At 57.1% G+C, this 57671-nt stretch carries 47 protein-coding genes and 3 pseudogenes (1 of these 50 running past the window's edge); 27 read left to right on the top strand and 23 right to left on the bottom strand.

Annotated features, from left to right (window positions below; translation table 11 throughout):
* The 7 genes and pseudogenes from AC1D2N_RS30110 to AC1D2N_RS30080 all read left to right on the top strand — a co-directional run.
* Positions 1-36: the 3' end of an ABC transporter permease gene (locus AC1D2N_RS30110; protein WP_130654390.1), read on the top strand. It extends 903 nt beyond the left edge of the window; the window shows 36 of its 939 coding nt (coding positions 904-939); its start codon lies beyond the left edge, outside the window; the stop codon is at positions 34-36.
* Positions 37-46: 10 nt separating this feature from the next.
* Positions 47-898, top strand: coding sequence for an ABC transporter permease (locus tag AC1D2N_RS30105; RefSeq protein ID WP_065276866.1), 852 nt, complete (start codon positions 47-49; stop codon positions 896-898).
* Positions 895-2559 carry an ABC transporter ATP-binding protein gene (locus AC1D2N_RS30100; protein WP_065276865.1) on the top strand — a complete coding sequence of 555 codons (1665 nt, stop codon included), beginning with the start codon at positions 895-897 and terminating at the stop codon, positions 2557-2559. The genes AC1D2N_RS30105 and AC1D2N_RS30100 overlap by 4 nt, the downstream gene beginning before the upstream one ends.
* Entirely contained in the window at positions 2549-4000 is a 1452-nt protein-coding gene (locus AC1D2N_RS30095) for an amidase (protein WP_130748838.1), read from the top strand. Before AC1D2N_RS30100 ends, AC1D2N_RS30095 begins: the two co-directional genes overlap by 11 nt.
* A 12-nt stretch (positions 4001-4012) precedes the next feature.
* On the top strand, positions 4013-4942 hold the full coding sequence (locus AC1D2N_RS30090) for a MurR/RpiR family transcriptional regulator (protein WP_130654389.1): 930 nt from the start codon (positions 4013-4015) through the stop codon (positions 4940-4942).
* Between the two features lie 29 nt (positions 4943-4971).
* Positions 4972-6159 carry a serine hydrolase domain-containing protein gene (locus AC1D2N_RS30085; RefSeq protein ID WP_130654388.1) on the top strand — a complete coding sequence of 396 codons (1188 nt, stop codon included), beginning with the start codon at positions 4972-4974 and terminating at the stop codon, positions 6157-6159.
* 41 nt (positions 6160-6200) lie between these two features.
* A pseudogene (locus AC1D2N_RS30080) lies at positions 6201-6721 on the top strand (transposase); the annotation flags it as partial.
* Positions 6722-6970: 249 nt separating this feature from the next.
* Here AC1D2N_RS30080 and AC1D2N_RS30075 read toward each other — a convergent pair.
* The 3 genes and pseudogenes from AC1D2N_RS30075 to AC1D2N_RS30065 form a co-directional block, all read right to left on the bottom strand.
* On the bottom strand, positions 6971-8827 hold the full coding sequence (locus AC1D2N_RS30075) for an ABC transporter ATP-binding protein (protein WP_130657484.1): 1857 nt from the start codon (positions 8825-8827) through the stop codon (positions 6971-6973).
* A 175-nt stretch (positions 8828-9002) separates the two neighbouring features.
* Positions 9003-10262 (bottom strand): Glu/Leu/Phe/Val family dehydrogenase, encoded by a 1260-nt coding sequence (locus AC1D2N_RS30070; protein WP_245308432.1) that lies wholly within the window; start codon positions 10260-10262, stop codon positions 9003-9005.
* 306 nt (positions 10263-10568) lie between these two features.
* Positions 10569-10718, bottom strand: a pseudogene (locus AC1D2N_RS30065) (hypothetical protein); the annotation flags it as partial.
* 705 nt (positions 10719-11423) lie between these two features.
* On the opposite strand from AC1D2N_RS30065, the gene ppa reads away from it, so the two are divergent.
* The gene (gene ppa, locus AC1D2N_RS30060) at positions 11424-11957 is read left to right on the top strand and encodes an inorganic diphosphatase (RefSeq protein WP_065276858.1); all 534 of its coding nucleotides are present in this window, start codon (positions 11424-11426) and stop codon (positions 11955-11957) included.
* A 204-nt stretch (positions 11958-12161) separates the two neighbouring features.
* Positions 12162-13171, top strand: a pseudogene (locus tag AC1D2N_RS30055) (IS30 family transposase).
* Here AC1D2N_RS30055 and AC1D2N_RS30050 read toward each other — a convergent pair.
* The 7 genes from AC1D2N_RS30050 to AC1D2N_RS30020 all read right to left on the bottom strand — a co-directional run bounded on the left by AC1D2N_RS30050 (position 13168) and on the right by AC1D2N_RS30020 (position 20454).
* Entirely contained in the window at positions 13168-13863 is a 696-nt protein-coding gene (locus AC1D2N_RS30050) for an acyl-homoserine-lactone synthase (protein ID WP_245308446.1), read from the bottom strand. The pseudogene AC1D2N_RS30055 and the gene AC1D2N_RS30050 sit on opposite strands and share 4 nt — an antisense overlap.
* 263 nt (positions 13864-14126) lie before the next feature.
* Positions 14127-14870: a helix-turn-helix transcriptional regulator gene (locus AC1D2N_RS30045; RefSeq protein ID WP_017968911.1), complete on the bottom strand. Its 744-nt coding sequence runs from the start codon at positions 14868-14870 to the stop codon at positions 14127-14129.
* Between the two features lie 152 nt (positions 14871-15022).
* Positions 15023-15517, bottom strand: a complete 495-nt coding sequence (locus AC1D2N_RS30040) for an acyl-homoserine-lactone synthase (protein ID WP_245308441.1) — start codon at positions 15515-15517, stop codon at positions 15023-15025.
* Positions 15518-16625: 1108 nt separating this feature from the next.
* Positions 16626-17330, bottom strand: coding sequence for a nucleoside/nucleotide kinase family protein (locus tag AC1D2N_RS30035; protein WP_017968908.1), 705 nt, complete (start codon positions 17328-17330; stop codon positions 16626-16628).
* A gap of 92 nt (positions 17331-17422) precedes the next feature.
* Complete coding sequence (locus AC1D2N_RS30030; protein WP_130654386.1) at positions 17423-18784, bottom strand: NAD(P)-binding protein; 1362 nt, start codon at positions 18782-18784, stop codon at positions 17423-17425.
* 116 nt (positions 18785-18900) lie between these two features.
* Complete coding sequence (locus tag AC1D2N_RS30025) at positions 18901-20016, bottom strand: nucleotidyltransferase family protein (RefSeq protein WP_017968906.1); 1116 nt, start codon at positions 20014-20016, stop codon at positions 18901-18903.
* 21 nt (positions 20017-20037) lie between these two features.
* The gene (locus tag AC1D2N_RS30020; protein WP_017968905.1) at positions 20038-20454 is read right to left on the bottom strand and encodes a hypothetical protein; all 417 of its coding nucleotides are present in this window, start codon (positions 20452-20454) and stop codon (positions 20038-20040) included.
* A 1457-nt stretch (positions 20455-21911) separates the two neighbouring features.
* Here AC1D2N_RS30020 and AC1D2N_RS30015 point away from each other — a divergent pair.
* The 12 genes from AC1D2N_RS30015 to AC1D2N_RS29960 all read left to right on the top strand — a co-directional run bounded on the left by AC1D2N_RS30015 (position 21912) and on the right by AC1D2N_RS29960 (position 34299).
* Positions 21912-22484, top strand: coding sequence for a hypothetical protein (locus AC1D2N_RS30015; protein WP_080635755.1), 573 nt, complete (start codon positions 21912-21914; stop codon positions 22482-22484).
* Positions 22485-23837: 1353 nt separating this feature from the next.
* Complete coding sequence (locus tag AC1D2N_RS30010; RefSeq protein WP_017969142.1) at positions 23838-24542, top strand: GntR family transcriptional regulator; 705 nt, start codon at positions 23838-23840, stop codon at positions 24540-24542.
* Positions 24543-25317: 775 nt separating this feature from the next.
* Positions 25318-26940, top strand: a complete 1623-nt coding sequence (gene ccoN / locus AC1D2N_RS30005) for a cytochrome-c oxidase, cbb3-type subunit I (RefSeq protein WP_020486316.1) — start codon at positions 25318-25320, stop codon at positions 26938-26940.
* An 8-nt stretch (positions 26941-26948) separates the two neighbouring features.
* On the top strand, positions 26949-27683 hold the full coding sequence (gene ccoO, locus AC1D2N_RS30000; protein WP_018070435.1) for a cytochrome-c oxidase, cbb3-type subunit II: 735 nt from the start codon (positions 26949-26951) through the stop codon (positions 27681-27683).
* A gap of 8 nt (positions 27684-27691) precedes the next feature.
* Entirely contained in the window at positions 27692-27844 is a 153-nt protein-coding gene (locus AC1D2N_RS29995) for a CcoQ/FixQ family Cbb3-type cytochrome c oxidase assembly chaperone (protein WP_017969139.1), read from the top strand.
* Between the two features lies 1 nt (position 27845).
* Positions 27846-28709: a cytochrome-c oxidase, cbb3-type subunit III gene (gene ccoP / locus AC1D2N_RS29990; RefSeq protein ID WP_065277073.1), complete on the top strand. Its 864-nt coding sequence runs from the start codon at positions 27846-27848 to the stop codon at positions 28707-28709.
* Positions 28710-28720: 11 nt separating this feature from the next.
* Positions 28721-28906, top strand: coding sequence for a hypothetical protein (locus AC1D2N_RS29985; RefSeq protein WP_017969137.1), 186 nt, complete (start codon positions 28721-28723; stop codon positions 28904-28906).
* A 199-nt stretch (positions 28907-29105) separates the two neighbouring features.
* Entirely contained in the window at positions 29106-30674 is a 1569-nt protein-coding gene (gene ccoG, locus AC1D2N_RS29980) for a cytochrome c oxidase accessory protein CcoG (protein WP_130657482.1), read from the top strand.
* Positions 30671-31156 (top strand): FixH family protein, encoded by a 486-nt coding sequence (locus AC1D2N_RS29975; protein ID WP_065277071.1) that lies wholly within the window; start codon positions 30671-30673, stop codon positions 31154-31156. Before ccoG ends, AC1D2N_RS29975 begins: the two co-directional genes overlap by 4 nt.
* On the top strand, positions 31153-33438 hold the full coding sequence (locus AC1D2N_RS29970; protein ID WP_065277070.1) for a cation-translocating P-type ATPase: 2286 nt from the start codon (positions 31153-31155) through the stop codon (positions 33436-33438). Before AC1D2N_RS29975 ends, AC1D2N_RS29970 begins: the two co-directional genes overlap by 4 nt.
* Positions 33435-33593, top strand: a complete 159-nt coding sequence (gene ccoS / locus AC1D2N_RS29965; RefSeq protein WP_003549679.1) for a cbb3-type cytochrome oxidase assembly protein CcoS — start codon at positions 33435-33437, stop codon at positions 33591-33593. Before AC1D2N_RS29970 ends, ccoS begins: the two co-directional genes overlap by 4 nt.
* A 34-nt stretch (positions 33594-33627) precedes the next feature.
* The gene (locus AC1D2N_RS29960; protein ID WP_130657481.1) at positions 33628-34299 is read left to right on the top strand and encodes a Crp/Fnr family transcriptional regulator; all 672 of its coding nucleotides are present in this window, start codon (positions 33628-33630) and stop codon (positions 34297-34299) included.
* A 333-nt stretch (positions 34300-34632) separates the two neighbouring features.
* Here the strand turns inward: AC1D2N_RS29960 and AC1D2N_RS29955 are convergent, their stop codons facing one another.
* The 5 genes from AC1D2N_RS29955 to AC1D2N_RS29935 form a co-directional block, all read right to left on the bottom strand.
* Positions 34633-35712, bottom strand: a complete 1080-nt coding sequence (locus AC1D2N_RS29955; protein WP_065277068.1) for a hypothetical protein — start codon at positions 35710-35712, stop codon at positions 34633-34635.
* Positions 35713-35745: 33 nt separating this feature from the next.
* A complete protein-coding gene (locus AC1D2N_RS29950) occupies positions 35746-36753 on the bottom strand; it encodes a glycerophosphodiester phosphodiesterase family protein (protein WP_063473330.1) in 1008 nt (335 codons plus the stop codon).
* Positions 36754-37236: 483 nt separating this feature from the next.
* Complete coding sequence (locus AC1D2N_RS29945; protein WP_245483706.1) at positions 37237-37740, bottom strand: GNAT family N-acetyltransferase; 504 nt, start codon at positions 37738-37740, stop codon at positions 37237-37239.
* Between the two features lie 148 nt (positions 37741-37888).
* Positions 37889-38560: an HAD family hydrolase gene (locus tag AC1D2N_RS29940; RefSeq protein WP_065276674.1), complete on the bottom strand. Its 672-nt coding sequence runs from the start codon at positions 38558-38560 to the stop codon at positions 37889-37891.
* Between the two features lie 135 nt (positions 38561-38695).
* Positions 38696-39982, bottom strand: a complete 1287-nt coding sequence (locus AC1D2N_RS29935; RefSeq protein WP_130657480.1) for a DegT/DnrJ/EryC1/StrS family aminotransferase — start codon at positions 39980-39982, stop codon at positions 38696-38698.
* 444 nt (positions 39983-40426) lie between these two features.
* Between AC1D2N_RS29935 and AC1D2N_RS29930 the strand changes: the two genes are divergently transcribed.
* Complete coding sequence (locus AC1D2N_RS29930; RefSeq protein WP_130657479.1) at positions 40427-41701, top strand: ROK family protein; 1275 nt, start codon at positions 40427-40429, stop codon at positions 41699-41701.
* A 59-nt stretch (positions 41702-41760) separates the two neighbouring features.
* Here AC1D2N_RS29930 and AC1D2N_RS29925 read toward each other — a convergent pair whose 3' ends face one another.
* The 6 genes from AC1D2N_RS29925 to AC1D2N_RS29900 form a co-directional block, all read right to left on the bottom strand.
* Positions 41761-43668, bottom strand: coding sequence for a methyl-accepting chemotaxis protein (locus AC1D2N_RS29925; RefSeq protein ID WP_130657478.1), 1908 nt, complete (start codon positions 43666-43668; stop codon positions 41761-41763).
* Between the two features lie 179 nt (positions 43669-43847).
* Entirely contained in the window at positions 43848-45014 is a 1167-nt protein-coding gene (locus tag AC1D2N_RS29920; RefSeq protein WP_065276666.1) for an ABC transporter ATP-binding protein, read from the bottom strand.
* 79 nt (positions 45015-45093) lie between these two features.
* Positions 45094-46119, bottom strand: a complete 1026-nt coding sequence (locus AC1D2N_RS29915; RefSeq protein ID WP_130657477.1) for a Gfo/Idh/MocA family protein — start codon at positions 46117-46119, stop codon at positions 45094-45096.
* A 28-nt stretch (positions 46120-46147) separates the two neighbouring features.
* Entirely contained in the window at positions 46148-46981 is an 834-nt protein-coding gene (locus AC1D2N_RS29910; protein WP_065276664.1) for a carbohydrate ABC transporter permease, read from the bottom strand.
* Between the two features lies 1 nt (position 46982).
* Entirely contained in the window at positions 46983-47912 is a 930-nt protein-coding gene (locus AC1D2N_RS29905; protein ID WP_063473372.1) for a carbohydrate ABC transporter permease, read from the bottom strand.
* Positions 47913-47982: 70 nt separating this feature from the next.
* Positions 47983-49437, bottom strand: coding sequence for an ABC transporter substrate-binding protein (locus tag AC1D2N_RS29900; RefSeq protein WP_130657476.1), 1455 nt, complete (start codon positions 49435-49437; stop codon positions 47983-47985).
* 285 nt (positions 49438-49722) lie between these two features.
* On the opposite strand from AC1D2N_RS29900, the gene AC1D2N_RS29895 reads away from it, so the two are divergent.
* Positions 49723-50982, top strand: a complete 1260-nt coding sequence (locus AC1D2N_RS29895; RefSeq protein ID WP_130657475.1) for an ROK family transcriptional regulator — start codon at positions 49723-49725, stop codon at positions 50980-50982.
* A 95-nt stretch (positions 50983-51077) separates the two neighbouring features.
* Here the strand turns inward: AC1D2N_RS29895 and AC1D2N_RS29890 are convergent, their stop codons facing one another.
* On the bottom strand, positions 51078-52235 hold the full coding sequence (locus AC1D2N_RS29890; protein ID WP_063473369.1) for an ROK family transcriptional regulator: 1158 nt from the start codon (positions 52233-52235) through the stop codon (positions 51078-51080).
* A 147-nt stretch (positions 52236-52382) separates the two neighbouring features.
* On the opposite strand from AC1D2N_RS29890, the gene AC1D2N_RS29885 reads away from it, so the two are divergent.
* Genes AC1D2N_RS29885 through AC1D2N_RS29870 form a run of 4 tightly spaced genes read left to right on the top strand, consistent with a single transcriptional unit; the run spans position 52383 to position 57089 of the window.
* Entirely contained in the window at positions 52383-53387 is a 1005-nt protein-coding gene (locus AC1D2N_RS29885) for an extracellular solute-binding protein (RefSeq protein ID WP_130657474.1), read from the top strand.
* A gap of 50 nt (positions 53388-53437) precedes the next feature.
* Positions 53438-54442, top strand: a complete 1005-nt coding sequence (locus tag AC1D2N_RS29880; RefSeq protein WP_130657473.1) for an ABC transporter ATP-binding protein — start codon at positions 53438-53440, stop codon at positions 54440-54442.
* The gene (locus AC1D2N_RS29875; RefSeq protein WP_130657472.1) at positions 54439-56148 is read left to right on the top strand and encodes an ABC transporter permease; all 1710 of its coding nucleotides are present in this window, start codon (positions 54439-54441) and stop codon (positions 56146-56148) included. Before AC1D2N_RS29880 ends, AC1D2N_RS29875 begins: the two co-directional genes overlap by 4 nt.
* Before the next feature lie 17 nt (positions 56149-56165).
* A complete protein-coding gene (locus AC1D2N_RS29870) occupies positions 56166-57089 on the top strand; it encodes a sugar phosphate isomerase/epimerase family protein (protein WP_065276658.1) in 924 nt (307 codons plus the stop codon).
* Between the two features lie 318 nt (positions 57090-57407).
* Here the strand turns inward: AC1D2N_RS29870 and AC1D2N_RS29865 are convergent.
* Positions 57408-57671 (bottom strand): isocitrate/isopropylmalate family dehydrogenase (locus tag AC1D2N_RS29865; protein ID WP_477982549.1); only part of this gene is annotated, 264 nt, incomplete at its 5' end.

The raw sequence follows: 57671 nt of genomic DNA, 5'->3' as shown, positions 1-57671 counted from the left end.
CTCACCGCGTTCATCGACCCGCGCGTTCGGCTTTGAGGAGATTGCCATGGATTACAGTCCGATTGTGGTGCAAACCGCACCGTCGGTTCCCAACATTACCCCTACCATGCTGGTTGCACTGGTGATTCTCGGCGGATGGCTGTTGACGGCGCTGGCCGCCCCGGCGATCGCGCCCTATGATCCTGATGCCATCGACATCATGAATATGCTTTCGCCGCCGAGTGCCGCTCATTTGTTCGGCACGGACCAAGTCGGTCGCGACGTCTTCTCGCGGGTACTTTTCGCAAGTCGGGTCGATCTGCTGCTGTGCGTGGCCGGGGTGCTTCCGCCCCTCTTGATTGGCACGACGATCGGGCTGCTGAGCGGCTATTTCGGAGGTGTGGTCGATAACGTGTTCATGCGCATCTATGACCTGACCGTCGCGTTCCCCTTCTTTGTTCTCGTGCTGGCCATTGTCGGCGTGCTCGGGCCGGGGCTCCTCAACTTCATCCTGGCGCTGACCCTCGTCGGCTGGGTCAGCTATGCGCGGTTGGTGCGGGCGCAGGTACTGACGATCCGCGAAAGCGAGTACATTCAGGCGGCAAAATGCCTCGGCTATGCTCCAATCGCCATCCTCAGCCATCATGTGCTGCCGAACGCCATCGGACCGGTCATCGCCTACGCAGCCAGCGACGCGGTGCTCGTCATGCTCGCCGGTGCAAGCTTCGGCTTTCTCGGCATGGGCGCGCAGCCCCCGCTCGCTGAATGGGGCGTGATGATCGCCGACGGTCAGGCCTTCGTGCAGCAAGCCTGGTGGATCTGCCTGTTTCCGGGATTGGCGGCCATTTCGCTCGGCCTGGGATTTGCTCTGCTCGGTGATGGACTGGGGCACATACAGCGGACGGGAGTTACGGCATGAGCGGGCCGGAAACGGACAAGCCGCCGCTGCTTGACGTTAAGGATCTGTGCGTCAGCTTCGCTGGCTTCGCCGCGGTGAAGAACGTATCGTTCACGCTCCAGCCGGGAGAAATCCTCGGCATCGTCGGCGAAAGCGGTTCGGGCAAATCCGTGACCTGCCGCGCCGTGATGCGGCTGTTGTCGGCTACGGCACGCGCCGACGGCACGGTTAAGCTCGACGGACGCAACCTGCTGACGCTCGGCGACGACGATCTGTGTGCCATTCGCGGCCGCGACATCGGCATGATCTTCCAGAACCCGGCATCGCATCTCGATCCACTGCGCCGCATCGGTCAGCAGGTCGCGGCGCCGATGATCCGTCACCTCGGGATCGGTAAGCGCGAAGGCTTACAACGCGCGATCAAGCTGCTGGAGGACGTCGGCATCCGCGAGCCGGAAAAGCGCGCTCGCTCCTATCCGCACGAGTTTTCTGGCGGAATGAAACAGCGGGCGATGATTGCCGCTGCAATCGGTTGCCAGCCGAAGCTGTTGATCGCCGACGAGCCGACGACCGCTCTCGACGTCACGGTGCAGGCACGCATCCTGGAACTGCTCAAGGAGCTCAATCGAAAGAGCGGGCTGGCGATGATCCTGATTTCGCATGATCTCGGCGTCGTCGCGGATATCTGCTCGCGCGTCGTGGTCATGCGCCATGGCGAGGTGGTAGAGCAGGGGCCGATCGACGAGGTCATCAACCGGCCACGCCACCCCTATACAAGGCTACTGATCGATTCCCAGCCTGGCCGCAAGAATTATAGCATGGCGGTCGATCCAGATCAGGCAACTCCGCTGCTCCACGTCGAAAACCTCTCGGTGACGTTTCCCTTCGGGAAGAGTTTGCTCGACAATTTCGGAAGCAGCAATTCCTTCCGCGCTCTTGACGGCATAGATCTTAAGATCAATACCGGCGAAACAGTTGGCATCGTCGGCGAAAGCGGCTCCGGCAAGAGCACGCTTGCCCGGTCGATCATTCGCCTGAACACCACGAGCGGCGGTGCAATCCGCCTGGACGGTCAGGATGTTGGGTTGCTCAGCGGCGAGGCACTGACGGCGTTCCGTCGCCGTGTGCAGATGGTGTTCCAGAACCCGTACGATTCACTCAATCCGCGGCTGACCATTGCCGAGGCCGTCGCCGAGCCGATTTGGCGGCATGGTATCGCGGACCGAAAGGCGGCGCGGAAAGAGGCCGACCTCTTGTTGGATATGGTTGAATTGCCGAGCAGCCTGCGCGATCGACGGCCACAGCAGCTTTCCGGCGGCCAATGCCAGCGCGTCGGCCTTGCCCGAGCGTTGGCGCTGAAGCCGCAGCTTCTCATCGCGGACGAAATCACCTCGGCCCTCGATGTCACGACGCAGGCGCAGATCCTGGAATTGCTCGTGCGGCTCCAGCGTGAGCGCTCGCTGACGCTGCTCTACATCTCGCACGATCTCGCCGTAGTGAGCAGTCTGTGCCAGCGTGTCTATGTCTTCAAAGCCGGGCGCGTCGTTGAGCAGGGAGTGGCGCGGCATGTCCTGTTCACGCCGCAGGACCCTTATACTCAGGCACTAGTCGGCTCGCTCGCTCGGCTGCCGGCGGCCCGGACAATTCCACCTTCACAACCGGTAGTGACCCATGCGCCTTGATGAATATGCAGCCCATGATGGAACCGGCCTCGCCCACCTGCTGGCGAAAGGCGAGGTCACGCCAAAGGAGCTCGGCCGGTGCGTCGAACAGGCCGTCGCGGCCGTGAACCCTGCACTGAACGCCGTCATCGAACTCTATCCGGACGCGCTCGAGATCCTGCCGGAGGTGGCGTCCGCCACCCCCTTCGGCGGAATTGCCACCCTCACCAAGGACTTCCCAATCGAAGCGGGCCGCCCGGCCGACTTCGGCAGCCGACTCGCACAAGGTTTCCGCGCCGGCCATGACGCCGTCTACTGGACGCGGTTGCGCGCCGGCGGCCTAAACAATGTCGGCCGCACGACGAGTTCCGAATTCGGCGTGCCGGCGGTGACGGAATCCGCCCTCTACGGCGCAACGCGCAATCCTTGGAATCCGGAGCGCGGTGTTGCGGGTTCCAGCGGCGGCGCGGCCGCGGCTGTTGCCGCCGGCATCGTGCCTTTTGCGCAGGGCAGCGACGGCGGTGGATCGATTCGGAATCCGGCCGCGTTCTGCGGCTTGATCGGTCTGAAACCTTCACGCGGGCGGGTTACGGGCGCGCCGAATGGGAATGCCCCGCTTCTCGGCTTGGCAACGGTCTTTATGCTGACACGCTCAGTCCGCGATACAGCAGCCCTGCTCGACCTGTGCCATGGCCCGGATGCCGGCGACGGCTATGAGATCGTGCCGCCAGTGCGCACCTATCTCGATACCATCAAGCGACGGCCGAAGGGGCTGCGCATCGCCCTTTGCACGCGCTCGTGGTCCGGTGTGCAGATCGACCCGCAGGTTGTCACCGCGGCCAGATCCGCAGCGGAGCGGCTTTCATCCCTTGGCCACCATGTCGAGGAGGCGTCGCCGGACTTCGACTATCCGGACTTCCTCCAGGCGCAGAAGGTCATCTGGGCCGCCGACGCCGCCGCGCATATGCCGGCGATGGCGCGGCATATGAACCGCTCGCTCAAGGAAATGCTTGGCACAAGCGTATATGCTCTTTATCGATGGGGGCTTGGCATTAGCGGTGCACAGCTTATCGACGCGCTTGCCGCCTATGATCGGGTGACGCGGCAGGTCGGGCGCTTCCTTGCAGAATATGATCTCTTGCTGACACCGACCACCGCAATGCTCCCGGAGTTAATCGGCACGTTTGATCCCGATCGAGCGGGCATCGATGCGGAAGATGTATTCAATGATCTTGCGCGGAAGGAGACCTATACTGCATTGTTCAATGCGACGGGACAGCCCGCAATTTCCCTGCCACTTGGACGCAGCCGGGATGGTCTACCGATCGGGATTCAGCTTGTCGCCCGTTTCGGACGGGAGGATCTGCTGCTTGCGGCGGCGCGGCAAATCGAGGAAGAGGTGGACAGAACTCCCGGCGTCTGGGGGCAGGGGCGTCCAGCCATTCACGCCGGCGATTTCTAGGAGTCTGTCACTGTGGTGAAAGCACGAAGCGGCAAAAATGCTAAGGGATCGAGCGACGTTGAGCAGAAGATAGACATCGAAGCGATCTTGCGCGACCGCATGTCCGATTTCTCGCCCTCGGAGCAAAGCCTGGCCGCCTATATCTTGGATAATATCCAGATATTGCCCTTCGAGACCGGCAGCAGCATAGCTGAGGCGGTGGGCGTCAGCGAAATGACCGTCACGCGGTTCGTTCGTGGCCTCGGTTTCGAGAACCTGCGAGACCTCAAGAAGCGGTTGCGCGTCGCGGTCGCGGAGAAGGACAGCGAAGTCGACGACTATATGGCCCGCTTTCCGATGCGCGAAGGCCGACAGCAGATGCTGCAGGAAAGCCTGCGGCTGGAACTCGACGCTATCGTGAAGGCCTACGCCTTGACTACCACCGACGCGTGGGACGAGGCCGCAAACCTGCTCGCGAAGGCGCGCACCATCTATGTCGTCGGCTTCCAGGCCTCGAAGGGGCTGGCCATGGATTTCGCCAGCCGCCTGCTCTGGGCGCGCTCTAACGTGATTTTCATCGACAACGCTTCGGGCACGTTTGGCGAGATCATCAATGCAGATCCCAAGCAGAGCGCAGTCGTTCTCGTTGACACGGCCTCGTACGCGACGCGCGGCATCAAGCTGCTGGAGAAGCTGAAGTCGATGGACATGCCGTTGGTCATCGTCACCGACAAGTTCAGTCACTGGGCTTTTGCCTATACGCGCTTCGTCTTTGAGGCGCATACCCATGTGAAAACCTTCTGGGATTCTACGGCAAGCCTCAGTGTGGTACTCAATCTGCTCATCGACGCCGTTGCCATCAAACTAGGGCCGAAGGCTAAGGCGAACTTCGCCATGATGAGCGACATGGGCACCCTCTTCGGGGAGTTCGTCGGAGGCAGCTATCTCCGCCGTAACGATTGATCCATCCCAAACCGCAAACGAGAGCATGCATGACCAGTATTTCGCCATTCCGTGATCCGACTGCACCCGGCAATCCTCTCTTTCCGAGGCAAGACTGGGACCGCGCGCCCTGGAATCGCTGGACGTTCCAACATGTCCGGGATCTGCTGCCGACCACAAAGGTCTGGCGCGGAGCGGGGCCAGCAAGCCTGTTGTTGGCCGATCTTCGGGATATCGATGTCATTCCCTTCGTGGCGGAGGGGGAGGCCCATACCATTGGCAGCTTCCTCGAGACGAGCTATGCCGATGGTTTCCTGGTGCTCCATGGCGGCAAGATCGTTGCCGAGCACTACCTGAACGGCATGACGTCGCATACCCAGCACCTGTCGCAATCTGTTGCCAAGTCTGTCGTCGGCACCGTGGCGGGCATCCTAATCGGCCGAGGAGTGGTCGACCCGGCCGCGTCCCTGACGCATTATCTGCCGGAGCTGGAGGCGACCGCCTACCGCGGCGCTACTGTCCAGCACGTGCTCGACATGACCAGCGGCGTGGTCTTCGACGAGACTTACACTGCGCCCGACTCCCACATGGCGCAGCTGGATGTCGCCAGCGGCTGGAAGAATGGTCAGAACCCGAACTGGCACAAGAATATCTGGGACCTGGTCCTGTCTTTGAAGGATCTAGAGTGCCCGCACGGTACCTCCTTCCGCTATCGCTCGATCGAGACGGATGTACTATCCTTCGTTCTCGAGCGCGCCGCCGCTACCCCGCTTGCAGAACTCGTCAGCCGTGAATTGTGGGCGCCGATGGGGGCGGAGGAAGACGCCTATTTCACCGTGGACGCTGCGGGCTATGCTCTGGGTGACGGCGGGTTCAATGCGACTCTTCGCGACTATGCTCGTTTCGCCCTGCTGCATCTTCGCGGCGGCGAGATCAACGGGCGGCGTATCGTCCCCAGCGAGTGGATTGCCGGGACACGGTTCGGGGCAGATCCGAAACTCTTCGGCGGCATCTATCAAGAGGTTCTGCCGGCCGGCGCATATCACAACCAGTTCTGGATCGAGGATACTGCACGCGGCGTCTACATGGCCCGCGGGGTTTTCGGGCAACTGATTTACATCGACCCGGTGGCGGATTTCGCGGCGGTTGTCCTGTCGAGCTGGCCGGAATTTGTCAGCACGACGCGGACGCGGACAGCGCTGGCGGCGGTGACGGCTGTAAGAGAAGCGCTGTTGTAGTAGCAATCGGGCTATTCCCCTGTTCAGGTTGACGTGATCGCGAGAAGCTACACCGACATCGCTCAACCATTTTCCTGAGCTGCGCCGCAACACGTTCGAGGATCAGCAGATACCGGATCTCAACGGCTACTACTGCGTGACGGCGAATGCGATGGCACGTGAGCGACGTGCCAAGCTGCGTAAGCTTGCGCGGTTCTCGCTTCTGCGTCAGTCGGTGATCGGGCGCATCCTGCATGGCTGGTCGCCGCAGCAGATTGCCGGTCGGATGCGACCGGAGCGGCATCCGATCTCTATCATCATGAGACGATCTATAACTTCGCCTATTTCTCGGACGGTCACGCCATCAAACTGTGGGGACACCTGCCGGAGCATCGTCCAGACGCCGGCCCGGTACGCCAGGCGCCGTCATGTCCGGGTTTTTAGCCGGGAGGTCAACATTCTGAACCCCGATGTGGTCGCCGCACGCAAGCAGTTCGGGTATCGGGAATGCGTTCTGATGCAGTTCCGCAAGAAGTTCGGAAAGGCCAACGTGACGTCGCTGGTCGAACGGGTCATCCGATTCCGATGATGGACGACTTAACAGGCTGCTGAAATTGACGCTGCGTTGCCGGCGCCCTTCCTGCCGCGCGACGCGATCGTCGCCGAGGCCATTGCCACTTGGATCGGCCAGAAGGAGCACTCATCGAACAGCACGGCGTGATCGATCAAGCCGACAGCTTATGAAATGAGGTAACCGCTGCCGGTCGTCAGCACCGTCCGGCAAGAATTCAAGAGGCCCTCCCCGCTTCCGTGGGGAGGGCCTCATTTCTTCCTATTCCGCCGCCACTTCCGCTTCCTCGGGGTGATTGGAGAGGGAGCCGCCGGACTGGCGGTTCCAGAGGTCGGCATAGATGCCGCCTCCCGCGATCAGTTCGCTGTGCGAACCGGCCTCTATGATCCGCCCCTTGTCGAGCACGATCAGCCGGTCCATCTCCGTAAGCGTCGAAAGTCGGTGGGCGATCGCGATCACCGTCTTGCCCTCCATCAAGGTGAAGAGGTTTTTCTGGATCGCCGCCTCGACTTCCGAATCGAGTGCCGAGGTTGCCTCGTCGAGCACCAGGATCGGCGCGTCCTTCAGGAAGATTCGGGCGATCGCGATGCGCTGCCGCTGGCCGCCGGAGAGCTTGACGCCGCGTTCGCCGACCTGCGCATTCAGCCCTTCGCGGCCCTGCAAGTCGACGAGACCTTCGATGAACTCCCAGGCATTGGCGCGTTTGGCGGCCTCGATCACCTCGGCGTCCGTTGCATCGGGGCGACCATAGGCGATGTTGTCGCGGATCGAGCGATGCAGCAGCGAGGTGTCCTGCGTCACCACGCCGATCAGCGAGCGCAGGCTTTCCTGCGAGACGCCGGCGATATCCTGCCCGTCGATGGTGATGCGGCCGGCCTCCAGATCGTAGAAGCGCAGCAACAGCTTCATCAGCGTCGTCTTGCCGGCGCCGGAACGGCCGACTAGGCCGACCTTTTCGCCGGCCTTGATGTCGAGCGAAAGGTTGTCGATGACGCCCTTGCTCTTGCCGTAGTGGAAGCGGATGCGGTCGTAGTGAATCGCACCCTTCTTCGCCGTCAGGGTGGGTGCGCCCGGCTTGTCGACGATGTCGTGCTGTTTGCTCATCATCTCCATGCCGTCATAGACCGTGCCGATATTCTCGAACAGCGCCGTGACTTCCCGCATGATCCATTGCGACATGAAGTTGAAGCGCATGGCAAGACCGATGGCGATGGCGATGGCGCCGACCGAGATCGCTCCGCTCAGCCAGAACCAGATCGACTGGCCCGAGATGACGAAGAGCGCAACACAGTTGTTCAGGTAGACGCAGATGTGGAAGAGCGCCACCTTGCGCAACTGCTTGTGCACGATCTGCAGGAACTCGTCCATGCTTTCCTTGGCGTAGACCTCCTCGCGGCCCGCATGCGAAAACAGCTTGACCGTCGCGATATTCGTATAGCTGTCGACCACGCGCCCCGTCATCATCGAGCGCGCATCCGCCTGCGCCGCGGCAATCTTGCGAAGCCGCGGCACGAAATAGGCGACAATGCTGATATAGACCGCCAGCCAGACGAGGATCGGGATCATCAGCCACCAGTCGGCTGCCGCAATCACGACGATCATCGTCAGGAAGTAGGTCACGACATAGACGAAGACATCGAGGATCCTGATCACCGTTTCGCGTACGGCAATCGAGGTCTGCATCACCTTGGTCCCGACGCACCCGGCCGCCTCGTTGGCGAAGAACGACATGCTGTGGCGCAGCAGGAAGCGGTGCATCTGCCAGCGTGCGCTCATCTGATAATTGCCGAGCATCATCTGATGCATGATGAAAGACTCGAGCCCGGCCGTCAGCGGCAGGCCGACCAGCACCAGCGCCGCCATCCAGAAAAGCTTGTGACCTTCTCTCTCCAGGAAGGTGGCGCGGTCGGCATTAGTCAGCCAGCCGACGATGTCGCCGAGGAACTGGAAGAGGGCCACTTCGCCGATAGCGATCAGCGCCGTCAGCACGGCTATCAAGCCGAGCCAAGGCGCAGCCGGTTTGCTGTAGTGCCAGCAAAAAGCAAAGAGACCTTTAGGAGGGGCGACGGGCTCCTCGCTCGGAAAGGGATTGAGGCGCTGTTCGAACCAGCCAAACATTGATTGCTCCAAGCGGTTGCTCTCAGTTGATTTTCCCATCGTCGTCACGACGTTTCCTCCAGGTTTTGGGCCGTTTCTCGAGTGACGGCAGCAACCAGGCTGCCGTCTTTACCCGAGAACAACTTTCAATCGTGGTTTCAGATGGCGCTGGAGGCGCAGCGGGGGCGGTCTCACCTCAAGCCTGAAAAAACTTGTCCGTTCCGAGGGCCTCCATAGCTGCGGCAATCCGAGAGAGCGCAAGAACGTAGGCGGCGGTGCGCAGGGTGATGTTCTTGTCTCGCGCATATGCCAAAACGGCGTCGGCTTCGCTTTCCATCTTCGTCTTCAGCCACGCATGAACCTGTTCGAGGGTCCATCGTTCGCCCTGGCGGTTCTGCACCCATTCGAGGTACGAGACCGTGACGCCACCCGCATTCACGAGGATATCGGGAATGATTTCGACGTTCATGGCCTCGAGGATCTCGTCGGCCTCCGGGGTGACCGGGCCGTTGGCGAGTTCGACAATGACCCTGGCCTTTATGCTTGCCGCGTTGCCCTCGTGAACCATGTTCTCTACCGCTGCTAAGATGAGGATGTCGCATTCGACCGACACGAGCTCGTCGCCAGAAATCTCGGACACACCAGCTGAACCTGCCATGCTAGTGACACTTCCATGGCGCTTGGCGGCCAGCAGTTTGCTGATGTCGAGGCCCGCCGGGGCATGGACCGCACCCTTGGAGTCCGAGACCGCGTTGATCTTGCATCCGTCGGCGGCAAGCAGCTTGGCGATGTGCTTGCCGGCATTGCCAAATCCCTGGATCGCCACTCGTGTTCCATGCTCCAATTTGAGAGTGTCGGCTTTATATCGCATGATGTTATAGGCTCCGCGTGCTGTCGCATCGTCGCGCCCGCGCGAGCCGCCAAGGGCGACGGGTTTGCCGGTAATCACCGCTGGCGTCCTCTTGCCGACAATGGTGCTGTATTCGTCCATCATCCACGCCATGATCTTTTCATTGGTGCCGACATCAGGCGCTGGAATGTCCCGATCTGGACCAATGACCGCAGCGAAAGCCCGGATGTAGGCGCGGCCGAGGCGTTCCTGCTCCGTGTTGGAGAGGCCGCGAGGATCCACCTTCACGCCGCCCTTTCCGCCGCCAAATGGCAGGCCCATCAGCGCGTTCTTCAAGGTCATTAGCAGGCCAAGCGTTTCCACCTCATCGGCGTTCACCATCTGATCCCAGCGGATGCCGCCCTTCGTAGGACCGAGGCTATCGTCATAGCGACAGCGCCACCCGATAAAACACTTGGTCGACCCGTCGTCCATGAGGATCGACAGACGCGCTTGCGTCGTCTCGAGCGGTTTCTTCAGCTTTTCGAGAAAACCTGGATGAAGATCCAGGTGCTCGGCTGCTTCAATGACGCGTTCCAGCGCAATTTTCAGCATGGGGTTCTTCATAGTTAGTTCCTCACTTTCAAAGGTTGGGAGACTTGCACGTCAGCGGCCACGCGTCCCCCGGCACCAACCCGATGCAGTTTGTGCCTGAGTCCCCCTAGGACTCGTCGTGCCAAGCCGATCGCGCGGTGATAACTTGCGGTTTCGGCGAGTTTGCTTTCGCCAGGTTCCGCAGTGCGACAGCTTTTAGGGCCCCAGTTTTGGTCTGCCCTTCAACCGGGAGTGACGTTGCCCGAGGAGTCGCCCCCATTTGGCGTAGTCTGCCTTTCCGAACTTCCAGTTCTTGACACGTTCGATTCGACGCTTGCACAGGATCAATCGCGCGAAATCGACCAGTGGCTGGCAACCGATGAGGATTTTCCGCCCAAGTTCGACAAGGGCGGCGAGCGTATTCTGGGATGTAGTGGATTTGCCAATACCTCCCTTTCCGTAAAACGCGATCTGACGCAGAGCAGCCATTAGTGCTTCCTTTTCGTGTTCGAACCGACCGAGGTGTTGCCGCGACACCGGACGCGGCTGGTCCCGTCGCAGCCCGAGAACAATTTTCAAGCGTCGTGCCAATTGAGCTGATTGATGGGGCAGGTCGAAATTACGTGCTGCCACAGACACTTAGAGGGATAAAATACCGGACCGAAGAATCCTAAAGCGTGTCACGAAGCCGACAAAGGTGACGACAATGTCGTACATATGTCGTGAGGGTCCTGAAGAGGCCGCGGAATAGAAGCGCCAATGTGCAAGCAATTCTTGGTCGAATGAGCCGCACTTGATGCAAATGCTGGCAATGGAAAGCGGCGCGGTGCTCTAGCGAAATCGTTTGCGGTTAAAAATCTCGCAAGCAGTGTTGCACCCCTGCCAAGCGCATGCAGCCACCCGTGTCGCAAACCTGACAAAGCTGTCGCACTGTCGACTACTAGCCAACCCGATTCCCCCCGAAATCCGCCAGCTAATCACCGCGCAATCGGCTTGGCACGACGAGTGCTAGGACCGACCGAGACACCTTGACGACTCGACGCTCTCTAACCACGCGGTGGCCAATCACCTGATAGCCAACCGGCTGAACTGGAAGGCTGGCTGACGACAGGACGGATGACGTGGATCATGCTTGGACCGTCGTCGTGAGAGTACCTGCGTGCCTGCGCGTCAACATTCACCAAAGGAGCCCCCATGCGTATCGACTCGATTTCGATTGGCAAGAACCCGCCGGACGACGTGAATGTCATTGTCGAGGTGCCGGTCGGCGGCCAGCCGATTGAGTATAAAATGAACAAGGAATCCGGTGCACTCGTCGTCGAACGCTTCCTCTCCACGCCGATGGCCTATCCGGGCAATTATGGCTTTGTGCCGCACACGATGTCAGAAGATGGCGATTCGATCGACGTCCTGATAGTAGACACTCGACCACTCGTTGAGCGCTGCGTTATAAATGTGCGTCCGATAGGTGTTCTGGTCATGGAAGAGAATGGTCGCAAGGACGAGAAGATAATCGCCGTGCCGATGGCGAATTTGACGCGCCTCTACGACAAGGTTAGGGACTACACCGACCTGCCGGAAATCTCCCTGAAGCAGATCGAGTACTTCTTCTCGTACTACAAAGATCTGAAGCCCGGCGAGTGGGTGAAGATAGCCGGCTGGAAGGACGTCAATGTCGCCAAAAAGATGATTCTTGAGGCGGCCGGCCGCTACAATTCGAAAACCTGATTGGCAATCGGGAGACCCGCGAGGGGTCGTCGACGGCCGAAGCGGAGCAGGCTAAGTCACAGGATTATGGACAACCAATAACCAAGCACTGGCCCGTAGTTCCATAAGTATGCTTACGCCACTTCTTTATGTAGCCGGGTGGGTTCAAGGATGAAGCGCGACTTGCAATAGATAACAACGATTTATCCCTGCAAGGAACGAGATATGAAGCGCACCTACTCCCAGATCGATATGGAGGAACGCCGCAAGATTGCCCGCTGGCGCACGGCTGGGATCAGCGTTGACGTGATCGCCGAGAAGCTGCACCGGCATCGCTCAACCATTTTCCGTGAGCTGCGCCGCAATACGTTCGAGGATCGTGAGATGCCGGACCTCAACGGTTACTACTGCGTGATGGCCAATGACATGGCGCGAGAACGGCGTGCCAAGCTGCGCAAACTTGCCCGGTTCTCGCAGCTGCGCCAATCGGTGATCGAGCGCATCATGCATGGCTGGTCGCCACAACAGATCGCTGGCCGATTGCAGCTTGAGCGCCATCCGATCTCCGTCAGCCATGAGACGATCTATAAGTTCGCCTATTCCTCGGACGGTCACGCGATCAAACTGTGGCGACACCTGCCGGAGCATCGTGCCAGACGCAGGCCGCGCCACGCCAGACGCCGCCATGGCAGGCGGTTCACCCGGATGTCAACATTCTCTACCGGCCAGACGCCGTCGCCGAGCGCAAACAGTTCGGGCATTGGGAATGCGATCTCATCCAGTTTCGCAAGAAGTTCGGAAAGGCCAACGTGACGTCGCTGGTCGAACGGGTCAGCCGATTTGCCGTCTTGCTGCGCAACAATGACCGGCAATCGAGGCCGGTGATGGACGGCCTGATCCAGGTGCTGCAATCCCTGCCCCACCTCGCCCGCCGCTCGATCACCTTCGATCGTGGCACGGAGTTCACTGACTGGCCTTACCTGCAGGCCAGCATCGGAGCGCAGACATGGTTTTGCGATCCGCAATCCCCGTGGCAGAAGGGCACCGTCGAGAACACCAATAGACGGGCCAGGAAATGGCTTTCGAGAGAGGTCGATCCACTGTCTCTCAGCGACCGCGATCTGACCGAGATCTGCAACCGCCTGAACGCAACGCCACGCAAATGCCTCGGCTACAAAACACCGGCAGAAGTCTTCCGCCAGAAACTCCTCGCCCAAATCCGGCGCACCGGTTAGCCTCTATCAGCCTCCAAGTCGCGCTTCGCCATGAATTCACAGTAATGCAAATGGTGCAAAGTAGCTTCGGGCTTCAACGGATTTCGAACCTCCGGCTCGAGCAAGAGGGTGCTTCCTTGGATAGAATAGAGTTGATGATGCTTCCTCAAGCCAGACATGGAAGGCTTTGCCTGGATTGGTACGATTAATACGCCATTGAGCAGCGAAGGCGGACCAAGCTCGGTTACGTTCCAACCGGTTGAGACTAAGAGTTGCACGAGCTTCGGGTGCGTTTCGACGATCACCGAGGTTATGCCGGCAACAAGGCAAAATTCCATCACGCCGGTCATCAAGACATGTGACGCCGATACCCCATTTATTAGAATTTGACCTTCCGCGACAATACATCGGGTCCACTCGAATATCTCGGGCGAACGCGGCCATGCTTGCCCTTTCATGATCTGCGGATAAACATCCGATAAGAGATGAGGTTCAGTCGTCGGGAGCAATCGCGTATATCCCACGACGGTATCTTCGAAGAACAATGCAAGGTGCAGCGCACGGTCGTGATCGAACTGGTCGATTTCTAATCCGTCATTTCTACGAAGCGCCTCCCAGCCAAGCCTTTCCACGAATTGCTCGTGCCGAAAGCGCCAAATTTTCTCCATTGCTTGCCCGCGTGATTCGTGGCGACCGACGTAAAGTCTTATCATTCTGCCCCCCCAACATAGTGCAAGAATGCATTAGACTCCCGGTCGTTTAAATGAGTGAAATTACCTAGTTTTCACGCGTTCGCCGGCCAACGCCGTCGTCGATGGTCCTGCGAAGTGATAAGGAGTGCCTAAAGGTGACATGGCGAACGGACCGCGGTCCATAGTGTTGAGATTGGCTAAGGTTTGGGGTTCACGCGCGCCTTATCGGACAATCGTGATCAGACGTCATCGAAATTGCGGCCCTCACCCAGGAGGGCGTTACTTTACCGAAGGATTCCGTAACGAAAACTCTCCGCTATCATCTGCGCCGAATTGACGACATCGAGTTTGCGTTGAACATTGAGTATCTCATTTTGGATGGTTCTATGCGAGCGGCCTAGAATTGCCGCGATCTCCACCGCTGTCTTGCCCGCAGCGCACCACTGAATGATCTCTCGTTCACGCGCAGTTATTCTTAAAAGGCGCCTGTCTTGGGAGCTCACGTTTTTCGTTAACAGGCTGCGCACTGTGTTATGGGCGTAAATTGATATGATATGTAGCGCTCCTCTGGCAGCTCGCGACAGATCCACCTTCTCTGCCCCGAAAGTGATAATTGCTTGAAAGCCGTCGGCGGTATGCAGTGGCACACTGTAACCATCCTTCATTTTGAACTCTCGGGCCTCCATCATAATCCGGCGCGCATGACGGCCGAGCTCTTGACCCTGCAGTGCTTCCGACCACACAAAGGCACCGTCTTGCATTTTACTCAAATGGATCACGGGATCGGCATGGACGTAATTGCCCGTTGAATAACGTTCAAACCACTCGTAGGGCCATGCGTTCAACAAGAAATACGGATCGATGCGCTCCGTAGGCAAGGGTATGCCGGACATTGCAAAGCAACTAAAACCAAAGTGGCACGCTGTTCTGTTCAATGACTTCAGTATATCCTCACTGCTCTTCGCTAGTGCAGCGTCTGATATAAAGTCGAACATTACATTTGCCGTTGCCAACGCCTCGCTGTCCACTCTTCCCTCCAGGACATGCTACTCAAGGCAGCATTTTTCATGGTCGCTTCCGGTAGGAGCTAACTCTCCGAGTAGCCACTGTAGACGAAAAACCCAGCGAAGAGGAGCCTTGTCTGTATCTTTGGCAAAGTTGCCCAGACAACGAAACCAGGTCAACAGCTCCGCCTTTGCTTATGACAATGTACTTGCAAATGGCCCGGACCTGATGTCAGAGCTGGCTTGACCTGGTGCAAAGTAGCATCGGGCTTCAGCGGATTTCGAGCCTCCGGCTCGAGCAAGAGGGTGTTTCCTTGGATAGAATAGAGTTGATGATGCTTCCTCAAGCCAGACATGGAAGGCTTTGCCTGGATTGGTACGATCTCGGGCGAACGCGGCCATGCTTGCCCTTTCATGATCTGCGGATAAACATCCGATAAGAGATGAGGTTCAGTCGTCGGGAGCAATCGCGTATATCCCACGACAGTATCTTCGAAGAACAATGCAAGGTGCAGCGCACGGTCGTGATCGAACTGGTCGATTTCTAATCCGTCATTTCTACAAAGCGCCTCCCAGCCAAGCCTTTCCACGAATTGCTCGTGCCGAAAGCGCCAAATTTTCTCCATTGCTTGCCCGCGTGATTCGTGGCGACCGACGTAAAGTCTTATCATTCTGCCCCCCATCATAGTGCAAGAATGCATTAGACCCCCGGTCGTTTAAATGAGTGAAATTACCTAGTTTTCACGCGTTCGCCGGCCAACGCCGTCGTCGATGGTCCTGCGAAGTGATAAGGAGTGCCTAAAGGTGTCGAGCAGAAGAACGGATCGGTCGTCCGGCGGGGATTGCCGGCTATCATCGCCACGAAGGCGTTGAAGCTGCGGCGACGCTCGCGGACCTATACCGTTCAATGCGTTTGTTCGTAAACTTCTTTCAACCGTCGTTCAAACTCCTGGAAAAGCGGCGTGATGGCACATTGGTCAAGAAAAGATACGCTTCTCCCGCGACACCGCATCAGCGGCTGAAGACGGATCCAAGAACGTCGACCGAGGTTCGCAATCGCCTATTGCACATGAGCGAGCAACTCGACTCCGTAAAGCTTCTCCGCGGCATTCGTGCGGGACAACAGCGCCTCGTTGACATCGCTCACCAGGGCGCACCATCAACCGACGCTCCTGATATCGAGAGCTTTCTACAAAGCTTGCGTGTCGCTTGGACAGACGGGAAGGTTCGTCCGACGGCGAAAGCGAAGCCGAAACTCAAGGGTGAGCGGCGGCGACCCGACCCGCTCGTTAGCGTTACGGAAGATCTCCGTGCATGGTTCCAGGAGGAACCATGGAGAACCGGCCGGGAACTATTGGAGAGGCTTCAGTCCATTTATCCAGGTGAATATCTGGATGGCCTAATAAGGACGTGCAGCGGCGAGTGAAAGACTGGCGTCGGGATGGTGCGCATACGATGATCTTCGGAATCGACCCCAGCAGAACAACGGAGCTGCCCTAACGCGAAAGGAGCATTTTGGTGAGGCAATAGGCAGTTCATTCAGGAGCATTCTCCAATGAGGCTATACGAATCTCACCTTGTTTGCCGCTACGCACCGTGGGGCTTAAGCTGCGTGAACGGCTGGGCTTAAAGGGCGCCGCCCCGGCGGGCGTCTGTATGTTTTCTTACGAAGTTTTCGTTTCTTGTGCCTTCGGAGACCAATTATTTATGCTGTGACACTGCAGAAGGGCCGCCAATGGCAGCTGCCGATGTAAAGTGGGTTGGCGATTTGCAGTAATTTTATTCACACGGTGTAGCCTTCCTAGCCAGGTGGTATTCCTCGACGTCGTGTTGCGCGGCAATGTGCTGCAAAATGCAATCAACGACATCGGTATCGCGTGTATCCTCATTCTGAGGAACGACAAGCCAACCACGTTCGCAAGCCATCTCCTGCAAGACGTTCTGAATCTTTGTCTGATAGGCGCAGTAAGCGTCGCGCGGATCGCCGCGATAACCGTCCCAACGCCCCATCTCGGTCTCTTTGAAGACCGTGCGCCGGTGCCAAGATACATGCGGCTCTATCTCCAACAGGACGACTAGATCAGGCTCGGCAGCCCGATCGAAATAATCGAGAAGCTGGGCTCTGTCGATCTTCGCTCGGCAATGCGCTTTGGCGACCACTCTGAACTGCGAACCGTCCATAACGGTGATGAGATTGCCAAACCTGGGCTCTCTGCGAAGCATTTGGCCCACGGCAGAAAACCAGGATGCGAGCAAAAACAAATAAAAATGGGTTCCGAGCAGGTCAATCTTCGGTTCGCCCTGTTCAGGCCAAATGATTTCCTTTAGCAGGCGAAGCCGACTATCAGTGAAAGCGTCTCCGAATTCTATGTCGCTCTTATTCAAATAACGGGCCAGATACCCCCCATCACGCAGGTTATGAGCCAACTTTCGGGCAATATGAGTCTTGCCCGCTCCATCAATTCCTTCGATTGCTATAAGCATGCTCCACTACCTCCCGCAAATGGTCTGCGCTTATCGCAGTATTGCCGCCCGTTGATCGGCTCGGATTTTCGGATGTGTACTTCCGCGCCAGTTTATTGTGCGGCAATTGTCTGCACATCATGTAACTCCTCGGCCGCAGTTTCGCGAAGACATGCCGCGATGGAGGCCCCGACATAATGTCCGCTGACAAGGGCGGGGACGAGGCCGCGAAACCGGCCGACGACATCGCCGCAATACCAGATCCGCCCACTATGATTCTGCAAGGCGGCATCAACGGTCGGGAAGGCACCAACACCCTCGACTGATGGGAAAATGCAGACAGTCTCTGGCGTCGCCATGTCCGGAAACTGCGTGATGAGCATACGCGCGCTTTCGGCGAGGATCCTATAGAGTTCGGGATGTAATAGAGCGGCCACGTCGCCCCTGCTGAACTTCTGCCGCGGGAACCAGGGACGATCAGCCTTTCCGAATTCAAGCGCTTGGGATATGGAAGGGCGATCTAGGAATTCGGTGAGTGGCTGCCATGTCGCCGTCGTATCGCTCCCCAACCGCTGTTGCAAATCGGCCCAAATCTGTCGACCTCTGTCGAGATTATTCCCGCCGAAGCGCGCCAGTAAACCGAAATTGGAGTAGCCGGTCGGGGGTCCGTCCGACCGACCGGAAAGAGCAGCAGTGCCACCATAGGGGATCATCCAAACCTCCCCGTCGCGACAAGTGCAAAAGGTTCGCACTTCCGTACACGCCGCATCGAGAATGTATTTCACGTCTGGGCGTTTAACGGCGTTAAGGAACCCAACTCCGTTAGGATGTTCGATACGGATACCAAACTCGTATCGCAGGTCGGTCATGGCGATCGGCGCCGTCATCATGGACCGTAGTGCCTGCGGACCGAAGCGCCCAGTTGCGATCGCAAGATGGGTGAAAAACTCCTCTCTCAGATCGCCGTCCGCTCCACGACTTTGCACGAGGTAGCCTTGTGGCGAGGGAATGATCATTTCCACGCGCGTGTTGGCCAAGATGAGGTTGCTGAACTCATGCATCATGGCGGCTATCAGCGCGTTTCGCTGCGCCAACGAGCCGTAGGTCGACGGATAGTCCTTGCATATCATGGGCTGGCCCGTGCCGAGAAAGCTGGTTTCGGTGTCCGGATCAAAAGGGGGCGCCGGAATGCCCACCTCCGCCAGCTGGCGTTCGATTGCGCCATAGGCATCCTCAAGACGGCAACGGCCCTCTAGCGTGTAAAGATGTGTGCCGGATGGAAAAAAGCTGAACTTGCCGTCGGAGAAAAGGCCGGCACCACCAATTCCGCTTCCTAGATGGTCTGCCACGTCATGCTTACGTTCTGCAAGCGTACGGCCAGCCTCGAACAAGAGGAATTTAATACGCTGTTTGGCAAGAGCCTGGCCAACTGCCAGGCCGGCCGGCCCTCCACCGATTATTGCTACGCGTTCCACCGTTTGCTCCTCATATAAGGATCGCCTTGCCAGGCGGCGACCACCTTTGATCGCTAGCTGCAATAGCTTAGCCATGTTGTAATTGCCGTGTCGCAAGGCCGGCCGCGGGTCCCGCCTCAAGCGAGCTGAAGATCACTGATGACTGTACGCGATAACAGCTTAGGGACAATGTCTCCGAAGTCCGCTTCATCCGGCCGTCCTTGCTGATCTGGCATCAGAAGCGCCAACACCTTCAAAGGAACCGGCGCATCAAAGAGGCGACGAACCTGTTCAAGGACGTAGAAGATTGCAGCTGAAAAGCCGTACTTGCCGGCAACCGCAAGCAACTCGGGCCAGTCGATGTCCTCGGCATGAAGGCGCAACAGCGCGTCGATGTCGCCCAGCATCTGCAATTTCAGGGTGCCATGTTGGTAGGCTTCAAAATAGATGCGGGCAGCGCTGAACCACAGAACGCTAGTCAGCGACTGACAATGCACTTCTCGACCGAGCAACCTGCGGGGACCGGCGCCGCGCCAGACGTCTACCTCCTCCATGCCAGCTCCAAGACTGAAGTGGATGTCGACGAACACCGGCATCCGCACCGAGCCATCGTCTTGGACGAAGGATTTGATCTGCCGCGTTCGCCATTCTGGCGCGATTAGGGTCGTATCGAACTTCGGCCGAATCTCCTCGACCATAGTGACTGAATGTAGCGCGTACTTATGCTCGAGCGTCTGGTGTGTGATCTTGCGGAACATGTGTGTGAAGACACCATCCGCCGGATTGAATACTCCGTGCTGATAACCCAATCGGTAAAGCTCTTTCTGCACTCGCCAGACATCTGCTTTGCGCACCATAATGTCCAAATCCTGCATCGGGCGCAGTGCCGGGTCGGAATATAGCAGAGCTGCCAATAGAGGACCCTTGAACAAATAGTGTTCCAGATCGCACGCACGAAAATGTCCTAGAAGTTCACCAAGGCGACGGAATTGTACCTCGCTCCGCGCCTTCGACAACTGCGACCACATATGTATGTAGTGGACGACCCATTCTGGTGTCCGGGGAAGCAAGGCTAGTCTATTGAGGTGGAAACCGCACAACGGCAATGTCTGATAGCTCTCGGCACGCCAAAGGACGAATGACCAATCCAGATCCGAATCGACAATCCGCTGCAGGCGCACGTCATCGGAGGGCGTCAGGTCCGGTCTACAAGTCAGTAGGAGAAAAGTCTCCTCTCGGGACAGCTGAACCATTGTTGCTCTCCTTCTATCCTCTTAATTTTTCGAGACGACCGTTTTTGTTTTAGCGACATCGGCGGCTTCATTCACGGCAACCGGCGTCTCGTGCCCGCGCCCGTTCGATCCAGCTGGCGATAGCAGAGCCTGATAACGTTCGAGTTGGCGATCGAATTCTCCTAAATCCTTGTCAAAGCCCTGTGCAAAGATGTCGGAGAGTGTGGACTCGCTCTTCTGTCCCCCCTCGACAGCGGCCTGAGAGCTCATCCGGACGGCATGGGATGCAAGCAGGCTATAGGGAAACATCATGGGCAAGCAGGCAGTGCCAGAAGCTTCGGGTTCGATGTTTGCCCCAATATCTTGCATAATCAGAACAGCCAGCTTCCCCGCCAACGTGATGACGAACTTGCCGTCGTTCTCTTCTACCGAATATCCAAAAAGCAACGAGTCGCTCATCTTAGTTATTCCTCCCTAGACCGAAATGCAGCCAAAAGACCGTTGCCTCGGGCTGCGCAGAAACAATTGCCGCGGAATGCACTCGCGAGAATACATTCCGCGCCGGAGGGACACACCTAGACGGCGCGATGGATCGCGTAAGACCTGCGCCGGACACTCTGCCCGCGCTTCCAAAGGGACACCTCGTGCCGGGAAAGGGCCAAAGCACTGCGGCCGGCATTCAGCAGGCTCCAATACTTCTTCTTGTTGCCTGCCGCCCTATGCTGTTTCGCCAATGCGAAGCAGTTCTTGGCTAGACGTAGGTGTTTTCCAGCTGGCGAAGTCCAAAAACCGCGGCTAGGTTTTGTCGAAGATGTTGCTGCACGCGATGCTTGAAGAAAGGGATTTCTTGCATAAGCCATTTCCATTCTCCTCTTTTGAAGTCATGCGTCCCGCTATACGCAATCTGTAGTTGCCGATAGCCGATCATTCTTTTGGGTGTAGTGGTCGTATAAAGGTATTTTTCGTATGTTGTGATAACCACTGTGAGCTAAAAAAGGATTCACTTAAATAGGTACTATTACTTAGCTTTGCCGACGTGCTGAGCAACAACTCACGGCCGCTGATGTCATTTGACGGTTTTCCCGAGCCACTCTCGGAGACGCAGTGCACGCGCGCCTGGGCGAAACTGTTCAGCAGCGCCTGCACGCTGAGCTTGCCGCCGTGCATGTTCGGAAAGAGGGCCGCTGCGCCTCGTTTCCTGGGCTTCTTCAGCCAGCAACGAAGGGCTTGCTGTGCGTCCTTTGTGAGTGGCGTACCTCGCTCTTTGCGGCCTCTTCCGATGTATTGCACCTATCCACCGCGGCCGAACATTACCGCGTCTCGGTCGAGATCGATGACCTCGGAGAGCCCCGCCACCCCGTTCGCGCGGCCAGCAGTAGAAGAGTGTGATCGCCGCGTTCCGGCCATGTGCTTCGATCCGTACAGTCCAGAATCGCTTCAATCTCGGGCCTGGTGAGAAACTGAAGCCTCCGCTTGTCACATCGCTCGGTAAGCTCCCGGTGGCCGCCTTGCGAGGTTGATGCGAATATCGGAAGTCCTTCTGTAATGGGCGTACTGCGCGCTATTCCCAATACGACTACAATCTCGCGGGAGCTGGTCCCGCTTCCGGCAAGTCGCAGCATTTATCGTAATGTCTCATGCTCAGTCTTCTCTTTGCCGGCTCAAAATGTCCTCGATCATCACGAGGTATCGATGCCAAACGTTGCTGACCCAGGAGGTAATCTTCAGTGCCGAAAATTGGCCGGTCTTTGATTGGAACGGTGGCCGGGTTCACGTCTGAAATCCGCAACAAGGCCGCTCAATTAAGTAAATTTACTCATTTACTAGCGCCACCAACCCAGGTTCAAGTGAGACGCATTATTAAACCTACGATGGAACGATCCTTTCGATCGTCACATCGCTACCGGGAGCGTAAAATGGCAGACGATTATCTCAAATACGGCGATAGATTGCGCATCATCAACGCATACGGAGGAGTCGGGCTTGGCGGCTACCTCGGTGTTGGCGGGGAATCAAAGGTACCCAGTGCCGTGGATAATGTCGGAACATATGCAAGCCTATCAGGGCAAGAACTTGCTACGCAATGGACAATAATGGCGGCGCCGGGCTCCTCTAAAACCCCTGGACAAAACGTTTGCAGCGGTGATCAGATTCGCCTTCAAAATTACCAAGATGAAAGTTATTTGGCATTATTCAGCAGCAATCCGCCGGGTGATAGCGGTTATCCCGTGGCAACCACCACCACTTTGAATGATGATACGATTGCGGCCGCTTGGTACGTCCTCATTAGTAGCCAAAATAAACGCAATGATCCAAATCTGAGCGACACAAACGACATATATTTGGTAGCTACCTTTGGTACGCTGGCAGGCGCTTTGGATACCAACGGCGTAGGTGCAGGCGGCTTCAAATACAGCGTCACGGGTGCGCGTCTGCTCAATCGTGACGGCGGAAGCGGCTCTTGGCAGGTAGTGAAAATCAGAAACTGAGCTTCAAATTCATCCATCCAGCGTTGTACCGTTACTGGCCTCGTGTCAAGTTAAGGCGCGAGGTCCCTCAAGCGGCCTACAGATGGGCAAGCTCTCTCCATACGGTAGCTCGCCTTAGCTTGGGTCGAGCATAGGATGCCATTGCGGCGGTCGAGAGGGTGATTTCCTGCCACGATTTATGGCGGCGTTTCGCAGTTTGCGATGTTCAGCAGTGCTCGTTCGGTTGCGGCCAAGATGGAAGAGGTTGTGGATCGGATTGTAAGTATGAGGAACTGCTGGCGTGCGGGACTGATTTGAACCGACTCATATGGTGTTCCCCGCGGTCGGGCTGTTGGCGCGAGACCTCGCAGCGATTGTGAAATTTCGGCTCTGTCCAACTGCACGTCGGAATTCTACCTTCGATCTCCGTGCTAAAGAGAGCCGTCTAGAAGGCAAACAGCGAATTCGCCGCCGCTGCATGGCTTGCGACACCGATCGATCAAGCATCACCAGCGTCAGCTTGTCGGTCTTGCGCATTAACTCCACCTACAGGTTGATAAATACATGAGATCCAAGGCGTTAAGCCAAAGTCTTCGTTACCCACGCGCTTGAAAGTGCCTGATCCCCTACCCTGACAACGGCGATGATACACTTCCATTGCGTTTCCTATGGTATTTGATTTTCTCGAAGAAATTCACTCCCGTGGCCATCGGCTCCGAGGTGAGGAACTAATCGAGCCACCTAAAATGTTGGAATTGTCTAGCAAGACGAGGAACTTATCCGGCTGCTTGAGCGATTGGTAAGCGAACATGGCCAGTTAAAGATTTTGCGACTCGCCAACTGAGAATCGTGTGACCGAACATGCGCAGTTGTTTGATTAATACGTACAGTATTATACGTTTACTTAGTCATCCGCAGAAAGCTAAAATACAAAAACTTACGCTCGAGCGATAACCCCAAAATATCAAAAAATATATTATCCTTATATATTGATCTGTGGCGAGGCGCCGTCTAGATCTGCTCAACACGCGGCACGGGGGCCTACCCCGGTCAGCGAAGGGAGGCTTAGATGAACCGACGTGACAACATGCACACATACAAAGCCAGAATTGACAGGCCAGAGATGAAGGTCAGCCGTGTAGCTGGAGAACGTGACCGCGACCTCTTGCGCATGGCATTGAACTCAACTGCGAGAGAAAGTGATAAAAGCCAACCGCGGCTGTACTACAGGCCGGCGAATCTCGCTCGGGCCAAAACTCGTGCCGGTATAGGGAGGCCAAAATATTTTCAGCCTTGAATTCGGAACGACGCCCGATATCAACGAATAAGATCCTGTAGAGTCCTTAAAGGACATCGACAGAGGAAAACTATCAAATGCGGTGTTGCAAGAACGCGCCTCCACGTCGCGGGGTCGATTTAAATTTTGACATTGAACCAGAACCTGCAAAGGCCGATATTGCCTACGATGCTATTCGGCGATTGCTGCACAGTTACGGCCGTGTGCCGGACCAACATCTCAGGGAACAGGATCTGGCGTCTAAGCTCGATATTGGTCGAACCCCAGTACGCGAAGCACTTCAGCGGCTGGCGGCGGAAGGGAAGATCCAATACATCCCTCAGAGAGGTTTTTTCACGAGACCGATGTCAGAAAATACACTGTTGGATTTTTATGTTGTTGGACGCGAGACCCTCATTTCGGCCTTAAATCGAATGCGGCCGCAGGCGCCAGAGAGCTGGAGCGTGTCGGACAAATTGTCCCCTGACGAACTCGCCTTAAGGACAGAAGCGATATTCGCAAAAATCGCCGAGGAAGCGGCCAATTGTGAGGCTTGCAAAATCGTCCACCGATTTTGTTTTTGTACTCACCCTTTACGAATGGAAATAACCGCGTCGGATCTTCGGCCCGCGTTTGTCAAAAGCCTCGGAAGACTAAGTGCCGCAATGTCTGAATTAGGCGTGGCAACGGACCGGGCGCAGTCCGCGTTGATGAACCACCTTGATCTAGAACAGGGTGCCGTCTCAAGGGTCGTACACGAGGTGAACGAACGTGGATTAACAGGGTTTTCTCGGCCGGCGTGAATCTTGTGATATCGCATAACTGAAGCCCTAAGGCTCGAATTCACTCGACGCCGCTCTGCGTTCGAAAGACCTCGCAATGAACGAACCGGCGGAGAGAAAAGCTCACCTCTGCAATGCTCGCAGAATAAGAGCGTTAGATCCTGCGACAGTTCGAGATCATCTTGGCGGGGCCTTCACTGCTTGTGTGGTCCCAATCTTTTTCCCGCTCAATGCACGGCTCCGCACAGCCGTCGACGAGGACCCTATTCGCCTCACAAATAAGCTGCAGCCACAGAGCCGATGCGGGTTTTCCGCGGCCGCGTGTCTTCACCAGATCGGCCATCATCTCTCGCCGGCTGAAGGCGAACATGATCACAGCACCGCCCTGACGTTGAAGGTCACGCCCCACCTGCTCTCCGCCTAAACAAAGTCAGAGATGGGCCGCGCATCGCTCCATTGGCGACGGCTCGACGTCGTACTTCACGCATGTCCTCTCGCCGGCCTACACCCCCTGACATGCAGAGATTGCGCAAGCGAGAAAAGCATCTGGGTCGCTCGGCTGCGGCGTGCAGTTCCTCCGAAAAGTGCTGATCTGCATCTTCGTGTTTGTCGTTTCAGCGTAGCTATCAGACTGGCGTCCAAGCCCTTTCACGAATGAAGCAACCCCGCACATAGTGGGAAAACGCTGGCCTAGTTTGACTTGGATCAAGACGCCAGCACCGTCTTCATGACAGTCCTGGCGCAAGTACCAAAAAGCCGGCCGGAAAGCGGCCGTCTGTGCACTGAGGACGATATCATGAATTACACAACGGAAACGATGGTGATTACGGTCGCGGCGTTTCTGGCGCTGCTAGGAGCTGCATTCGCACATGACCACCTCTTTGCAGTCCACATGGGTATTCTCTGCTTCTGCCTGCTCGCGGGTGCTGCCCTGCTGGTCAGGAACGTTGATTTTTCGCCGGCAGGCCAACGGCGGAAAGTCGATATATCAGGCTATTTCGACGAGGTGATCCGGTATGGCCTGATCGCCACGGTATTCTGGGGCGTGGTCGGCTTCCTCATTGGCGTGGTCATCGCGCTGCAACTGGCCTATCCCGACCTCAACATCGCCCCTTATCTCAATTTCGGAAGGCTGCGGCCCGTTCACACATCGGCGGTCATCTTCGCCTTCGGCGGCAACGCGCTGATCATGACGTCGTTCTACGTGGTGCAACGCACCTGTCGCGCACGTCTTTTCGGCGGCAGCCTGGCCTGGTTCGTATTCTGGGGCTACCAGCTTTTCATCGTGATGGCTGCGACCGGATATGTTCTCGGAATCACCCAGGCCCGTGAATATGCCGAACCTGAGTGGTATGTCGACCTCTGGCTGACCATCGTCTGGGTCGCCTATCTCGCCGTGTATCTTGGAACGATCCTGAAGCGCAAAGAGCCGCACATCTACGTGGCAAACTGGTTCTATCTCGGCTTCATCGTCACCATCGCCATGCTGCACGTGGTCAACAACCTTGCGGTTCCGGCCTCGTTCCTTGGCTCCAAGAGCTATTCTGTCTTCTCGGGCGTCCAGGACGCGCTGACCCAATGGTGGTACGGCCACAACGCCGTCGGCTTCTTTCTCACCGCCGGCTTCCTGGGCATGATGTACTACTTCGTGCCGAAGCAGGCCAACCGACCCGTCTATTCATACCGGCTCTCGATCATCCACTTCTGGGCGCTGATCTTCATGTACATCTGGGCCGGCCCGCATCATCTGCATTACACGGCGCTGCCCGACTGGGCCCAGACGCTCGGCATGGTTTTCTCGATAATGCTCTGGATGCCCTCCTGGGGCGGAATGATCAACGGTCTCATGACCCTTTCAGGCGCCTGGGACAAGATCCGCACCGATCCGATCATCCGTATGATGATCGTCGCGATCGCCTTTTACGGGATGTCGACCTTCGAAGGCCCGATGATGTCGGTGAAAACCGTCAATTCGCTCAGCCACTATACCGAATGGACGATCGGTCACGTGCATTCCGGCGCTCTCGGCTGGGTGGGAATGATCACCTTCGGGGCGATCTACTACCTGACGCCGAAGCTATGGGGACGCGAGCGTCTCTACAGCCTGCGGATGGTCAACTGGCACTTCTGGCTCGCAACCCTCGGGATCGTCGTCTACGCCGCCGTGCTTTGGGTTGCCGGCATCCAGCAGGGGCTCATGTGGCGCGAGTACAATTCCCAGGGCTTCCTCGTCTATTCCTTCGCGGAGACGGTCGCGGCGATGTTCCCCTACTACGTGCTGCGCGCGGTCGGCGGAACGCTTTACCTGGCGGGTGGTCTCGTCATGGCCTGGAACGTGTTCATGACGATCCGCGGCCACCTGCGCGACGAAGCTGCAATCCCAACCACTTTCGTGCCCCAACCACAGCCTGCCGAATGAGGTGAGACATGGCATCGATACTAGATAAACATCAGATCCTCGAGAAGAACGCGACGCTTCTTCTCGTCGGCTCGCTGCTCGTCGTGAGCATCGGCGGCATCGTCGAAATCGCACCGCTGTTCTACCTGCAGAATACGATTGAAAAGGTGGAAGGCATGCGGCCGTATACGCCGCTCGAATTGGCCGGCCGGAACATCTACATCCGCGAAGGCTGCTACCTCTGCCACAGCCAGATGATCAGGCCGTTCCGCGACGAGGTCGAACGCTACGGCCATTATTCGCTCGCGGCCGAGTCGATGTACGATCATCCTTTCCAATGGGGATCCAAGCGAACCGGGCCGGATCTGGCCCGTGTCGGGGCACGTTACTCCAACGAATGGCATGTCCAGCATCTCGCGGATCCACGGGCAGTGGTGCCGGAGTCGATCATGCCGCGTTACGCCTTCCTCAAAGAGCAGAGGGTGACGGTCAAGGACGTGGGAATGGACCTGAAGGCCAATGAGGACGTGGGCGTGCCATACAACGACGACATGCTGGCGAATGCGGAGGCCGACATGAAGGCCCAAGCCGATCCGAACGCAGATACGACGGCCCTGCTTGCCCGCTATCCGAAGGCGAAGACCGGCGATTTCGACGGCGATCCTGCTGCGCTGACCGAAATGGATGCCCTGGTGTCCTACCTGCAGATGCTCGGAACGTTGGTCGATTTCTCGACCTACGACGACGCGACCGGCTACCGATGAGGTGATCCATGGAAACCTACACTGCAATGAGACACTTCGCCGACAGCTGGGGCCTTCTGGCAATGGCGGCATTCTTCGTCGGCGTCGTTGTGTTCACCCTTCGCCCAGGCAGCAAGCAAACGGCGAAAGAGGCCGCCGATATTCCCTTGAAGGATGATTGAGATGTCGGAAAAACATATCGATGAATTTAGCGGCGTCGAAACGACCGGACATGAATGGGACGGCATCCGCGAACTCAACAATCCGATGCCCCGCTGGTGGGTGTGGACCTTCTACGCCACTATCGTCTGGGCCTTGGGCTATGCGATCGCGTATCCCGCGATCCCGATGGTTACCGACGCCACGAAGGGCATGCTGGGTTTCTCCAGCCGCGCCGAGCTGCAGCAGAACCTGGATCAGGCCAAAGCATCGCAGACGACACTGCATGATCTGATCGCCGCCAAGACGGTGCACGAGATCGATTCCGATTCTGCCCTTCGCGAATTCGCGGTCGCCGGCGGCGCGTCTGCATTCAAGGTGAACTGCGCGCCGTGCCATGGCTCGGGAGCAAGCGGCGGGCCGGGATTTCCGAACCTCAACGACGACGATTGGCTGTGGGGCGGAGACCTGGATGCCATCCAGGCGACGATCGCGCATGGGATTCGCTTCGACGGGGATACGGACACTCATACTTCCGAGATGCCGCCCTTTGCCGATGTTCTGGATCCCGTCCAGACAAGGCAGGTCGCGGCTTACGTCTGGGGACTGACCAATACACCGTCGGACCCCGGTCTCGCAGAGGCCGGAAAGCAGGTCTTCCTCGATAACTGTGCCGCATGTCACGGCGACGACGCCAAAGGAAAGGCCGACATGGGCGCGCCGGATCTCGCCGATGCGATCTGGCTGAAGGCACGCGGCGAGGATGCGATCATCCGTCAGGTGGCCGCTCCCAAGCATGGCGTCATGCCTGCCTGGGCAGGGCGTCTCGGCGACACGGCGGTCAAGGAACTTACCATTTTCGTGCATTCGCTTGGCGGCGGGACGTGAGGAGAAAAGCCATGGCAGCTCACGGCCACAACCCGATCCTCGATCTCTATGGCACGCCGCGCGCTACCATACGATCACGTGTGTCGGCGCGCGCCAAGGCCACACCGCCACCGTCCGATCAGGACGACCCGGCAAAGATCGGCAATTCGATCGTAAGTTTGACCTGGGTCAAGGACCACAAGCAGACTCGCCGTTAGTCCCTAGCCTCGTCGAGGATGTCCCAATCGTGCCTTTCCTCGGCAGCTCCTGCGGGCCGCGCCCTCTGTCCAGGGCGTGGCCTGTTCCTTTTCGGGAAGATCACTTTCCCACGAGATTGCATTTGGGCATTTCTTGATCTGCATCAAGGAACGGATGCGCGGCAGATGGGACAAGGGCGGGTGAAATCGGATAGGTCCCATGAACCTCTACACTGCACCAGATCCCGATAACATCGAGCGGCTCAATGTCGAGCCGGTCAATGCCCGTCGCAACCGGCAGCCTCTCTACACACCTCGGAAGAAGGTTTTTCCCAAGCGTGCAGAGGGACGATTCCGTCGGTTCAAGTGGATCGTCATGCTGATTACGCTTGGCATCTACTATCTCGCGCCATGGATTCGCTGGGATCGCGGTCCCTACGCGCCTGACCAGGCAATCCTCATCGACCTTTCTTCACGGCGCTTCTTCTTTTTCTTCATCGAAATCTGGCCTCAGGAATTTTATTATGTAGCGGGTCTCCTCGTCATGGCGGGGTTTGGCCTGTTTCTCGTCACTTCCGCGGTTGGCCGCGCATGGTGCGGCTACGCTTGTCCGCAAACCGTCTGGGTTGATCTTTTTCTCGTCGTCGAACGTGCGATCGAAGGCGATCGAAACGCGCGAATGAAGCTTGACGCTGGTCCCATGAGCTTTGCCAAGCTGAGGAAGCGTGTCGTCAAACACTCGATCTGGTTGCTGATCGGCGTCGTCACGGGCGGAGCGTGGATCTTTTATTTTGCCGACGCGCCGAGCCTGCTTGTTTCCCTGTTCACCGGCCGCGCTCCCGCAGCCGCCTACACCACCGTCGCCATCCTTACTGCGACGACCTATGTGCTCGGCGGTCTGATGCGAGAGCAGGTGTGCACCTACATGTGCCCGTGGCCACGTATCCAGGGTGCGATGCTCGACGAAAATTCTCTCGTCGTCACCTACAATGACTGGCGGGGCGAGCAGCGGTCGCGTCACGCCAAGAAGGCTTTAGTCAATGGCCTATCGGTCGGGGATTGCGTGGATTGCAATGCCTGCGTGGCGGTGTGTCCAATGGGAATCGACATTCGCGACGGACAGCAGATGGAGTGCATCACATGCGCGCTCTGCATCGACGCCTGCGACGGTGTCATGGACAAGCTCGGAAAGCCTCGCGGCCTGATCGCCTACGCCACGCTGAGCGAATACTCGGGCAACATGTCGCTTGCCACGGACGAAGGACGAACGGCCGTCCAGCCATCCAGGGTTCGAAACGAGGATGGGACCTTCATTCCGGCGATCCGGCACTTCAACTGGCGTATCATCTTTCGTCCGAGAACCGTGTTTTACTCAGTCGCCTGGGCGTCGGTCGGCGTGGCCATGCTCGTCCATCTCACCTTTCGGGAGCGCCTTGAACTCAACGTCGTTCACGACCGAAACCCCCAATATGTTCTGGAAAGCGACGGCTCGCTGCGGAATGGCTACACGCTTCGTGTTCTGAACATGGTGCCGACGCCGAGGGATGTGAACATAAGTCTGGTCGGGCTGGAGGGGGCGACGATGCGCATTCCCGAGTTCGGCAAGGAAGACGCTCGCAGCTTTACAGTCCATGCCGAACCCGACGCGGCCACGACGCTCAAGGTCTTCGTTACGCGCAAGCCTACCGGAGCGGCGATCAATGAATTTCTGTTCGTTATCGAAGATACCGATCATGCCGATCGGGCAACCTACCGCGCGGCGTTCAATGCACCGGGAGACATCAAATGAAGACCTCCGCTCAAGGTTTTACAGGCCTGCACATGCTGCTTTCGACCTCGGCATTCTTTTGCGTGGTGATCGCGGTGAACGTCACCATGGCCGTCTATGCCTCTTCCAGCTGGAGCGGTCTGGTCGTGGAAAACACCTATGTCGCCAGTCAGGAGTTCAACCGCAAAGCGGCCGCAATGAAGGCAATGGCCACTTCCGGCATCAAGGGCACGCTCTCCATAAGGGGCAACGAGATCCGCTACGACATTCACGACAGGAGCGGATCGCCTGCGATCGTCGACGACGTCGTTCTGAATTTCAAACGGCCCGTCGGAGACCACGAGGACTTCCACCTTGCGCTCAGGAGGATCGCCGCGGGGCAGTTCGAAGCGGAACATGGCCTAGCTGAAGGTGACTGGATCGTCGAGGCCATTTCGCGAAACGGCGGCGTGGTCGTCATGCACGAGGCAAAACGCATCGATACCGCGGAGTTAGGCCAATGACCTGCTGTACCATGGACGCGGAAAGCGTACTTGCCCTCAGCACGACATCATCCAGTGCCGAAGAGGTTCGCCTTGCCAGCCAGCCGCTCGGCGAGGGATTGCGTCAGCTGGACCTGAGTGTTCCCGACGTTCACTGCGGCGGCTGCATTTCGACCGTCGAAAGGGCGTTGTTGGCGCTTCCCTTCGTCAAGACAGCGCGAGTCAATCTCACGGCTCGAAGGGTGACCTGCGTCTACCAGGAAGAGATCGAGGCGCGCGCAACCGATCCGTCCAAGATCCTCGCAGCGATCAACTCGGCCGGATATCGCGCGCATCTCTTCACGCCCTCAACTCCCGAGAACGACAGGACCAGAAATCAGCTTCTCCTCGCGATCGGCGTTTCCGGTTTTGCGGCCGCCAACATCATGTTGCTTTCAGTATCGGTCTGGTCGGGCGCAGATGCCGCGACGCGCGACATGTTTCATTGGATCTCGGCGATGATAGCAGCGCCCGCGCTGGTTTATGCGGGGCGCTTCTTCTTCAAATCGGCCTGGAATGCGCTCCGGCACGGGCGCACCAACATGGACGTTCCCATCTCGCTCGCCGTGACGCTCTCCTACGCCGTTTCATTGTGGGAGACCATCCATCACGGCGAGCATGCGTGGTTCGACGCTTCGGTCTCGCTGCTCTTCTTCCTGCTGATCGGCAGAACCCTCGATCATGTCATGCGGGAAAAGGCTCGGGCGGCGATCAACGGACTCGCAAGACTGGCCCCGCGCGGAGCTTTGCTCATCAATCCGGACGGGTCGCGACGTTTTATTGCGGTCGAAGAGGTCGCGGTTGGAGATGAAATCTCGATAGCCGCAGGCGAACGGGTTCCCGTCGATGGCATAGTCGTCAGCGGAGAAAGCGACGTGGACCTGTCCATCGTCACCGGCGAGAGCAGCCCCGTTGCCGTCGTCAGCAACACTGAAGTGAGTTCGGGTGCGATGAATCTGACCGGCTCGCTCGTGTTGCGGGCGACGAGAATCGCCAAGGATTCGCTTCTTTCCGAGATCATCGGCCTCATGGAAGCAGCCGAGGGCGGAAGAGCTCGCTATCGCAGGATCGCCGACCGTGCTGCGGCACTCTATTCACCGGTCGTGCATCTGTTGGCGCTGGTCTCCTTTCTTGCCTGGGGTTTTCTGGGCGGAGACTGGAAACAGGCCATGCTGGTCGCGGTAGCCGTGCTGATCATTACCTGTCCATGCGCATTGGGTCTTGCCGTGCCCGTGGTCCAAGTCGTCGCCGCGGGGGAGCTTTTCCGGAAGGGCATCATGGTGAAGGATGGCTCAGCACTCGAAAGACTGGCCGAGACCGACACCGTGGCCTTTGACAAGACGGGCACCTTGACGATGGGCAGTTCGCGCCTTGTCAGAGTGGACGCCATGGACGAGAGCGCCACCGCAATCGCCCGTGGATTGGCCGCGCATTCACGGCACCCTCTTTCTCGGGCCCTGGTACGGGACACCGAAACTGCCCCCATGTCCTTCGACATCGTCACGGAAATCCCCGGTGGGGGACTGGAAGCCAGGAACGGAGCGGATGTCTATCGATTGGGCAACGCGGCGTTTGCCTGCGGAACCAGCGTCGTGCCCCGCACCGCCGACAATCCGTTCTCGGAAGTGGTCCTGTCGAAGAATGGCGTCGATCTTGCCCGCTTCTTCTTCGATGACACGCTTCGTCCGGGTGCTTGCGAGGCCATCGACCGGCTCGATGCAGCCGGCCTTGAAACGCTGATCGTGTCCGGCGACAGGCAGACCGTCGTCGACAATACGGCACATGCCCTGGGTATCGACAGGGCTTTGGGCTCTCTGACGCCGAAACAGAAGGTCGAGGAATGCCAGAGGCTGAATGGCGAAGGTCGTCGCGTGCTCATGGTTGGCGACGGTATCAACGACGCCCCGGCACTTGCTGCGGCGCATGTCTCGATGGCGCCGGCCACGGCCTCCGATATCGGCAGACAGGCCGCCGACCTCGTTTTCTTCAATGATCGCCTTGACGCTGTTCCGGAAGCGATCGCCGTTGCACAAAGATCCGCCAGCCTCATCCGGCAGAACTTCGCTCTCGCCATCGGTTACAACGTTCTGGCTGTGCCGATCGCCATCGCCGGACTGGCGACGCCGCTCATAGCGGCGGTGGCAATGTCGACATCTTCAATCATCGTCGTGACGAACGCGCTGCGCCTGAACGCGTTCGGCAAGCGTCGAGATATGCAAATTCGAGGAGAGATCGGCAGGAGTGCGGAGGTCAAAGCCGCATGAACATGTTGATCTATCTCATACCGATCGCGCTGCTGATGGGAGGAATAGGACTCCTGGCATTCCTTTGGTCGCTGAAGAGCGGCCAGTATGACGACCTTCAAGGCGCCGCCTGGCGAATCCTCGCCGAGGACGAAACCGATCAACGAGAACCCTGACCGCACACTGGGTCCAAACACGAAAGGAAGATGGATGCTTGCGAAAAATTCTGTACTTCTGCAGTCTGACCTGTTTGCTGGTTTGGATCAGGCGACTGTGGAGCAATTCACCGCAACGGCTGAGGTTCGAACCTTCGCCGCTGACGAGAAGATCATAGCCGAGGGCCAGCAGGCATCGTTCGTCTACTGCGTCATGAACGGGTTTGTCCGACTTTCAAAATCGGAATCCGCCGGGCGCGAAGCGGATATCTGCGTGTGCGAGCCGGGCGACACCTTTGGAGAGTATCTACTCGCGGGGGGCGGGTCCTACGCTTATAGCGCGCGGTCCGCCGACGGGGCCGAGGTCGCGCTGTTTGCGCTTGCGGACTTGCAGGCGTTCGCCGACCAACATCCGGTCGTACACCGGAACGTCATGCGCATCATGGTCAGGCACCTGCTCGGCGCGATGGATTGTATTGCGGGAGACCGGTTGCTCACAGCCGCGCAGCGGGTGGCAAACTACCTTATGAGCCGCTGCCCCGCCTCGGCCACCACCTCGCGGGTCACGTTCCGCCTTCCTTACCGGAAGCGAATCCTGGCCGGCAAACTGGGACTGGCGCCGGAAGCCCTTTCCCGCGCATTTGCGGCGCTCGCGGCGTCGGGCGTCGAAGTCAGAGGCAAGGTCGTTCTGGTCGATAGCGTCGACCTGCTTCGCAAGGCGTGCTAACCTTCACTAACCGGTACAACAGATCCGAGATGAGGCTCAAGCAGAAGCGCTTCATGATAATTGGAAGGCTGCTTGATTTCGATCAATCCCGCCTCCGACACATCTCAGTGATCAACAATAGATCCAGCGGCCGATCACATTACCGCCCTCACAAAATGATGCGGGCATTGGGTCTGTGAGGGCTGCCGACTTTGATCGTCACGCAATCCGTTCATTCGGCTCCCTGGAGACGGCTCTATTTGTTTGTCACGATCGATTTCTCGCGCAGCTTTCACCGCTAACCGGTCGTCCTGAAACTGGTTTCGTAAAGCTGTCGTCGGAACAGAATGAGAGTCACTGGCGTTCGATTTTGTTGCTGATCCCATTTCGAGCCACCGAATTAACATTGGACGGAGGATTGCCAGGACGAGCCGTACCACAGGGGGTTCTGATTTCCCCGGAAAGGTACTGACCGCTATTGCATGGCAGCATGCTGACATCGAGAAAATCGCTCGACTTCAGGGAGTTCTGATACGCTATAACTTCTTTCATGGACAACGGGGTCGAAAAGATCGTCACTCCCTCAAAGCCCGGCAGTGCCTCCACTGGCTCGATCATGGGCGAGCTCTGCCCGGGCACCGCGGCCGCGCCAATAACCCATGGCCCAACCGAGCCGAAAGTGACGGATTTCGGGCGGCCGGTTGGCGTACCAGAGCTGTAGGCAGAATGCGGGAACCCGCTGTCGAGCACTGCCTCATCCCATTGGTAAGCTGTAAACATCAAAAGATAGGTATATGGCGCGAAACGGTCGATGCGAAGTTTGCCGTCTGGAGTGAAGGTGTAGTAAATCCACTCTGTGCCGGAGAATGCGCCTGTTGGCCCCACGACGTTCATATCCCACGGCTTTTGCCACCACGCAGTATCCGCCCTTCCACTTTGAAGCAGGCTTTTTGCAAAAGACCACTTTTGACCATTTGCGTTAGGCGTGGCACCTAACGCAAATGACAGGTAGGCGCCGTTCGAAGGGGAACTAAGTAGCGACAGCGCGCTACCGCCATTAGGAACGGTATTGTCTCGGGTCTTTTCTACCAAAAGGACTGTGAATCCCCTGTCGGGTCTGATCGATGCGGGTCGACTAGTCTCGACTGATCCGTGCGGTGGAAAGTTGAAAGAAGTCTTATTGGTATAGAAGTCAAATGCCTGCCTCGTATTTTCAGGCACTGGATAATCCACTCCTGCCGCCGAGTCGTGTATGTACACCTTTGGATATTGTCCGAAAATCGGCACGACCTTCGGTGTGAGGGTCTGAGATACTTTGTCGGATGCGCTTCTAAGACAATTGGCTTCATCGATGCATGATGCCGATTGGCCCGCGCCAGCAGCAAGACAACCCACCGCAGAAAACAGTAGGAAGATTCTTTTCCCATAATTCATTAGACAATCCTTTGCGGACGCGTTGGTCTTGCCTTAGCGGCTGAGTTTGGTTGTGTTGCGGCGCCCAATCTGGCGCAGCATGTCGCCGATTACGTCGGGCAAATCGGTGGTGATAAGATTCGTACGATTGACGATCGCCATCTCCGGATCACCTCGGTAATCGGGCACGATACCTCGTTGCGCGGTCGACTTAGGATCGGTGTTATGCTCGAAGCAGCATTTGCCAGCGCTGTTGGCAACGCCCTCGGGATAGTAGTTACTTTCATGATAGGTGGCGAAGCCCTGCTTCTGGTCGATATAGTCAAAATACGCCTGAAGACCGTCGCCTTTGTAGAATTGGTTCATCTCAAATTGAATGGAAAACGGCGCCACATTCCATTGATCGTAGATTGAGTCCTCGTGGGGATCATAGCTGGAATCCTTCACGTTCTGGTCATCCGGGTTCTCGACAATAATCAGCCCACCAATGAGGCCGGGGTCGTAGGTCGTCCGATTCAAGATCGTGCCGACATCCACCGCATCCTTCGCTTTGAGTTTGAATACGACGGCTTTGCTGAGTTTCGCATTTGCCTTGGTCGCGAGAATGTCAAGGCAATGTTGCATGAGCTCGATGGGATCGGTCGGGTCCTGATCATCGACCGCCGCCTTGACGTCTACGATCATCACGTAGCCACGACCATCGTCGGAAACATATTGAGCGAGTAGATCGAGCGCGGCAGAGAACGTCAGGAACTTAGCCTTTCGTCCGTGCGGATCCGTAAATACGCGACCATGCCGGTCCCTTAGATCCGCCTGCCTTAATTGAGAAAAGTCTTGGTTGTATAATAGACCGCTTCCAGTTGACTCGCGCTCAATCCTGTAGTCGTGAGATAGAACCACTTCCTTGTCCGCGGTGAAGCGGGCGTCGACTTCCACGCTCTCGATTTGCGAATTCCAGGCGTCTTGCAAGGCGTAGGCTGAATTCTCTGGATAGATCTCCCAGGATCCGCGATGCGCAGATAAGATGACCAGGTCATCGTCGGGTTCCGGCAGCTTAAACATGCTTCTCGTAATCGCACTTACGAGATATGGCGAAGGCTTTACCGGCAGCAGCGCCGTTCCTTCGGCACTGGATGAAACACCGAAGGCAAAAAAAGAAGTTAATATGAGCGATGCTCGCAGACACGACCGGCCGCAGAGGTGGCCAAAACGCCAGGAGCTAGAATGAAGAGTCGCTGACGCTGCTACGTTGTTGCTGGATTGCATAAAGATTCAGAACCTTTCGATGATAATGTTCGTTAGCTCGCTACATCGTACCTCTTGCACCTGCGGCTTTTTGCAACAGCACAAGCGTCTCAGCAGTGGTTAAGCTGGTGGGAACGGAAGCAGGGATGAATGCCATCGCAGCGACAAGAGACAGCTAGCCAGCGCCTCAGTCGCCGCTGGCGTTACGGCTGCAACAGCAACATCAAGATGGTCCATAAAATCGGATCACACCAAAGGGGTCGCGATATCGCGTTCTCAACGCTGTGGCGTAGGGGTTTTTCAGGCAAGTGGAGTCTCCGGCAGAGCCTTCGTCATCAAATCTGCTAGGCCAAACGATGTTTGGACGTAGTCAATTGCCTGCCAGCCACTGTTTTCGTAAAGAACGCGCGCGTCCTCTGTTACCAAGTAGAGGCTTTTGCAACCGAGACGCAATGCCTCCTGCTCCAGCCGGTTAATCAACAACGCGGCTATTCCTTTATTGCGGTGGAATGGATGGACATACAGCGACTTAAGCCATGGGGATAGATTGGATTTTCCGTCGAAGTCACGATCAGCTAACGTGATCATTCCTGCGGGCACGGCGTTTTCAATGGCAATAAGTGTCAGTGGCATTGAACTGCTCGTTGCGGCTTCAAACTCACATCGCGTTTGTTCATATGAGCCATACGATTGACAACCCCATTGTCCGAAGGCCCAGCTTGTGCAAACGGAAAGGAAATTCGGAAATCCTTCTAGGTAATCGATCGTTACCGGAGTTTCAGCTGCCATTGGTTTCGCGATCATAGTGTCTCCATGTCTTTGGCGGTCCGAGCCAACAAGGCGCGGTTAGGTCAATGAGGAAGCCCGTGCACTACCCTGATGCTATCGCACCCACCATGAATCTGGACAGTGATACCGGGACTCAAGCGGGTCGCCAGAGCGCAATTGATGATCACAAATCGGCCAAGATTTGTGGCAGTGCCGCCATGTCATTAAACAGCTTTATCGCACCTGCTTCTGCCAGTTTGTCTCCATGTCCAGGTAGGCAATGGGAGCCACCTACGAAGCCAATCACCGTCATCCCGGCAGCCACCGCCGCCTGAGTTCCAGCAACACTATCTTCAATAACAAGACAACTGCCAGCTGGCGTCTTCATATTCTGTGCTGCAAACAAAAAGAGATCCGGAGCCGGCTTACCACGCGCAACTTGCGAAGCGCTGAAGACATGGGGCCAAAAAAAATTGTGTAGGTCTGTGACTATAAGTGCCAAACAGAGCTTTGCAGTGTCACTGTTCGACGCCACGCACTTCTTCAAATTGATGGCTTGCAACGTTTGCCGAACGCCACTGGTCGCGCGCAGATCACGCGCGTAACGATTTGCGATTTCGGCCATCACGCTTTCATGGTGATCCTCTGGTAGGCGGAGGCCTCGCTCGGATTCTATGACTGAATAACTCTGCTGGTCAGTCATTCCCACGAAGCGATCATTATACTCTTCAGCGGATATGATATAGCCACACTTCGCCAACGCTTCGATGTGCACTGCGGTTGCGATAAGCTCGCTATCGACGAGGACCCCGTCGCAGTCGAAGATCAATAATTCCGGTTTTTTTAAGAAAGACATACAAAGAGCCTCGTCGTAGAAATGGCTTTGAGTTTTGTCCCAGTGCAGCTTTAGATTGCCCATTGATAAAGGCGTGCTTAAAATCTGTGGGGATAGACTATTGCGGCACTGGGGAATTGTCGCGAGGCGTGGTGCTCAGTTGGAAATTGCTCCAGCGGCGATCTCCGGCCCCTGCTTATGAATTGCACTCCAAACCTTGTGAAAAGCATCTGCGTAAAGATGCATCAACTCGCCACCGTTGGGCGGCGCGATCTCGGAGACGTAGAACATCGTATCCAATATTTTCACGGTGTTTGGAAAATCGGCGGCGTTCCAGTTGTTGCGAATTTCCGGGAGATATTCAAAAACGGGCTTCGTGAGCCAAACACAGATAGGCACACCTTCGGCCTGCAGCGATTTGACGACGAAATCCCTCGCAGCCGGGCCTGGCGCAAAGCCAAGCGCCTCAGGTTCAATGCGCAAAGGAAAATTGAGCACTGAATGGTCGCAGTCTGACGGGTCGAAAAGCGGAAGTATACCCGCAAGGTCGCTGATCATCTCCCATAACCGATTGCTATTGTCTCTTCGAATTTCGAGTTGCGCATCCATCTCTGTGACCCGCAGCTTCGCAATAGATGAAGAGAATACGTTGGGCCGGTAATTGTACCCTTGGGAAAGAGGTGAAAATATTCGCGCTCCGCTGCGAGACGAGCTTGACAGCGATACGCGATCAACATGGGCAATTAGGTCGGCGTCCTCCGTTATGACAAATCCCAGCTCGCCGGCCCCAAGATGTTTAGCGCCGTTTCCGGAAAGAGCGAGTGCGTCTGTATCGAGATGAGAGCCGCCGACGATTACTTTCGCGGCTGCGATCGATTGGCAGATGTCGTCTATCACTGCAATTCCCTGAGCACGCGCAGCATGCCTTCCATCGGGGACGAGAACATTGTTCCCGAAAAGGTGGGTGATCAGAACTGCAGCGACGTTGGGATTGAACCTCTCAGCGGCCGCCCGCTGATCAATCCCGGCTACGCTCATGTCGACATCGACGAAGACGGGTTCAAGGCCATTGATGGTAATGGGTCCTACCGCTCCCGGCCAATTCAGTGCCGCGGTAACAACTTGCTCTCCGCGCTCCTTGACGTAGTCGAGTTCAATGTGAATAGCCGCCGTTCCGCTGCCAACAGCGCGCACTTGCCACTTCCCAATCCACCTTGCAAGATTTCGCTCCAAATCGCTGACAATTGGATGATTGACGCGGTGATATTTCCCACTATCCACAACTCCGCGAAGCGCATCCAGGTGCTTTTTCTCTGCCGCGGGCCAAGGTATGACGCGTCCCAGAGGGATCACAGGGGTCCCACCGAAAATGGCGAGCTTCTCGACTGCGCAAGCACCTTGCGCCTTGCGCGTTTTGCGCTCTGGTGCACCAAATCCGTTCATTGCATTGTCCAATCATCGTTCATTGAAATGCTGATCAGCCCCCACAATCGCTAGCACCGTTTTCGGAGATGCAAAAGTTAAAAGTGGGTATAAAATCAAGTATATACGAATATATATTTGGGGTGCTTAATATAGACAAGTACATGCCGGATTCCGAACATGGTTTCGTAGAATGATTGGCTCAACCGTTAGAACCGCTCCGCTTCGGCTCGTTACTTCGATATATCAATTGTTTTTTAACGATTGCTCGGACATCTGAGGTCATTGAAGAAAGCCTTGTGAGGGGATCCTTCATGGTTTTCCAGGGTCATAAGACGCGTTTAAAGGAACCCCAGATGGCTCTAACACCATAATCCGAGACCGTCCGAATGGGGAGCTCCGGTTAGCCGGTCGGTAGTGCTCACTGTTGCGGCTCAGTTGGATTCATAAACAGGATCGGATGAAATGGACTCGTTGATAAGAAGACTTCAAGCTTTCCGGCTTGGAGAGAATGAGAGCAGCCCTGACGATAGCCATAAAAGCGAAAGTGGTAAGGGCATTACGTTGGCTCAAAAACTAATCTCGACGGGAACTTTAGGGGCCGCAAATCGAGGACGATTGCTACAAGCCTTGTACGACATAGGAGCATCTAGCAGGGCGGATCTGGCCCGCGTTACCGGCGTGACTCGAGGAACTATCGGTGGGATTGTGCAGCCTTTACTCGATCAGGGGGTGCTCGCGGAAGGAGAGGTGATCCCTCCCAATGAAACAGGCGGCAAGCCGGCTACCAAATTGTGGTTTTCCAAGGACGCAAGGCCAATTTGCGCGGTGCTCCTGCTGCACGACCGAGTGAGTGCGTGTTTGGTCTCTTTGGAGGGCGAGGTCTATGCTCAAAATGCCGTCTACTTCCCGAAGAACGTAGCAAATGCGGCCGACGCGTTCCGTATTATAAGCACCTGTGTCGAAAAAGCCGTCGCATCTGGAAAGCCGATCTTGGGGATCGGTGTAGCCGTCGCAGGAATGATCAATACGGAGACTGGCACGATCGTGACCGTCGGCCTTGCGCCTTTCCTCGATGGATTTCCGCTCGAAACCGAATTGAACAAGCGTTTCGGAGTCACAGTCTGCGTCGATCAGGATACGAGGGCGTTACTCGTTGGGGATCGCTGGTTTGGACAAGGCCGCGGTCGGAGAAACTTCGCCTCGGTCTATATCGGAGAGACTTTGGGCGGAGCGCTTTACCTTGATGGACATCTCTATCGCGGACCCGCAGGTGCAGGTGGTGAAATCGGTCATACGACCGTAGACATCAAAGGTCGGATGTGCCAGTGCGGCAGACGCGGGTGCTGGGAAACGATCGCCAGCTCGAAGTGGTTAAGGACCGAAGCTAAGGTTAGGCGGTTGCCACGTCCTCTCTCCCTGGATGTGAGCCGATTGTTGACGCTGGCCGACAAGGACGTACCGGGCGCAAGAGACCTCGTTCGCGACTACGCGTTCAATATCGCGGTTGGCCTGGCGAACCTCCAGCAGTTTATGGCGCCGAATTTCATTGTTATTCACGGGGACATTGTACGGGGGGGAGGCCCCATTCTTCGTCTGATTCAGGAAAGCTTCCACGATCTGGTATTCCATCGCCCAGGTGATGATATCGCCCTTGTTTTCGGAGATGGCGAATGCCTGGCTGCTCTACGCGGTGCCGCCAGTCTGCTTCTTTCTGAATTGCTGAATTTCGTCATCTAACGGCCTCCGCATGCGATCCTCGGGTATGTATTGAGCGGCGCCAAAATGGAGCTGCCGAGCTATCTCAATGTTCCGACTGGGTGCGCACCCTTTCCGAGCATAAGTCGCGGTGGCGAAGACATTGACGCTGTCCCGGCGTTGGTCTGATCGGTTCGCTGCTCAGAGATCCCATTGCCGATGTCAATCTGAAACCCGGCGACGATCGACCGCAGCCGCTTTGCCTCTGCGGCAAGTGCAGTACTTGCAGCCGTGGACTCCTCGGCCATGGCAGCATTTTGCTGCGTAACTTGATCCAGTTGATTGATGGTCCGATTGATCTCGGAAAGAGTTGCCGACTGCTCATTGGAAGCAACCGTGACGGCATCAAGCTGGGTGTTGATCAACACGATTTGTTCCTCGATTATCTTGAGCGTCTCACCGGTATCGCAAACCAGCGTGACGCCACTGCTGACCTCGTCAACGGAATTGAGGATCAGGTCCTTTATCTCCTTTGCTGCGTGAGCTGAGCGTTGAGCAAGCTCCCGCACCTCCTGTGCAACGACTGCAAAGCCCTTTCCGGCCTCGCCGGACCGTGCCGCTTCAACGCCTGCATTGAGGGCCAGGAGATTGGTCTGAAACGCGATTTCGTCGATCACGCCGACAATAGCCGATATCTGCGAGGAAGAATGTTCGATGCGCTGCATTGCTGCGACAGCGCTGGAAACGACTTTCCCGGAATGACGGGCGGATTTGTTCGCCTCGACCGCAACGTGTCGGGCTTCCGCCGTGCGCGTGCTAGAGCTGGCGATATTCTGGGTGATCTGATCCAGGGAGGCGGCAGTTTCCTCCAGAGAAGCGGCCTGATGCTCAGTCCGCCGGGACAGGTCCTGCGCGCTCAAAGCGATCTCCTGCGCGCCGTCATCTATCGATCCGGTGGCGTGCGACACGGCTCTCAGGCTTTCAGCGAGTTGAACAATAGCGGCGTTGAAGTTTGCGCGCAACGGTTCGAAATCCTCAGCAAAACTGGCGTCGAGCCTGAACACGAGGTTTCCGCTCGCAAGCTGCTTCAGACCCTCAGCCAGCCCGGCCGTGGCGTCCGCCATATCACGTGCCCGCTGGCGCTCGGCGTCGGCTATGCGAGCACGTTCGATCTCGCTTGCCCCACGACTGGCCTCTACATCCTTTTCGAGATCGCGTGTCCGTAACTCGTTGTCCTTAAAGATTTGCACTGCGCGGGCCATGGATCCGATCTCGTCACGGCGGATCGTTCCCTCAACAGACAACGTCAGATCGCCCTCGGCAATGACCTTCATCGTCGAAACCATCTGCTTGATCGGTTTGACCAACCAGGAGCGAATTGCGATGAAACCAAAGCATGAAACGGCGAGCAGCGCCGTAATAGCTGCTCCCAAACTCAGCACTGACGTGTCACCGACAACGCGTAAAACATCAGCACGCTTTTGCTCCGCGTCTGAAGCGAGTTTTTCCGTCACGGACGTAAACCTCGGTGAAATGGCAGCGAAGGCGGGTTGACATAAAGTCAGATAGAGTTGCTGTACCATGGCAAGCTCGGCTTCACTGGTCGCGCCGCGGGCCACAGCGATCGCTGCACCACACGTGTCGGTCAGGACAGAGAATCCATCCGCCTTCAACTTCGGCAGTTCGCCCTGCTCGGGAACTGCCTGGACAGCCAGATCCATGAACCTGACGAAGTTCTCTCGCGCGTCATTCAGACCTGCTTCTGCCCGCGCCCTCGCTTCTTTCGACCGCGTCATCACCATGTCGCTGATGCTGGCACGCGCCGTTTCGAGACTTCTGTTTGACTGTGTCAATCGAAGCGCTGCAGATGCATCCCGGTCGAGAAGCCCTTGGTAACTATCGTTTACCGCAAGCATCTGGCGGCTCTGATAGAATGTCAGTCCCAGCGCCGTGACACCAAAAATGGCCATGATGACAAAGAACTTCCCGACAATGGAAACATGTTTCACAAGCCACTCCTCTAAGCTCTGTCACGGTGCATGAATGTTCAGGTTCTGCATTTCAAAATTCGGAATCCGAAGAAAAAAATGGCTGCCGCCGACCTCGTATTCGACGACAGCCAAGTTGCCTGGGAGGGCAGGAGAAAAGACTTGAATTCCTAGTGAGGCGATAATTTGCGGATGTTCTGTCAGTCTCGGATCGCAGTTCCGGTTACCGGATCGAACCAGTGCAATTTTTCCAGATCGACAGTGAGCGGCAAATGTTGGTTGGGACGCGGTGTGAGCGCCGGTGGGATCCGCGCGACAAGTCGGTTCTTACCTTTATTTGTAAAGTCTTCGGTATCTTCGGCATCGTTTACGTTGACCGGCGGTGACGCGATGTCGAAAAAGACGAAGGTGTCGGCTCCCAGCGCTTCGGCAACCGGGACCTGCTCGTTGAAGAGGGCTTCAGACGCGGGGCAAACCAGAAACATCTCCGGGCGAATTCCAACGATGACCTGCCGGCCTATATATTCCGAAAGTGCCGGCTTGGCGGCGACGGAGAAGGATATCTGCGTTCCAGTTACCGCAGCTTTGAGTGCCCCGGCTTCCGCAGTCAGCTCGACGCGCACAAAATTCATCGCGGGCGATCCGATGAAGCCCGCGACAAAGAGGTTGGCGGGCTTGTCGTAGAGCATTTGCGGAGTGTCGACCTGCTGAAGATTGCTCTCCTCTCCATTGAATACTGGCTTCAGCACAGCGACACGATCGCCCATGGTCATGGCTTCGACCTGGTCGTGGGTTACGTAGAGCGTCGTTACACCGAGCCGCTGGTTGAGCAGCTTCAGTTCGCCGCGCATCTGTACGCGGAGCTTGGCATCAAGGTTTGAAAGCGGCTCGTCCATCAGGAAGGCCATGGGATGGCGAACGATCGCCCGACCCATTGCCACACGTTGCCGCTGGCCACCCGACAACGCCCCTGGTTTGCGTTCGAGATAGCGGGTAAGGTCGAGCATTTCCGCCGCGTCACGCACCAGCTTATCGATCTTGTCCTTGGGCATTTTGCGCTGCTGCAGACCGAAGGCCATGTTGTCGTAAACGGTCATATGGGGATAGAGCGCGTAGTTCTGGAAAACCATCGCAATATCCCGGTCCTGGGGTTCTGTCTCGGTGACATCAGCGTCATCCATGAGCAACCGGCCGCTGTTGAGCGTTTCAAGACCCGCTGCCATCCGCAATAATGTCGACTTGCCACAACCGGACGGCCCGACCAGCACGACGAATTCTCCGTTGGCGACCGAAAAACTTACATTGGCAACGGCAACGGTTCCGTCCGGAAAGGTCTTGCCGATCCCGTCGAAGGTCATGGATGCCATTTTTATCTACTCTCCATATATTCAAGCAAGGCAAGCCGCACTGTGTGTGCGGACATGCCCCGCGCTTTTGGTTCCGGCTTTAGCCGATGTTCACAGCCTTGCCGGTCGCGACGGATTCCTCGATCGCTGCCAGGATCTTGGTGTTTGCCAGGCCGTCCTGCGCATCTGCCAGTAGCGGAGCGTCGCGCACGACGCTATCGACAAAGCGAGCGATGGATTCCAGGACAAAGCCGCCGATACGCGTCTGGCCGGTTGGTGTTATGCCGATATAGTCATTGTATTTTAGTCCGCCGTCGACGATCTTTCGCAGGCCGCCATTGTGGGTGGGGTCCGCCTGGACCTGGCCCTTTTCACCGACAAACTCGATCTTGAAATCGACAAGCGAAGGATTGTCACGCGACAGGATCCAGCTGTTCTCCATGGTCACGACCGTGCCCTTGGAAAATTCAAGCACCGAGACATGAAAATCCTTCGTATCCACGCCGCCGGCCGACAGGGTCCCCGAGCGGGCGACGGAATAAACCCGTACGACCTCGTCCGCCAGGATGAAGCGCAGGACATCGACCAGATGACTGCCCAGGAACCAGAGTGCAGAAGACTTCGCAGCCCAGCTCAACATTTCGAACGGAACGAATGTCGTATTCGAAAGACGCGCGGTGCCGTGCTTTGCCAAGCCGATCTGGCCGCCCTGGATCATGTCGCGGACCTGGACGAGGATGGGATTTACACGATTATGGAAATCAATCATCAGCTTGCCCTTGGAGTTTGCGGCGGCCGCAGCAATCTCCTCGGCTTCGCGCACTGTCGTCGCAAGCGGTTTTTCGCTCAATACGTGTTTGTCGGCTTTCAGAGCGGCCAGAATGATCGGCGTGTGGGTAAAGTCAGGTGTCGCAACCGAGATCGCATCGATCTGATCGCTGGAGATCAGCTTCTGATAATCGGTGAAGGCCCGCGTTGCGCCGTAGGTTTCCTTCATCTTCAGCGCCCTGCCCTCATCGAGGTCGCAGACGCCGACCAGCTCGGTCTCCGGCAAGACATTAAAGGTGTGGGCGTGATTGCCGCCCCAATGACCGGCGCCAATGACGCCCATTCGCAGTCTGCTCATTTCATTACTCCATTCATAAAGGGAAAGCTCAGCCCTTCACCGAACCAAAGGTGAGGCCTCGTACGACGTATCGATCGAAAACAAGGAAGATGATCATCGGAGGTATCATCGCGAGCACTGCTGCGGCGGCGATGTAGTTCCAGGTCACTCCGCTCGTTGCGAAATATCCAAGTGTTCCGATCGGAAGAGTGGCGGTGGATCGCGAACTCAGCACCAGCGGAAAAGCCGCGTTGTTCCATGCGAACACGAAGGCAAACATCGAGGTTACGATGATGCCGGGACGAACGATCGGTAGCGTGATCCGCAACATAATCGTGTACCATCGAGCACCGTCGACCCGGGCGGCCTCCTCCAGCTCCACTGGCACCTCATCGATAAAGCTCTTCATCAACCAGACGGAAAACGGGATCGTCAGAGTCTGTAGGACGAGGATCATGGAGAAATAGGAACCCTGCAGACCGATGCGCGTGATGAGGATGAAATACGGGATCAGAAACGCGACTGGCGGGGCCATCAGCAAGCCGAGGTACCACAACATGATGTTTTTCTTGCCGCGTAGCTTGAAGCGGGACAACGCGTAGGCAGCAGGAACGGAAAAGGGCAGATTGAGCAACACGGCGCCGATTGCGACGATCAGGCTGTTGACCAGTTGCGGTGCATTGGTGCCGGGATCGACGAGGATGTGCCGGAATGCGTCGAGATTGGGCTCGAAGGTAATTTGCGGCGGCATGGTGAAGGCCGTCTCGGCCGGGCGAACGGCCAGAGCGATAAACCATAGGATCGGCCCAACGAAGATTGCCAGGAAGAGGAGGCCGGCGATGTAGGTGAGTGCCGTGTTGAAGCTTGTGCGACGACGGGACATTTTACCACTCCTCGTTTCTGAACGCGAAGAAGACGTAGAGGGCAACGATGACATTGACGATCAGCACGGTGATCCAGGTCATTGCGCTGACAAGACCAATGTTGAAGTTGACGAGGCCCTGCTCGTAGAGCGAGTATCCAAGGGTGCGCGTCGAGGTGCCCGGTCCGCCGCGGGTGAGCACAAGCACCGTGTCGAAGGTGTTGAAGATCTGCATGAAGCGAAGCATGACGATGATGATCGCGGTGCGCTTGATCAGCGGCAGCTTGATACGCATCAGGATCGTCCACGCGGAAGCCCGATCCAGTCGCGCGGCTTCCAATATTTCGTCAGGAACGGCTAAGAGGCTTGCGTAGAGGACGATTGCAAAAAACGGCGTCCATTGCCAGATGTCGACGAAGAGGATTGCCGTAAGTGCGGTCGAAGGCGAGCCAAGAATTCCCTCTGCCGGCACGGGTAGCCAAAGCGACTGCAACACCCAGCTCAACAGTCCACCGCCGGGATCATAGAGATAGCGGAACAAAAATCCGACGACGATAGGGGCAATCGTGGTGGGGAGGATCAGCAGGGCACGCACGACGTTCATGCCAGGCAGTGCCTTGAGCAGGATGAGGGCGATCGCCAGGCCAAACGTGAACTCAAGTGTCGTGCCAAGGATCGACAGGATCAATGTGTTGGTGAGTGCGGCGCGAAAGTCAAAGGCGTTAAAGGCCTGCACATAATTCTCGAAGCCAACGAACTGGAGCGGCTCCGGGCCGATTTGCAGGTTCCAGAAGTAGAAGCTCGATCTGAGAGCAAACAGCAAGGGGTAGGCGATCAGAGCGAGCAGCATCACGACTGAAGGCGCGATCAGCAAGTATGGCAGGTTTCGTCGGATAAAGCTCTTCCGGGCGGGCCTGAAGGCTCGCGGAGAGCGAACAGTTGTCGTGTGCATTGCCAGATCCAGTTCTTCTTCAAGTAGCTGCCGGCGCGATCGCTGTCGCGCCGGCCCGAGGAGAACTCTATTATCTCTTGGCGATCAGGGCTTTGGCCCCATCGAGAGTATCTGCGTAGCTGGCTTTTTGATAAGGGATCATGAGATTACCCTTCAGGATGCTCTCGAACAGGCTGTTGGCACGTTCAAGGCCGGTCTTCGGCTCTTCGCTACCGGTCAAAAGCTGGTTCAATGTGAGGCCCAGCACGCTTTCGATGGCCGTGTAACCAGGCACAGGCGGGCGTGTGACCTTGCCGTTGCCCTGCTTCATCATCGCATACTGCACATCGAGGTAAGGATAGAGCGCTTTGACTTCCTCGTCTTCGTAGAGTGAAACGCGCGCAAAGTCGGAGAATTGGTAGTTAAGGTCCGGCCAAAGAGCCATTTTCTTCTGCGTGGCTTTCGAGGTCGCCCATTTGATGAAGGCGTAACCTGCTTCTTGCCTTTCGGAACTGGATGGGATGCCAAGGCTCCATCCGCCGAGACTAACGGTCTGAGGCACGCCCTCAGCCTTTGGCAAGGCCGCCGTCGCGTACTTATCTATCACGTCCGACTTCTTACCGGTCATGTAGCCCGAGTTCTTGATCAGGTAGAAGTACGGGGTCCACCAGTAGAACATCCCGATGTCGCCTTTGGCAAAACGGGTGCCGGCGTCGAACCAGACATAATTGATCGCTTCAGGCGGCGACAGCTTGTAGAGCTGCCTATAGACTTCAACAGACTTAACCCAGGCGGGGCTTGTCAGCTGCGGGGAGAAATCCCACGGGTCGGCAGGGAATGATTTGAACCAGTTCGCACCGTGGCTTGCCGACACCTGCGTAAACATGTGGACGATCGGCGACGGTTGAGAGCCGCAGACCACCGTGGGAAACAACGGTTTGCCGCCAAATGACTTGCCTTCCATCGACTTCAGTGTGTCGACATATTTCGTCCAGGTCCAGTCTTCCGAGGTCTTGGTCGGCGGCGCTGCGATGCCGAGTTCGTCAAACACGTCCTTGCGGTACATGACGCCCTGTGCATAAGCGGCGACCGGCAATGTGCCGATCTGGCCGCGCCACATATTCGAGGAGTAAAGGACCTCCGGGATGAAATCGGAGAGATCGAATTCACTGTCCTTGGCAATAAAATCATTCAGCGAGATGATCCATCCATTGTCGAGGTACTGCCCGAGCCACATCTGATCGACAACAATGACGTCGGCGTCTGAGGTTTTGGCGACAAAGGCAGACACGAGGCGCGATTGAAGGGCGTCATAGGAGAGACTCTCCAGTTCGACCTTGATGCCGGTTTCTTTCTCGTATTCCGGCACCAGCGCCTTCATCGAGAAAAAGAATGGGTCTTCAACGGACAGGACGCGAACCGTGTTCGCATCCTGCGCGGCCCCTCGCCGTGGAATGGTTAGTGATCCCGCGCCAGCCACAAGAGCTGCAACGGAAGCGCTTTTCAGCAGGTCACGTCGCGACATATTTCGGATATCGATTGTCATAAACAGCCTCCTCAGTTGCTTCGTATCCCAACCTCGCCCCTTCAGCGGAGCCACCGGGCTTCCGCTTGTCGATCTGAGATTGTTACCCCTAATTTGCTTTTTGTAAGCAGTTAGTTTGTACCTCGCACAAACTTATGCTAGTGTCAAGGAGCTGTCACGGCGAAAATTTCCGCGCAGTACCGCGGTTGTCATCGACGTCCTGCTTGCATCACCGGAAGGGCCCTTTGCTGTATGGCCGTTCGATAATGTACGGGCTAAAAGGATCCGGTAGATTGGAGAAGAGAAGTGAAGTTTGAGAGCCAGCCGTCCTATTCGTTGGGCCAGCGCACCCCTGCCACCAGAGAAGTCGCCGCCGGCGAGAACAGCGGCAACGTGACGCTTGTCTCCCAATCGGCACTCGGCGCCATAAACCGCGGTCGCGTACTTCAAGCTTTGTATGATAACGGACCCAAAAGCCGGGCGGATCTCGCTCGACTTGCGGGCGTCAACCGAACCACGATCACCGGTATTGTGCAGCCGATGATCGAAGACCAGCTTCTTATCGAGGGAGATGCGTCGCCTTCCGACGTCAAAGGCGGCAAGCCGGCTCGTCCGCTTTATTTTAACCCCGATGCACCGATGCTTGGCGCAGTCCTCCTTCTGCCCGGCACAATACAATCATGCCTCGTGGCCTTAACCGGCGAGATCAAGGCCGTTACGAAAGCTGAGTTTGATCCGCATGGCGACACAGAAGCATTCATCGCTGTCATGACCAAGACGCTTACTGCCACACTGTCTCAGGCCCAGCAGGCACCGTTTGGCATTGGCGTGGCTTCTGCTGGAATGATCGACAGTGACAAAGGAAGAATTCTTACCGTCAACCTTGCTCCCGTTCTAACGGGACTACCTCTTGTAGCGCTACTACAAGAACGCTTCTCTCTTCCCGTTGTTATCGATCATCACCCTCGTGCCTTGCTTGTTGGGGACAGATGGTTCGGGCCCGGCCGCGGCCAGCAGAATTTTGCCGCGGTCTATACCGGCGAGGTGCTCGGCGGCGCCTTCTTCATCGACGGCAAGGTCTATCGTGGACTCGCCGGATCCGGCGGTGAGCTCGGGCACAGCGTGGTTCAGATCGACGGTGTCCTTTGTAATTGTGGAAAGCACGGTTGCTGGGAGACGGTAGCTGCCCTTCCGTGGCTACGAAAAGAAGCCGTCCGAATGGGCTTGCCACATCCCCGAAGCGTCACCTGTGCCAGACTTGTCAAGGAAACAGACGAAGGCTCGAATGCGGCAGAGGAACTTCTCGACCGTTATACACGCAACGTGGCGTTCGGCATCGTCAACCTGCAGCAAACACTGTCCCTCAACTCCTACGTCCTTCACGGAGACGTCGCCGGAGGCGGAATGAAGGCTGCGGAGCTGATCAGGCAGCATGTCGAGCAGCTAGTGGTGAAGAGACCTGGTCAGGAGATATCGATCACAGTGAATGGTATTGGCGAAGGCCATACGGCTCTGCGTGGCGCCGCGGGTCTGGTTTTATCCAGCCACCTAAAGCTGGTCATTTGAGGCTTTACAGGGACACCGATCTGCAAGGAAGGGAGGTTCGTGTCTGGGTCTGCCCGGTAGACTCCCGAAGACACTCAGGCGCGGGATCGAATTATCTAGGGTCGGGATTTGGGCTTGCGACCGTTAAGGTAGGGACTGCCATCGTCTGCGACGGCGGCTGAAAAGAGAGAGGCAAAGAACGGAATGCAGGCGGCCCCGATCGCGCCGGCGCGAGGGCCAAGTCGGGAGGCCTCGACTGCAGCAACCTCCAAGCCGCGCGACGGACCAAGGATTGGCTGACTGGAAATTGCACCCACCAGCTTGTCTGTCACGAGTTCTGGCAGCCGTCCCCCAAGGACAATCAGCGCGGGGTCGAACATCGCCGTTGCAACACGTACCGTCTCGCTGAGCTGCTTTCCGGCGCGTTCTACCCAGGCTCCTAAAGCCACTTCGGCGCTGTCTGGCAACCGCTCGAGATCGACGAAGTCGTGGATGGCGAAGCCGGCACCGTTGAGGGTGGCAAAAAGGTCTTGGCCGGATGGGCGCGGCTGGTCGTACGGGTAGAGAACTCCGGGCAGGCAGGCGTTTCCATTGACACCGCGGTACGGTCGTCCGTCGATAACCGCCCCTCCCCCGACACCGTGTCCAATGTGAATGAAGAACATCGGATCAGGCTGCGGGATGCGTCCGCCGAACACATATTCTCCGAGCGCTGCAGCTGTTCCATCATTCTCGATGTAATAGGGCGCTTCGAAAGTCGCTTTAAAAGCTTGGTCCGCCTCACCATCATCGAAAGCCGGGAAGAAGCTATGGGCCTTGAGGATGTTCGACATCGTGCCGAAATTGCCGGGCACCGAGCAGCCGACCCCGAGAAGGCGATCCTTAGGCATACCAAGGTCGGCCAGCATCGCCGCGATAGCCGCCTGCGCCGCGCCTGCCACCGACAAAGCCGTGCTGGTCTCGATGTCGACTGATCGGGAGGTAAGAATCTTTCCCGCTAGATCAACGATTGCTACCTCCATTCGGGAGACCGAGAATGTTATTCCCGCGGAAAGATACCGGTCAGCCCGCAAGCTCAGCAAGCGTCGAGGCTGGCCTTGGGCGCCGGTCCGCTCGACCACCTCGATCAGAAGTCCGATCTCAATTAAGCGACCTATCAGCCGAGTGACAGAAGCTCCTGTCATGCCGGACCGTTCGGCCAGGTCGACGCGCGCAATCTTCTTACCCACGAAAATCAGTTCGACCAGTCGTCGTTCGTTCCGTGAAAGGTCCATTGGTTCCAAGAGTGCCTCAAATCGTTAGCAGCCCAAGAGCTATTGCAATATATATTAAATTACGCAATGTAATTAAACTGTCATAAAGCTTCATTAAGAACGCGCCAAGTCGGAGATGACCGGCCAATCTGAAACGAGAGGAACACCATGCATCAGATCAAACGCTTATTGACCCTGGCAGCCGTGCTGATCGCGGCGACCTCTCCGGCCTTGGCCAATAGTCTTGTCGTTTATTCCCCTCAGGGAGAAGAGAACGTTCAGTGGATAGTCGACCAGGCAAAAGCCGCCGGTCACGATGTGCAGTTTCTGCGCGCACCCGGAGGAGAACTTTTTGATCGCCTCGTCGCGGAAAAGAACAATCCCCAGGCCGATGTCGTACTCGGCATGGTCGACACGTCTATGGCTCTGCTCAAAAAGAACGGCCTGTTCCAGCCATGCACACCAGCCTGGGCGGCGGACCTCCCTGCGCAATACAAGGACAAAGAAGGCATTGTCTACAAATTCTGGAGCACACCGGTTGTCATCGCCTATGATTCCGAAAAGCTTGCCGCTGAGCGGGCGCCGAAAAGCTGGCTGGACCTGACAAGGGGCGAATACAAAGGCAAATACGTCATCGGCAACACAGCCTGGCAGACGACAAGGGTCTATCTGGCCGGCATCCTGGCCCGGTTCCTCGACGACAAGGGCGAAGTCACGCAGGCTGGATGGGATTTTCTTGGCGCATTCTATGCGAACGCGATCGTTGTCGATGACGCCGATGCGCGCAAGGAAGCCTTCAAATCGGGCGGTGCGATCATCAATCTGAACTGGTTCGGCGGCGTCATCAAGGACGCCAAGGAGCTCGGCATGCAAGTCAAGGTCATTGACCCGGAAGGTGGCACGCCGGTCATCTCCGAAGGCGTGGCGATCATGGCGGGAACCGATCAGCTGGAGCAGGCAAAGGCATTCGTCGACTGGTTCGGCTCTGCCGATGTCATGGCCAGCTACGCCGAAAAGTTCGGTCAGGTTCCGGTGCTGCCGGCGGCGCTGGCTAAATCACCGCCAGAGGTGCAGGCGAATGCGGAACTAGTCAAGGCGCAGCCTATCGACTGGGATGCGATCGCGCCCAAACTGGACGGCTGGTTGCAGAAGATCGAGCTTGAAATCCGGTGAGCACGTAGGACCGGGCGATGCAGATCGCCAGGCTTCACAGGAGTATGATCATGCCGACCCCGATCCTCATCATCGATAAACTGCATATTGGCTATGGCGATAAGGTAGTCATCCGCGACCTCTCGCTTGAAATTCACGAAGGCGAGTTCGTTGCTCTGCTCGGGGCTTCCGGCAGTGGGAAATCCAGCGTTCTAAGGACCCTCGCCGGCTTTCATTCGGCCATGAGCGGGCGAATTATTCTTGAAGGAAAAGATATCACCAACGAGCCTCCGGAGCGCCGCAATGTCGGCATGGTATTCCAGAACTATGCGCTGTTTCCAACGATGACGGCGTTCGAAAACATCGCCTTTGCTTTGCGTGTGGCGAAGATGCCGCAGAGCGAGATCGGCAAGCGCGTCGCCGAGATCGCCGAAACATCGGGGATTACGGAGCAACTGCACAAGAAGCCAGTGGCCATGTCAGGCGGGCAACAACAGCGAGTTGCGATTGCGCGCGCGCTCGTCGCGGGCTCCAAGGTGCTTTTGTTCGACGAACCATTGTCCAATCTCGACGCCAAGGTACGAGTGACGATGCGCCGCGAGATCAAGAGGCTCCAGCGGGAGTTTGGCTTCACGGCAGTCTTTGTCACGCATGATCAGGAAGATGCACTCACGATGTCGGACACGATTGTCGTGCTGGCAAACGGTCGTGTTGAGCAGATCGGTGACGGGCGTACTCTTTATCGGAAGCCGGCGACGCCGTTCATCTGCGAGTTTATCGGCACCGCCAACGAACTGCCCACGCCGCTTGCCGTGCAAATCCTGGGCAGCGACGTTCGGGCGCGCATTTTTGTTCGCCACGAAGATGTACTCGTTGGGAAAGTGATACCAGCCGGGTTGCTGGCGACCGTCCGTCATGTGGAATTCCTTGGCGCCCACAGCCGTATCGACCTGGATACCGGCGGTTATTTCATTTCGGCCGCCAGGATGGGGCACGAGTTACCCGAAATCGGTGAGACCGTGTCCTGGACGATCCGCCCGGGCTCGGTGCATATCTTCGAGGAAGCGGACAGATGAACCGCGCGGCTGCCGTCGAGCGCGTAGTCTATTGGATCGGGTTGGCGGCCCTGATCTGGATCGTCGTCACCTTCCTGATACTGCCGCTCGTCGCGTCACTTCATGCGGCATTTTTCAGGGACGGCAGCCTGGTGGTCGGCCAGACCCTAAGCGAACTTTCAAGATCACGAAGAGTGCGCGCTGCCCTTTGGAACACGGTTTGGATGACGTCAGCGACCATGGTCACGGTGACCATTGTCGGGATTTTCCAGGTCGTCGTCCTTGAATATTTTCACCTACGCGGTCGCGCACTCTTTAAAATCGCCTATGCAACGCCGCTGGTCTTCGGCAGTGTCGTTGCGGCGGCGGGCTATAACTTCACCTATGGTCCCGGCGGTGCGGTGACACATCTGGTGAAAGCGATCGTTTCCAGCCTCCCGCAAGACTGGTTCATCGGCTGGTTTGGCGTGCTCTTCACGCATACCTTTCTGATGACCAACTTTTACTATCTTTTTCTGCGTGCTGCGATGCGCCGCGTCGACTACGCAACCATCGAAGCCGCGCGCAGTATGGGTGCCTCGGAATATACGATCCTGTGGCGTGTGGTACTGCCCGCAATCATGCCGACGCTCCTCGCTGTCACCCTTCTTACCCTTTACACCGCGATCAGCTCTTTCGCCGCCCCTCAGGTGCTGGGCGGTCGCGATTTCCACATGCTGAGCCAGATGGTGCTGACTCTGAACAGCCTGCGCCGTCCCGACATGGCCGCCTTACTGGCGCTTATGATGGGACTGTGTCTCATGGCGCTTATCCTGCTGTCTCAATATTACGAAGCGCGCGGCTCCTATGTCGGCGGCGCGAAAGCGACTGCGCCCATCCAGCTACGCAAAATTTGCAGCCCGATCGGCAATACAGTGCTACATTTTTTTGCCTATCTTCTTGTGGCTATTTATGCGGTGCCGATCGCTCTTGTCGTACTCTTCTCCTTCGCCCCGGCCGCGAGCATCGGCATCGAAGTGATCCCATCCAGCCTGACCCTGAAGAACTATGCCCGCGTCTTTACCGAAGGCACCGCCTTTCTTCCGTTCTTCAACTCCATAGTGATGAGCCTTGTCGCGGTATCGGCGGCGCTGGTCGTTACGCTGTTTGCTGTCCCGGTTATTCTTGGCCGGCGCAGTTGGCTGACACGCCTTCTAGACATCACTTTCTTCCTGCCATGGGTAGTTCCTAGTGTTCTGCTCGCTGTCGGGCTGATCGTCACCTTCGACACGCCAAACCCGCTCGTTGGAAACGCAGTCCTCCTCGGCGGCTACTGGCTCCTGCCGATTGGCTACGCCATCGTCGCCTTGCCGCTTATGGTGAGGTTCCTGCGGGCAGCCTTCGTAGGAATCGATCCGGCCTATAACGAGGCGGCCCGCTCGATGGGCGCCACTGGTCTTTATCGCTATCGCCGCATCATTCTGCCGATAGTGGCGCCGACTGTAATCCTCGTCGCCGGGATGGCCTTTAACGATCTCCTGTCGGAATACCCCCTGTCGGCGTTTCTATACAACGTCAACAACAAACCGCTGCCGATTGCAATCGTAGACAGCTCGCTGTCTGTCGATCCTGAGCAGGCCGCGCTCAACCTTGTCTATGTCACTCTGATCATGGCGTTTTCACTGGCGATCATTCTGTTGGCCGAGCGCATCGGCCTTGGCAAAGGTCCAGAAACCACAACATTGTAGAACCGGAGACTGATCCATTGGATACCTGCATCACCGTCTGGCATTGGCCGCACCAGGAGCGTTGGTACGACGAAGGCATTCGCAACTCGCTCACCCTCATCAAGGAAGCTGGCTTCACACACATCAACTGGAATCCCGACTCCGGCAGTTCGTACTGGCTAGCCGACGCCGAGATCGAGTTTGCAAGCAGGATCGTGGCCGATGCTGGGCTGAAAGTGCACTCGGTTCATGGCAGCAATGGCCGCAATCCTATCACCGAGATCGGCCACAAAAACCCTGGCCCTTTCGCGATGGAGACGCGCAAGGACTTCCTGTCGCCGCATGAATGGCAGCGCCGCAGCGGAGTCGAGCTGTTGCGTAACCGTGTCGACCTGGCGGCCGCGTTCCAGTCCCCCAATATTGTTCTCCACATCGATATCAACGACAACGTCTTCGGCAGCGAAGCCGCCGAACGAGCTTTCTTCGACCCCCTTTTCCAGTCTCTCGACGAGATCAGGCCTTACTGCGTCGAAAAGGGCATCCAGATTGCCGCGGAAACTCTTCTTTGCGCCGACGCTCAGAATTTCCTCAACCTCTATGATCGGCTGTTCGCTCGATACGGCAAGGAGTTCATCGGCGTCTGCTTCGATTGTGGCCACTGGGAACTGATCGAGCCAGGCAAGCTCAGCGTGCTTGAGCGTTTCGCGGATCGCCTCATCGCTACTCACATTCACGACAATTTCGGAGCAATGGATAACCATCTCTTGCCATTCGATGGACGATTAGATTGGCACACGATCACCTCGGCGATCGCCGCAACTCCTTATCAGACTCCGCTCAACTTCGAGACGCCAATGGACCGGTATGGGATTCCAGAATCCGCCTACTATCGCCGCGCTCACAGTGTTGCTGTTAGGCTCGAGGAGATGGTCGCCGAGGCGCGCGCGAGGCAAAGCGCATGATGGCGAATACTCTTACCCTCGACATTTCTCGGTAGCAGCGTTGACGCCTGAACAGTTCCGGGCCCGGATGGATGGACAGTCTAGACCAAAGAATCTGTCGGCTTCGTCGGTGTCGTCGATCAATAGGCAGAGATCCTCGCCGGCGACTGCTGGCTAGCGACGTTTCAGGCCACTTGCCTCGAGAGCCGTCTGCTGCGGCGGGAGTTTCTTCAACATGTCCCACTGAATCATAAACCCCCAGCCAAGGCCAGGGGTTTTGTCAGCACTCTGAATGCGGGGAATTTCCCGCCGCTTCCATGTTATCTTGGATAAGCCGGCTTACGCCATGGCCTTCTGAAGGTTCTGGTCGATCTTGTCGAGGAAGGCAGTGGTCGAGAGCCACGGCTGGTCGTGGCCGATCAGCCGCGCCAGGTCCTTGGTCATGAAGCCGGATTCGACAGTGTCGACGCAGACCTTTTCCAGCGTCGAGGCGAAGCGGGCGAGCTCGGCATTGTCGTCGAGCTTGGCGCGGTGCGCCAGGCCGCGGGTCCAGGCGAAGATCGAGGCGATCGAGTTCGTCGAGGTTTCCTGGCCCTTCTGATG

It is taken from the genome of Rhizobium sp. P1_B8 (assembly GCF_056406515.1).
This window is presented reverse-complemented; position numbering and strand designations above follow the sequence as displayed.

Excerpts from the sequence above, each read along its gene's own strand:
- AC1D2N_RS29905 (WP_063473372.1), bottom strand. The coding sequence starts at position 47,912 with ATGCACACGACAACTGTTCGCTCTCCGCGAGCCTTCAGGCCCGCCCGG.
- AC1D2N_RS29900 (WP_130657476.1), bottom strand. The coding sequence starts at position 49,437 with ATGACAATCGATATCCGAAATATGTCGCGACGTGACCTGCTGAAAAGC.
- AC1D2N_RS30085 (WP_130654388.1), top strand. The coding sequence starts at position 4,972 with ATGACCAGTATTTCGCCATTCCGTGATCCGACTGCACCCGGCAATCCT.
- AC1D2N_RS29995 (WP_017969139.1), top strand. The coding sequence starts at position 27,692 with ATGGAAACCTACACTGCAATGAGACACTTCGCCGACAGCTGGGGCCTT.
- AC1D2N_RS29945 (WP_245483706.1), bottom strand. The coding sequence starts at position 37,740 with ATGATCGCGAAACCAATGGCAGCTGAAACTCCGGTAACGATCGATTAC.
- AC1D2N_RS30025 (WP_017968906.1), bottom strand. The coding sequence starts at position 20,016 with ATGGTTCAGCTGTCCCGAGAGGAGACTTTTCTCCTACTGACTTGTAGA.
- AC1D2N_RS30070 (WP_245308432.1), bottom strand. The coding sequence starts at position 10,262 with ATGAAGAACCCCATGCTGAAAATTGCGCTGGAACGCGTCATTGAAGCA.
- AC1D2N_RS30015 (WP_080635755.1), top strand. The coding sequence starts at position 21,912 with ATGGCAGACGATTATCTCAAATACGGCGATAGATTGCGCATCATCAAC.
- AC1D2N_RS29880 (WP_130657473.1), top strand. The coding sequence starts at position 53,438 with ATGCCGACCCCGATCCTCATCATCGATAAACTGCATATTGGCTATGGC.
- ccoO (WP_018070435.1), top strand. The coding sequence starts at position 26,949 with ATGGCATCGATACTAGATAAACATCAGATCCTCGAGAAGAACGCGACG.
- AC1D2N_RS29935 (WP_130657480.1), bottom strand. The coding sequence starts at position 39,982 with ATGAACGGATTTGGTGCACCAGAGCGCAAAACGCGCAAGGCGCAAGGT.
- AC1D2N_RS29975 (WP_065277071.1), top strand. The coding sequence starts at position 30,671 with ATGAAGACCTCCGCTCAAGGTTTTACAGGCCTGCACATGCTGCTTTCG.
- AC1D2N_RS30095 (WP_130748838.1), top strand. The coding sequence starts at position 2,549 with ATGCGCCTTGATGAATATGCAGCCCATGATGGAACCGGCCTCGCCCAC.
- AC1D2N_RS30010 (WP_017969142.1), top strand. The coding sequence starts at position 23,838 with ATGCGGTGTTGCAAGAACGCGCCTCCACGTCGCGGGGTCGATTTAAAT.
- ppa (WP_065276858.1), top strand. The coding sequence starts at position 11,424 with ATGCGTATCGACTCGATTTCGATTGGCAAGAACCCGCCGGACGACGTG.
- ccoG (WP_130657482.1), top strand. The coding sequence starts at position 29,106 with ATGAACCTCTACACTGCACCAGATCCCGATAACATCGAGCGGCTCAAT.
- ccoS (WP_003549679.1), top strand. The coding sequence starts at position 33,435 with ATGAACATGTTGATCTATCTCATACCGATCGCGCTGCTGATGGGAGGA.
- AC1D2N_RS29970 (WP_065277070.1), top strand. The coding sequence starts at position 31,153 with ATGACCTGCTGTACCATGGACGCGGAAAGCGTACTTGCCCTCAGCACG.
- ccoN (WP_020486316.1), top strand. The coding sequence starts at position 25,318 with ATGAATTACACAACGGAAACGATGGTGATTACGGTCGCGGCGTTTCTG.
- AC1D2N_RS29875 (WP_130657472.1), top strand. The coding sequence starts at position 54,439 with ATGAACCGCGCGGCTGCCGTCGAGCGCGTAGTCTATTGGATCGGGTTG.
- AC1D2N_RS29885 (WP_130657474.1), top strand. The coding sequence starts at position 52,383 with ATGCATCAGATCAAACGCTTATTGACCCTGGCAGCCGTGCTGATCGCG.
- AC1D2N_RS30050 (WP_245308446.1), bottom strand. The coding sequence starts at position 13,863 with ATGATAAGACTTTACGTCGGTCGCCACGAATCACGCGGGCAAGCAATG.
- AC1D2N_RS30105 (WP_065276866.1), top strand. The coding sequence starts at position 47 with ATGGATTACAGTCCGATTGTGGTGCAAACCGCACCGTCGGTTCCCAAC.
- AC1D2N_RS30035 (WP_017968908.1), bottom strand. The coding sequence starts at position 17,330 with ATGCTTATAGCAATCGAAGGAATTGATGGAGCGGGCAAGACTCATATT.
- AC1D2N_RS29920 (WP_065276666.1), bottom strand. The coding sequence starts at position 45,014 with ATGGCATCCATGACCTTCGACGGGATCGGCAAGACCTTTCCGGACGGA.
- AC1D2N_RS29915 (WP_130657477.1), bottom strand. The coding sequence starts at position 46,119 with ATGAGCAGACTGCGAATGGGCGTCATTGGCGCCGGTCATTGGGGCGGC.
- AC1D2N_RS29950 (WP_063473330.1), bottom strand. The coding sequence starts at position 36,753 with ATGTTTAAGCTGCCGGAACCCGACGATGACCTGGTCATCTTATCTGCG.
- AC1D2N_RS30100 (WP_065276865.1), top strand. The coding sequence starts at position 895 with ATGAGCGGGCCGGAAACGGACAAGCCGCCGCTGCTTGACGTTAAGGAT.
- AC1D2N_RS29960 (WP_130657481.1), top strand. The coding sequence starts at position 33,628 with ATGCTTGCGAAAAATTCTGTACTTCTGCAGTCTGACCTGTTTGCTGGT.
- AC1D2N_RS29955 (WP_065277068.1), bottom strand. The coding sequence starts at position 35,712 with ATGAATTATGGGAAAAGAATCTTCCTACTGTTTTCTGCGGTGGGTTGT.
- AC1D2N_RS30020 (WP_017968905.1), bottom strand. The coding sequence starts at position 20,454 with ATGAGCGACTCGTTGCTTTTTGGATATTCGGTAGAAGAGAACGACGGC.
- AC1D2N_RS29910 (WP_065276664.1), bottom strand. The coding sequence starts at position 46,981 with ATGTCCCGTCGTCGCACAAGCTTCAACACGGCACTCACCTACATCGCC.
- AC1D2N_RS30075 (WP_130657484.1), bottom strand. The coding sequence starts at position 8,827 with ATGTTTGGCTGGTTCGAACAGCGCCTCAATCCCTTTCCGAGCGAGGAG.
- AC1D2N_RS30040 (WP_245308441.1), bottom strand. The coding sequence starts at position 15,517 with ATGATAAGACTTTACGTCGGTCGCCACGAATCACGCGGGCAAGCAATG.
- AC1D2N_RS29985 (WP_017969137.1), top strand. The coding sequence starts at position 28,721 with ATGGCAGCTCACGGCCACAACCCGATCCTCGATCTCTATGGCACGCCG.
- AC1D2N_RS29890 (WP_063473369.1), bottom strand. The coding sequence starts at position 52,235 with ATGGACCTTTCACGGAACGAACGACGACTGGTCGAACTGATTTTCGTG.
- ccoP (WP_065277073.1), top strand. The coding sequence starts at position 27,846 with ATGTCGGAAAAACATATCGATGAATTTAGCGGCGTCGAAACGACCGGA.
- AC1D2N_RS29940 (WP_065276674.1), bottom strand. The coding sequence starts at position 38,560 with ATGTCTTTCTTAAAAAAACCGGAATTATTGATCTTCGACTGCGACGGG.
- AC1D2N_RS29930 (WP_130657479.1), top strand. The coding sequence starts at position 40,427 with ATGGACTCGTTGATAAGAAGACTTCAAGCTTTCCGGCTTGGAGAGAAT.